This is a genomic window from Pedobacter miscanthi (assembly GCF_003315595.1).
Lineage (GTDB): Bacteria > Bacteroidota > Bacteroidia > Sphingobacteriales > Sphingobacteriaceae > Pedobacter > Pedobacter miscanthi.
Genome location: NZ_QNQU01000031.1, coordinates 1 through 57,671, shown reverse-complemented (window position 1 = coordinate 57,671; position 57,671 = coordinate 1). Strand labels below are relative to the sequence as shown.

Sequence of the window (57,671 nt, the reverse complement as noted above, 5' to 3'; positions counted from 1 at the left end):
CTGTAAGATATTTTTTTGTTTCAGTGCTTCCTGTTCAGATGGAAAGCTCGCTATACTTACCTTTTTTAAGCGGCCCGGCACGCTGGCAATTTCTGCTTTTAAACCGATTTTTTCCATTTGCTTAACAAATACAAACGCTTTTTTTTCTGATTGGAATGATGCTGCAATAACATAAAACGTAGAAGGACCGGTGTTTGGTACAATCTTATCTTCTTTTGGTTTTTCAACAGGTGGAGCAACCACTGGTTTTTCAACCGTTTTAACCGCTGCTTTTTTATCTGAGTCGGCTTTTTTCTGAACCTGGTTGGCCTTTAAAATGCTATCGGTTTTGGCGATAGAATCTCTTTTTATTTTGGCCGAATCAACGGCTACTTTTGGAGAATCGATAACCACGGGTGCTGGTTTTGCTGCTTCGGTTTTTCCATTAAAAAGCTCAGGTTTAACCAGGTAGGTAATGGCTGCAACAATTACCAGAATCAAAATAACAATGGTTACTTTTAACCAGGTAGACATGCCAGGCTGTGGTTCCTGATCGTGTATAATCGGATCGTGACCAAAACGGTTCGGATGCTCGGCATGCTGTTCTTTAATAAATGCAGGCACTTCTGTTACCGGTTCATTATATTTGGCTTCTTCCTCTAAATTAATGTAAGTTTTTGGCTCTTCGGTTTCTGGCCTAAGTGAAAAACGGCTCGAATATTCTCTTTGTGGTGATACAACTGGTTCGGGAGTTACTGTTTCGATAGATTCAGAAGGATTATTTTCCAGTTCAGCTTCTGGGGTATGACCAAAACGTCCCGGGTTTTCTTCATGCTGCTCCACAACAGATTCAGGAACCTCAACTGCTGCAGGCTCATCATCAATAGTTGCTGTTTCAGCTAAGTCCTTATCTTGAGTAACTTCTGAATCATTTTCTGTTTCAACAAAAGGAATGCTTTCAGCAGGCTGCTCTTCTTCAGCACGATTTTCTACTTCAGGTTCTGTTGTATCTTCCGGGGTTTCTACATCATTTTCTGTTTCGGTAGCTGGAGTGGTTTCAACCGCGTGGTGTTCGGCAGCAACATTTTCTACTTCCGATTCTGGCGTATGGCCAAAACGGTTCGGATGTTCTTCATGCTGCTCCTTTATAAATTCAGGCGCCTCGGTGATTCCTTCAGCAGCAATTTCTGAATGTTTTAAGGTATGTTTAAGATCATCTTTAACTTCATCCAGTTCTACATTTTCGATTACCGGATGGTGGTAAGATTTATTTTCGAACGGAGAAGGTGCAGCCGGTGCCTCGGCAATTTCATCGTATACTTTGTCCTCCTCTTTTGGTAAATCTGCTTTTATTTCTTCTGTTACAGTTTCGGGCAAAGCAGGCAAACCATAAAATTCGGAGCCGTAATTGATGTTTTTTATCGGTTCGAAATCCAGTCCCTGCTCAGTAAAAAATAAGCGGCCTGTTTTTTCCAGTTCGATCTCGTGATCGAGTTCGAGTTTCTGATTAACCTCTTCAACAAACTGTGAAATGTAATAAGTGGCACTTTCGCCGGAGATATTCCTTTTAGCGGAAATAAAATCAACCAGGGCCTGATCTTCGGTAATATTGGTTGAAAACTGAAGCGTATATCCCGGAGGTAAAAACGTTTGTTTTTCTTTATCGTATCTTCCCGGGTATTTCTTTTTATAAAAGGTGCCCAGGCCGGTAATACCAACTTCTTTGCGTTGCTGCAAAAGTTCTAAAAGGTATGATAAGATATCCATTCGGGTAAAATTAAGCGTTTAAAATTAAAAATTATATTCTACCTTCAAATAGTGTCAGCAGGTGTATTTATACATCCTATTCCAAAAAAGGGACAAAAACGAATACGGTTTGTTATTTTGAACCTGAAAAAATCACAGCTTTAATTAACCCATACCTGTATCCGTGCAAAGATAACGGTTACAAAGATAGAAATGGTATGTTAGTAAGCAAATGGCTAAATCGATATAATGCAGTAATGGCTTGATGCCGTGCAGCAATTATCATAAAAAAAAAACAGGACAACCGAGGTCATCCTGCTTGAAATGTTTGTAGCGGTTAAAAATTATCTGATTATAAATTAAGGTGCATATACCGTTGTTTTACCACCATATAAATTGCTCGATATGCCTGATAAATAAGTATGCACATCGCTGTTTGGTAAATTGTAGTAAAGGTAAATGCCATAAGCATTGTTAACGGTTTGTGTGGCCAATGATGCTGCTGTTGATGGGCTGGTTGCCTGGATATCAATAGCTGCAGGACCAAGGTTTGCTTTGGCCAATCCTGGTACATTTGGTACAGAATAGGTTCCGTAAATAGCATTCCAGCTGTAATTGATTTTAGAACCAACGGTAACGCCATTATAAGATAATCGTGAGGCAGCCGGACCATAATAATAAAACGAAATGATTTTATTAGGCAACAAATTCCTCAATGCAGTTACGAGGTACACAAACGAGCTTGCATTTGGCTGCCCGGTACCATTAACACCATACTCTGCATATTCATCATCGAAATCGATACCATCAAGGCCGTAAGTGTTCACCGCGTCGGCCAATTGCTGTGCAAATGCCTGGGCCGAGGCCTGAGAGGTGAAATTGCAAAAACCTGCACCCTGGTGATTGCCTAAAATGGACAGCAAAACTTTTATGCCTTTATCCTGCAAAGGTTTGATGTAAGTTGTTTTGTTGTTTAAAATGTTTGCAACATTAGTATTGAAACCCAGTACAGCTTTTTGGGTTGAGGTATTGTAATTGATGTTGGCAGCGAAAATAATCGCGATATCGAATAACTGTTGCCCGGTAGAAAGCTTGTATTTGCCTACATTACGGATATCGGCATTGTTTACTTCTACATAACATACGCCTTTTGGTCCGGTTACACCGATAGCTTCGGTTGATGCAGCAGATTCTTTTATAGACGGATCGGTTAGGGTTCCATCCTGAGTGATGTCTTTTTTCTTACAGCTGCTGATAGCAACGGTTAAAAACAAAACGGCAGCCATTGCTGCATTTTTGCATGTTAACAATTTGGTAGTTGTCATAATTTTTGATTTAAATTGGTTAGAAATTGATTTTGCTCTTGTAGCCGCTACAAACGTTTTTATATTGATATTTAATGGATGTTTATCCTAATAATAGGGTAGAAGCTGTTAACGGCAGAACGCCGGAACGTGTAGGTTTTCTCATAGGTTTAAAATTTTGGTTAGAAATTGGCTGATATAAAAAAGGTAGGATAACTTGCGTCATCCTACCTGGGGTATTTGTGTGTTAGAAATTTGCTTTATTAACGTCCCACCATAATCTGGTGCCTCCGTTGTCTGGCCCGCCTAAAAGTACAATTGCTTTAGGAATTTCGTCTTTATTTCCATTTCCATACTCGGTTGATGGATAAGGTAATCTTCTGATCTGGGTTTGGGTATTAATGGTTCCGCCGCTGTTGTTATTGGCTACAGTGAATAATTTAGGGTAACCAGTACGTCTGTATTCACTCCAGGCTTCCTGTCCATCAGGAAAAATAGCCAACCATTTTTGGGTAATAATACGCTCTAAATTTTGCTCATTGGTAGCTGTAGGGTCCCATTTAATGGTAATTGTACTTACTGCTGCAGCATTGTTTGCAGGGTTTTTCGGATCTGTATAAGCGGTTTGGGTGTTGGTAGCATCGGCAAGGTAACTTCCTGCACTCACATTCCATTGTTGGAAAGATGTAGTTATACCCGTTTCGTAATTGGTTTGTGCATCTCCTGATCCTGTCCAGCCGCGTAACGCAGCTTCAGCTTTTAAAAACCAAACCTCTGCAGCCGTCATTAAAATCTGTGGTGCTTTTTGGCCGATAACTGATTTGGCCGGATCTGTAGAATTTAAGCTCGAATAGGTTTTATAACCTGGTTTGCCCAAACCACTGAATGTGGTATTTGCTCCAGATCTAATCCCAATATACTGACCTGCAAATAAAGGATCTTTAGCAGGAGTTGCATAAACCGGTAAACGTGGATCGTTATAACCAACTAAATAAGTTTGCAATGCTGCACCCAGGCCATTATCGCCATCGTATGCAACTGTAACTACCCAAAGATCGTTATCCCTGGTGCCTGATTGTGCTACAGCTGCATTATCGGCAACAGTGCTTAACAGACCACCGGGAGCACTTAACGCTTTTTCGCCCTGTAACTTGGCAGTGGTTGGGTCGGCTTTTACAATCCGCAAGGCTAAACGCAGGCGTAACGAGTTGGCCAGTTTTAACCATTTTACCGGATCGCCGGCATATACCAGGTCTCCTACACCAAAAAAGGAAGTTTTACCAGGATTTGCAGAGATGTAAGCCTGTAAATTGTTGGCAGCGGTATCGATGTGTTTAAAAAATGCATTGTATACGGCTTTTTGACTTTCGTAAGGTGTTGATACCAGCGATGAACCTGCGGTGGTATAAGGGATAGGCCCGAATTTATCGGTTACCCTGCTCATGGCCATTACCTGTACCAGGAGCGAAATACCCCAGGCTTCGGGCGATTTGGTTTTTACCACACTTTGGCCGATTTTAGAAATAGGCGCCATTACATAATTATACTGATCGTTAAAACCAGCACTGTTCCATCCGTTGTTAAGCGAATAGTTCATGTTGTTTATGCCTCCGAAAGGATTGGGGGCCATCATGTAACCGCTAAAGGCATCGGCACTCAGGTTTTGAGCAATCTGGTAATTGTGGAAAATCTCCTGCTCAATTGGTCCTATCGCCGATTTTAAAAGGGCTTCGCTCTGCTCGGAAGATAGTGAATTTGGATTGGTATTAAAATCTTCAAAGTTTTTTGTACATCCAAAATTTAAGGCCATTAAAGATGCCAGCAAAACAGCAGACAATCCTTTAATCCTGTTATTTGAGGATTTATGATATATAGTTTTCATGTCTTTTTTTGAATAGGATTAAAATGATACATTTAAGTTGAAGCCTAAACTGCGTGTGGCAGGCTGGTTGAACACATCTACACCAGATAAACCGTTTCCGGTTGACATGGTAAGTTCAGGATCGAAAGGTGCTTTTTTGTAGATATAAAACAGGTTTCTGCCCGTTACCGAAAATTTAACACTTTTAAATGTTTTGCCTGTTAATGGTAGGGTATAACCTAAAGCAGCTTCTCTTAAACGTATTACTGTTGCGCTGTAAATATATTCGCCGGATACGCCTCCTCTTCCGCCAACAAATGAATAATAACTCTGAGGATTGATGGTTGCTGATACCGCATTACCTTTGGTATCTACACCATCGATTTTAACACCACCCTGGTTTCTGGCAATTCCGGTTGCTTCAGAAGCACCTGCTTCATCCATTAAAGCCTGGGTAAGTGATAATACCTGACCACCGAATTTACCATCAAGAAGGAAACTCAAGCTGAAATTTTTATAGCCAAAGTTATTGTTCCAACCCAATTGGAATTTTGGATTTGGGTTACCGATGTAATTAAAATCGGCACTTTTAAGCGGCGTATATGGAGAAGAAGTTGAACCATCGCCGCCTAAAATGATACGGTTTTGGGCATCACGCTGTAAAGTGTAGCCATAAATGTCGCCATAAGAGCCGCCAACCTGTAACCTCGAAATGTAAGAGGTATTGCCAGCTCCGGTTAAATCAACACTATAGATTTTATCGTTTGATGCAATATCAATGATTTTATTCCTGTTTAACGAACCGTTTATCGAAGTATTCCAGTTTAAACCATCACCTTTAAGCACATCGGCTCCTAAAATAAACTGGAAACCTTTGTTTTCTACATTACCGGCATTTAAATAACCTGTTGATACCAATGATGTTGGTGGTGCAATTACAGGGATATACTGGTTACGGGTATTGGTTTTATAATAAGTAAAGCTAAAATTGATGCGGTTAGAAAGGAAACGTAAATCGGTACCAATCTCGAATGATTTTGTACGCTCAGGCTTTAACTCTCTAAAAGCGGCATTGGTGTTGAAATTTAATGCACCATCAGCCTTTAAGGTATTCTGGATAAAAGTAAGGTACGGAGGTACTGTATTTCCAACTTCGGCATAAGTTCCCCTCACTTTGGCATAGGTAATGGCTTCAGGTAATTTGAACATCTGCGAAACGATGAACGATAAACCCACCGATGGATAGAAATAAGAATCGTTTGGTGTATATGAAAGGTTAGAAGACCAATCGTTTCTACCGGTTACGGTTAAGAAAGCCCAATCTTTATACGAAATGTTTGCATTACCAAATACGGCCTGTAACTGGCTATGGTTAGGAACAACGGGCACCACATTGGTTAAGGTATTGCCAGGGAAAGTTCCCGGTTGAGCAACGATGGTGTTTGCCGGCGAGAAGAAATCAGGTGCCGAAAGGTTACCCGCTAAAGATAAACCTGCAGTTTTTTGGTCGTTGATGCTTCCGCCAATCAATCCGTTAATCTTAAAGTCAGAACCCGTCATTGGCACTGTAAAGTTGGCAATCGCATCCACATATTTCTGTACATAGGTTTGGTTACTCTGTGCCAGATAGCCTGTTCCGGTTGAGTTGAAATTGGTTGCGATACCAGCGTACCTGCGGTTTTCATAATCATCGGTAGTGCGGTCCATATTTCCCCTAACCTGGATGTTTAACCATGGCGCAACATCGTATTTGATGCTACCGCTTAATAAGAAACGGTTACGGGTAGAAGTATTTGGATTAAGGTTGGTTAACCACCATGGATTTTGGTTGATATCAGCAGGACCACCCAGCCAGTTCTGACGGGCAGCACCTTCGTTACCAGCCAATAAATACTGATCTTTATAAGGTGTAATATCCACGCCTCTAGGGAAAAGATACAAGCCCAGTAAAGGATTCAAATAAAGACCTAAAGACGGACTATTATTGATTTTTTGGTTGATGTAGTTTACACTCCCATCAACTGTTAATTTATTATTCAAAAACTTGGCTGTTTCGCGCAGGTTTAAATTGTTCCTGTTTAACTTATTGCCCGGTTGGATACCGCTTGCATAAGTATTGGAATAAGAAAAATAGGTCTGCGCAATTTCCGAACCACCTGAAAGGTTAATGGCATTCGAAGTATTTACACCCGTTTTAAAGAAATCTTTTAAATTATCGGTGGTATTGTTGATGGTACCGCCCCAGCTATCCCTTGTTGTTCCGGATGCTGGTCCGTAGCTGTTCTGAAATTTAGGTTCGTAAGCAATGTTATCAATGGTTACACCCGAAGAAAAGCCGATTTCGGTTTTACCTGCCTTACCCTGTTTGGTGGTAATTAAAATAACACCGTTTTGTGCCTGACTACCATATAATGCAGCTGCCGAAGCACCTTCTAACACAGTAATGCTCGCAATATCGTCAGGGTTAAGGTTTGAAATACCATCACCACCGTCTTGTCCGCCACCAAAAATACTGTTCTGTTGACCGTTGGCGTTACCATTATTACTGATCGGCACACCATCAATTACATATAAAGGCTGGTTATTGCCACTAACAGAGCGGCTTCCCCTTAAAATTACCTTGGCCGAACCACCCACGCCCGAAGCGCTTGGACTGATGGTTAAACCGGCAACCTTACCGTTAAGGGAATTCATTAAATTAGGGCTCTTTACTTTTGAAAGTTCATCGCCCGAAACCTGTTGCGTATTGTAAGTTAACGATTTTTCGGACCTTTTAACACCTAATGCCGTTACTACCACAGTCTCCAGGTTTTTAGAATCAGGACCTAAAGTTACATCAAGTGTAGTTTGTGTACCCACGGTAACTTCCTTGCTCTGATAACCGATAAATGAAAATACCAGAACATCACCGGTTTTAGCTGCAATGCTGTATTGACCTGCATTATTGGATTGTGTTCCACCCTGAGCACCTTTTATGGTAATGGTTACGCCGGGTAGGGGAGCTCCGGTTTCATCTTTTACCGTTCCTTTAATCACATCCTGATAAACCGAATGATAAGAAACTGCCCGTTTAAAATGATCTGCTGGAGTAGCTGCATACAGGCCTGCTGATGCGTAAAGCAATAAGCATGTGAGCTGTAGAGATTTTTTCATATTCATTATGAATAATTTTGAATAAGTATTTGGTTAATTGTTTGCCCACCTTCGGGATTTCCATCCGTTAGGTTTATAGTTAAGAGTATTTTGCTTACAGAAATTGCCTACAAGGAAATTGAATTATTTTTAATTTTTTTTCATTTTTCTATTGCCGTCATTTCGAGCGGAATAGAATGCAGCCGAGAAAGCTATCTGTTAAGACGTTGTTTTTTCAGGCATTGAGCCACGGAGGTGCTGAAAACACGGAGTATCCCTACGCGCCATCATCTTTTACTGGTCTTAGCGTCTCGCTAAGATCTCGTTCTTATTTTTGTCAGATTTTTGCCCGCAGATTACACAGATCACGCTGAAAAGGATGCGGATTTAATTTTTTGTCACGCCTGCCCAGTCGTTCAGGCCGGTAGGCACGGAAAACACGGAGAGTTTACTCCTCGGATGCCGTCATTTCGAGCGAAGTGCAACGCAGCCGAGAAATCTATCTCGAGATAGATCTCTCCGTTTCACTGCGTTCCAGTCGAGATGACGGTTTGCGGTTAGGATACCATATAAACTAATTAACGCCCCAGCTATAATTGGGTTCGCTTCCCATTACCAGTTCGAGTTTGCCACCTTTTAACAACTCGGAACTGGGAAAAGAAAAAGTATTTAATGTTTTACCGTTAAGGGTTGCGCTTTGTACATATTTATTTGCCCTTGAAGCATTTTTTGCCTCGATGGTAAATGATTTTCCCCTGCCGTACTGATTACCAAGATCGATCACCACCTTGCTGAATAAAGGACTTCCGATTTCATACTGCGGATTGGTGCTGCAACCGCCATCTGTTTGGAAAAGACCTAATGAAACCATGATAAACCAGGCGCTCATCTGTCCCTGATCTTCGTCGCCGAGGTAGGCATTGGCAATGTCAAAACCATAATACCGGTCGATAATTGCCCTGCTCCATTTTTGGGTAAGCCATGGTTTTTGTACAAAGTTGAAAAGGAAGGCAAAATGCATCGATTGCTGATTACCCTGAATAATCGGATAATCCCAATAAGCATCGTTTGGCGCATTGAAACGCCATTTGTAACTTTCGTTAAATCCCCAGTTTAACCTGTCGGCAAATTTTTTCTTTCCGATTATTTTGGCCAGGCCTGGTATATCCTGCGGAACAAAAAAGGTGAGCTGCCAGGCATTTCCTTCTACATAATGCTCATTCGCGCCAGATTTAAACGGGTCGAAATCAGGAAACCATGTACCGTCTGATTTTCTCATACGGGCAAAGCCCGAAGCGGTATCAATCACATTTTTCCACCAGTTGCCACGGTCGGCAAATTCTGCGTATTCTTTATTTTTTCCAAGTGATTTGGCAAACTGGCTCACCGTCCAGTCATCATAGGCATATTCTAAACTGTTGCTAAACCTGCCTTTATCATAAGGTACGTATTTATGTGCCAGGTAAGGCAATAAATCTTCGTTTCCGGCCCTGCCTTTGCCCACGGTTGCTGCGGGTTGGATTTGCATTTTGTAAACGGCAGAAAAAGCTTTCTGGGCATCATAATCGCGGATCCCCATCTGATAAGCCCCAACAATCAGCGGAATTTCGTGCTCTGCAACCATTACAGGGATATATTCCATACCGGCCGGTCCTTTAGCCAGATAGCCGTTTGCATCGTACATGGCTAATTGCGATTTAACCCATCTCGACGACCATTCAGGAGTGACCAGGTTCCAGAACTGGTTTAAATTCCAGAAGGTATTCCAGAAAGCATCGCAGCCCAAAGCCACATCGTTAACATTGGCAAATTTTCTCTTTTGCTCGGTTGCATCAATCCACGAGCCATCGGTATCGCTCCAGGTGTTGCGGCTGCATAAAGCCCGGTACATATTATTGTAAAACCTGGTTTTTTCGCGGCTATCATTAGAAGAAACGGCCACTCTATCCATTAATTTATTCCAGGTGGCCACATGTGCAGCACGTACGGCTTCAAACTTCCATCCGAAAGGTTTTTCCACCTCTTCGCTCAGGTTATGTGATGCACCTTCAATACTCACCAACGAAATCCCTGAACGTGCCTGTACTATGTTATTGGTTTGCGTATCAAATTCTGCATATAGGCCTGCACCCTCAACAGCTGCGCCCGTTATGCTGGTTCCGGCTACAGGTTTCCCATTAATCCATCCGCCGGTTTTCTTGATATCCTGATCAAACTCGATCACAAAATTGACCGTATAATCCTGATCTACACCGCCCGACCATGCATTGGCCGTATGCTGCACACTATAACCTTCTATGCGGCGCTTGCTCACCTGGGTAATTTTAAAACTTTTGATCTTATAGTCGTATTCCGCCGGAACTTTTAGGTCGATCATTACCCGGCCATCTTTTGACCGTGGAAAAGTGTAACGTTGAAAGCCACAGCGGGTTGTTGAAGTTAATTCAGCCTTGATGCCATACTTTTTCAGCATCACTTTGTAGTATCCAATGGGCGCTTCTTCAGTACTTTTATCGATATCAGAGCGGTAGCCATCATTTTGGTTTTCCTGCGACCCGATCTGGTATTTAATTTCGCCATTTACAGGCATCATGCCGAGGCCTGCCATCGTCCACTCGTGAATATGGCTAAAAGTACCTATGCTTTCAATTGTTGGGTCGTATCCCGCCATCCATCCTGGATTTTGGTTATCAGGACTTAATTTTACCATGCTAAAGGGCATCCACGGGCCAGGGGCAATCATCCACCTCGAATGCGCCGTGCCGATTTTAGTATCTGCATATCCGGCACTTGTTTTCAGGGGTTGATCTGATGCCATAACCATACCCCCGGCAATGGTTTTGCCTGCCGATATTACCTCCCAGGTTACTTTTTTCGGCTGTTTAGAAAAAGGCATAGGTGCTTCAAACACATAACGGCCGGTATCAATCTGGCTCGTAATTACAGTTTTTCCATTGATTTTTACCGAAACGGAAGGTTTATTGTCTAAATGTTCAATGTCTACGAGCAAAGGCTGTATTTTATTTCCGTTTTTGGATAAGGTATAATTGGCAGCCTTTACATTTCTAACATACAGATCTTGCGACGCAAGGGGATGTAATTCAGCCTTTCCCTCCAATCTCACATCATCAAATACCAGCCACGAACCTTCCAGTATAGTTAACGTAATGGCATTGCCGCCCTGATGTAATAAATTTTCGGGAATATCGATTTTATAAGCTTCTGCCTTAAAATCATTGGCATCACCATAAATCCCCTTGTCTTTTTCATTAGCCGGCAGGTGGAATTTAAAATCTTTTCCATTGATGGTTACCTTAAATAATGGTGGTTTTTTTCCGTTGTAAGCCAAAATATCGGTAATAAACCGGAATTTTTCTGTTGATTTAAATGCTTTCAGATCGAACAGTATATTGAGCTGGTGCGAGCGGATACCCGAAGTTGGTCCTGTTCCTCCCCAGTGATCTGCTGTACCGGGCAGCACATAAGGCCAATCGGTAGCAGGCTTTGATTTCCCTACCAGATAGTAACGGTCTTCCCATCCAAAATCCTTTGCCAAAAACTGTTGATAATTGCCCGGAGCCAAAGCGAAACCATCCGTTTTATTGTCTTTTTCGCCTATTTTCCATATTACGTTATTTTGGGCAATGCCCGAAGCGGGAAAACTAAAAGTGGCAACAACTGCAAACAATAGCTTGGTAAAATGGACTTTAAATTTATTCATATTGACCGGGATGAAATAATACGTTTTTCAGTTAAAATGATTTTATATGTACAAACATATAAATTGAGATATTGTAATCAAAATTAAAAAGTGTAAAATGTATTAAATAGCTTTTATTCATTTGTATAAGAAGAAAATACTTGGTTTTGATTAGCTTTATCACGTTATGGTGACTAAATAAATCTTTTAGTGCAGCTATTTGAAAATTAAATAAATGTGTATATGTTTGTACATATAAAACTAACCAATATTTTTATTTTTACGAAGCACCTGTAATACGATATCCAATTTTATGCCGGTTGCCACTGATAAATTCCGAACAATTAATAAAACGCTATAAAACCAAATAATTAGACATTAATAATATCATCTATATGAATAAAAATATTGCATTAGCAGCGCTATTGGGGCTTGCTTTACCTGTTGTATCTTTTGCACAGCAAACCGGTAATATTCAAAAACAACAAACAAACATACAGCCAGCAGTTATGGGCAAGGTAAAAACCATGGCCGAAGAACTGATTAAAAAAGGCTTTACCGCAGGCGATGGTTATGGCGAAGTTTGGATCAGGGATTTAAATACCTTTATCGAACTGAGCTGCAAAGTGAACGATAAATCGCAGATCAGAAAACACCTGATTACATTTTTTCAGTTTCAGCAACCGGATGGAGCGATTTTAGATGGTTACATCCCGGCAAGTAAAGCCACCATATATGGCAAGTTTTACAAATCTGAACTTGCACCCGAATACATGGGACACAAAAATACGGTAGAAACAGATCAGGAAACTTCCTTGGTTCAGGCTGTTGCAAAATATGTTCGTAGCACAGGCGATAAAAGCATTTTAACTGATAAAGTTGCTGGTTTAACCGTTAAAGCCCAGATGGAACGTGCACTGGATTTCCTGCTGAAAAACAGGTTCGACGAGAAACATGGTTTACTTTGGGGGGCCACCACTGTTGATTGGGGCGATGTACAGCCAGAGCATAGCTGGGGCGTTGTGATAGATGAAAATACGCATCGGGCCATCGATATTTATGATAATGCCATGTTTTTGATCGCTATAAAAGATTTTATTGCCATTGCTCATTTAAATGCCAGTGAAGTTGGTAAATGGAATAAGGTTTACAATAACATCCGCCAGAACATCAACAAATATTTATGGGATGAAAAGGCGCAGAAGTACATTCCGCATATCTATTTAAACGGATCGCCTTTTCCGGCATCGTTCGATGAATCAAAAATTTATTATCATGGTGGCACAGCAGTTGCGATCGAAGCTGGTTTGTTAACGAAAAAACAGGTAAAAGAGGCTTACCAGAAAATGCAAAAAAATGTGGCAGATGCCCATGCCGCAACGATCGGCCTTACCATTTATCCGGTTTATCCTTTGGGTACCTTCGAAAACAAGGGTATGGGGCCATATTCTTACCAAAATGGCGGCGACTGGACCTGGTTTGGAGGACGTATGGTTACTCAGCTGATCCGCTATAACTTATTGCCAGAGGCGAAGCAAGCTTTAGCGCCAATGTTAGACAGGGTAGTTAAAAATAATGGGTTTTATGAATGGTACACTCCTGATAATAAACCAATGGGTTCTTCGAGTTTTAGAGGAGAAGCCGGTGTATTATGGACGGCAATTACGGAACTGGAGAATAAGAAGTAGGGGAAGATACTTAACATAAAGCCGTCCTTCTCGACCGGAACGTAGTGGAGCGGAGAGATCTACCTCGATAGATTTAGCTGCGCTGAGCACTTATGTGGTTCTCGACTGCGTTGCACTCCGCTCGAAATGACGGCTACTCTCGTGGGGCGTCACCCTGAACTTGTTTTATTAGCGGTTTCTGTTGTTTTTAATTGTCTAATAGCTGTGTCGCGGTCAGGGTTTTTCATGCCAGATTAGATCTTTCCTTGCCCATGAAACAATAAATTATTTATAAAAATTAGGAAACGAGGCGGCATTGGTTCTTGGCGGTTGTCAGTCCCGCTTTCCATTACAAGTCCGCGTTCGTTCCTCACTTACGGTCTTTTCATTGCAATCGGGTTTAAGAACAAGGGTTCTGCGCCTTGCAACACTAAATTGAATCCCTATTTTGGCCCTTTAAGCCCCTGCCCAATGCAGACGGGCGGTCAATGCCACTGAGTTAGGCTCAGGAACAAGTAAATATAATTTAACCACAGGTAAAATCTGTGTTTATCTGTGTGCATCTGTGGTTAAAAAACTTAAATTAACCCCATTGGATAGGGGTTGGGGCATTATCTTGCATCAACAAGGTATCCCGAAATTTTAATCTTCTATTTTACCCATCTCCACAACCAATTTACCGCCATTCTGAATGTCTTTAAGTTTGATAAACGGTGTTTTTAATCTGGTGCCGTTAAGCAAAAAAGATTCAACATACTGATTTTCGATATGATTGTTTTTTGTTTCAATTTCAAAATCCTTTCCGCTGAAATATTTTTTATTGCCTTTAATTTTAATGGTGTTAAAAATCGGGGCAGATAGTCCGATTTCGGGAACAGCATCGGTAAAGCCTTTAACATCAAAAATACCCATCGAAGCCATTACATACCAGGCACCCAACTGTCCCTGGTCTTCATCCTGTCCATAACCATAACCATGTATACCTTCCGTGCCATAAAAATCATCCAAAATTTTTCTCACCCATTTTTGCGTAAGTGAAGGTTTGCCCGCGTAATTGAACAACCATGAAATATGAAGATTTGGCTGGTTACCATGGTTATATAAACTCTCCAGACCAGAAAAAGCATCAATTGTAGTACCTCCTCCAAATTTATTTTTTTCGGATACAGTGAAAATACTATCCAGCCTATTGTTGAATTCATCCTTACCTATAGCCGAAATCAGACCTTCAGGGTTTTGGGGAACATAAAAAGTATACTGCCAGGCATTTCCTTCCTGAAAGCCCCGCCAGGCCGCTTTAGGATTAAAGCCGGATATAAATTTTCCCTGCGCATCTTTTGGTCTGATAAATTTTATCGTAGGGTCAAAAATTGTTTTCCAGGCATCAGAAAGCGCGGTTAATTTATGATAATCTTCAGTTTGATCTAAAAGTTTTGCCCATTGGCCAACTGCGTAAGCGCTAAAAGCATATTCAAGTGTGTGCGATGCAGAAAATTTCCAGTTTTCATCCGGTCCTTTACCGCTATCCAGATGATTTACATAACCGTATTTCAAGAATCTTTCCAAATCAGGTTTACCTGCACCAAACGGGCGGTTTTTAAATTCCAGTTCATTTTTAAGTGCGGCTTCATAGCCTGTTTTTACATCAAAATCCCTTATGCCCGAATTGTAGGCCGATGCAATCGCCAAACCAGTAAAGTTTGTCCCTACGCCCGATACATAACGGCTATTGGCAATACCATCGGCAAGCCATCCCGAATCTTTATACACCAATAACTGGCTTTTAACCCAATCGGAATAATATTCCGGATAGGCAATGGCCCAAAGTTGTGTTAAATTCCAGAAAGCGCCCCAAATGGCATCGGTATTGTAATGGTTATGCAAGGGTACGTTGTTTTTATCGAGGGGGATGTGGCCAATTCCGCCATCATTTTTAGGGTAAGCGCCGTTTACATCACTGGCCAGTCCGCGGCCCGATAGTGCATGGTACAAGCCGGTATAAAATTTGGTCAGGTCCTGTTTCTTTTCTGAAGTAACCCTGATTCTTCCGAGGTAATTTGCCCAGGTGTTAAGTGCCTTTTCTTTTGCCTGACCAAATGAAAGAAGGGCAGCTTCCTGCTTCTGGTTTAACCTTGCATTTTCAATTGAAGTATACGAAAGTCCGGCTTTTAAAGTAATGCTTTCTTTTTCCTGTGTAGAAAAAGTTAGGTACAGGCCGGCACCTTTTCCATTGGCTTCTTTTTTCCCTTTTGAAATATTTTCTCCATTAAATGTGCCATAAGCAATGGGTTTTTTGCTTGCAATTGCTGAAAAATACATTTTTACCGATGCGCCCGGCTGGTATTTCTGAACATAAATCGGCTGCGTAATTACATATCCTTCTATTCTTCCATTTGCATTGAGGTATACCTTTGCATCGGTTACCTCACCGCTTTCGCCCTGTTGGTGACCGATATCAAAAATAATATTCGCCTGTTTTGACTTAGGAAAGGTGTACCGGTGAAAAGCCACCCTTTTGGTTGAGGTGAGTTCGGCTTTAATACCATAATCTTTAAGTAGTACCGAATAGTAACCCGGCATGGCTATTTCATCTTTATGATCAAAAGCAGAACGGTAACCTGTTTCAGGATGCTCTAAACTTCCGGCCAGGATTTGGAGTTTTCCTGTTGATGGGGCAAAAACAATTCCCCCGATCTGAAATTCGTGGAAATTGGCAAAACCTTCAATCGAGGTATGCCTTTGGTCGTAACCTACAGCTTCCCAGCCACTTTTATTGCCGTAAGAGCCATTGGTTGATGGGGCAGGTTTGGCCATCCCGAATGGCACTGCACCTGGTGTGAAATAAAACCATCTACTGTGTGCCGTACCAATTCGCGGATCCGCATAAGCCAGCAAATCACGGTCGGTTTGTGCTTTTACTGGGCTGTAGAATAGGCTGCTCAGCAATGAAATGATGAGTAAATATCTTGTTTTAAGGGCTGTTTTCATAAATCAGGTATATTTTAGTGAAAAAACACATCTTTATCGGTATCCGTTTTCCAATCCTTTTCGATCTGCTCAAGCGATTTGCCTTTGGTTTCGGGCAGTAGTTTATACACCGCGATAAAGGCTACGATACAGAAAAAAGCGAAAAACCAGAAAGTACCCGCACTGCCAATTTCATTGAGTAAAATAGGGGTAAGCTGCCCAACAATGGTATCGGCCACCCACATTACCATAATACTGATGGCCAGGGCTCTCCCCCTGATTGCGCCCGGAAATATCTCTGAAGCAACCACAAATTTTAATGGTCCGATTGAACAAGCAAAACAGGCCAGAAATGCCAAAACGCATATTAAAAGTCCGATGCCAGATGTGGCGTTAAAATAAAAACAGATTCCGGTAAGGATCAATGAAATTGCAGCTCCGGCAGTACCATAAAGATAAAGCGGCCTTCTGCCCCAGCTATCTACTTTCCAGATGGCAAAAAGCGTAAAAACCATGTTTGCCACGCCAAAAATAACCTGACTGATGAGTGAATTACTTAACGATACACCCGCATTGCCAAGTATCCGCGGACCATAATAAATAATGGCATTGATGCCGCTGAACTGCGAGAATAGCGGTAGCAAAATGCCAATCAATAGCGCTTTCCTCATAGACGGGGCAAATAACTCCTTATACGAACTTTTCGGGCTGTTGTTTTCTGAAACAGACTGATCTGTATTGATTTCTGCCGAAGTTTGTCCCGTAATTTTAGCGATAATCAGCTTTGCTGCATCTATTTTACCTTTCTGTATCAACCACCGCGGACTTTCGGGAATGAGCAATAAGCCCAATAAGAACAGAACAGCAGGAAATACCCCTATACCCAACATGCCACGCCAGATTTCCTGATTAAATAAATGACTTAAAACCGAAGGATTTAAAGCCGGTTTTGACACGCCATTTAATAAAGCTGCATTGCTTAAATAGGCCACGAGGATACCCAGCGTAAGTGCAAATTGATAGTAAGTTACCAACCTGCCCCTGATCTGTGCCGGGGCAATTTCGGAGATATACAATGGTACCACATTAGAGGCAATACCGATACCAATGCCACCTAAAACCCTGAAAGCAATAACTCCTGAGAGGTTAGGGAACAATGCGCAGCCTATGGCCGATGCAACAAAAAGAACAGCAGTTAAAATTAATGGTTTTTTCCTGCCTAACCTATCGCTAAGCTCGCCTGATATCGCTACACCAATAATACAGCCTACCAGTGCAGAGGATACAAACCATCCTTCCTGCGAGGCGCTTAAGGCGAATTGCTTTTGCACCAAAGGCAAAACACCTGAGATTACGGCCATATCAAAGCCGAACAAAAAGCCCCCTAAAGATGCCACCAGCGTAATTAAAAGTATTTTGCCTGTTTTTTGGTTACTCATATTTTATAATTTGGTTAAAGTATTTGTTATAAGTTGATCTATTTTAGCCACGGATGCACGGATAAACACAGATCTCATATTTATTTGGACATTTTTATCAGGTTATAACCACGGATTTCGTAGTTATTAACCTGCATCTTATTAATATTTATGCGTTCCGATCAGTTTTAGCTTCCTTTTCCTAGCGTGATCGTTATGCTGTCCCTTTTCATACATCCTCCGTGTGGATACATTTTTTTGCATTATGCTAGCTTGCTTTAACTAATAAACAGGTTTTACCGAAGAGCACCCGTCAATCCCAAGTGCGAGGCGATCAAAAAAACAGTTGCAAAACAGAACAATTGGCACTACCAAACCTAAAACGCAGTGGTTTTGTGCTGCTTTAGAACAACCGCTAACCTAGTACTGGTCGCACAAAACAAAGTGCCGCTGTTTTTTTGATGCGAAGGGGCCTTGTGTGAACGCACATTGCTGGATCGACAAAGCGCTTTGGGTACTTTGGCGCTCCAAAGTACCATGCCATCGCGGCATAGGAGCGACAAAAAACTTAGCATTTGTATCTACACGATAGATTCTTACATCGGGATCAGCATCTATCCTGATATAAAGACCCTGAAATAAATTCAGGGTGACGAAATGCGTTAAAATATTCATAGGAGACCTTTTAAACTAATATTATTAATAATCAAACTTATGTTGTTCGCTTTTAGCTGCATATTATGCGGGTACCATCTGTGTTCATCCTTTTTATCTGTGGTTAATTAACAAATCCACTGCATCTTTTACAAATGCCTTAATTACCTTCGCCCGGCCTTTGCCTGTGTTAATCAGGGTATAACTTTGGGCCGCTGCGGGGATTACAAAAGTTTCGGCATAATTGAAACGGGTAATGTCGCCGGCTGTGGTTTTCACTTTAATGGCCGTTCCTTCAACAAGCATCAGAATGTGGCAGGTGTTATTTGTTTTTAAAGTGATTTCGCTTTCGAATTCTAACCGGTGTACATCGTAAAAATGTTCCTCATGGGTAGGTAGGTGGATTAACTCCCAATCTATTCCTTTTTCAATCACCGATGGTTTTGAAATCAACTGCTGTGTAACTACATTTCCTTTTCTGCTGAAATCGAGGTTTTTAAAAGCATGTTCAATATTGATCGGCCTTGGTTTACCATCTAATCCCAAACGGAGCCAATCGTACATTTTAAAGGTAAAGATGTAGGGCGTTGCACTGATTTCGAGTACTAAATTATTGGCTCCGGCGCTGTGCACAGTGCTGTTGGGGATTAAAAAAAGATCGTGTTTCCTGGCATCATGAGCCTGCACATATTTTTCGATATCGATTTCCTGCTTAAATTGCTGACTATCAATTAAAACTTTGTTAAATTCAATAGGATTGATATCTTCCTGAAAACCCAGGTAAACTTTAGCGTCATCTTTACATTCCAAAATATAATAGGTTTCATCCTGGGTAATGTTTTCGCCAAATTCTTCCCTGATATATTTTAATGACGGATGGCATTGTACCGAAAGATTTCCGCCATCAATGGTATCCAGAAAATCGAACCTGATCGGGAATTCTGTTCCAAAAACCGGAGCGTGTTTCCCTAAAACGGATTCATACTCGCTAATCATTAAAAAATCAAAGGCCACTTCCAGCAGGTAACCATCGCTTTCGAATACAATACCGTTTTCGGGCACAATCAATTCAAAAGACCAGGCATAATTCACTTCATCTTTATTAAGTCCTTCGATGTTTTCCTGTAACCAATGACCGCCCCATGCGCCGGCTTCGAACCATGGCCTCACACGGAACAAAGATTGACTGATGTGTTTTAAACCTTTCCTTAATTCATTTGCAAATATCCAGTTTATATTTGATTGATGCTGCACATCGGCCACCCCACTGATGCGGTTTAAAATCTGAGCTTTATGATCATTAAGTACTACCCAATCTACAAAATAAAATCTTTTGTACATTTCAGCACCATTTGCAACATCATCTGCCCCTAAATTGGTAACCGAGCCTGCCCGCATGCGGTACTGGATCTCGTTTTTAGGGATCTCGAGGTAAACAACAGGTGCATCCCAGTTAACCAACGCTGCACCCATCCCGATGATAATGTTCACTTCGCATGTTGTATCAGGCTGGATAAAATGGTAATCGTCATTAAAAAAATCGCCAAGTTGTAAGGTTGTTTTTTTGCCCCAAACGCTTTTGTCTTCGCCCAGAAAAGGCTCGACCATTTGAGATACTTCCTGCGAAGTTTTCATACTGGCTGATGATCGGATCCAGTTAACCCTGATTTGGTGTTTTGTAAATTCCCGTTGTAAAAGTGATTCTATTTCCTGCCAGAACACACCGATATAACCATCAATAATTACCGTTTTCTGTTCAATAATCCATGATGCCAATGATGGATAGCCGTTGAAAATTTTGTTGTCACCCAAAGGGTGTACGGGATATAGGTTATAGCCTTCTGATGACAGGTTAATGTTGTTAATATTTGCCGGTAAAATCTTCTCTCCGCTCTGCCTCCATTTGTTGATAGCCGGTGTTTCTTCAACGTTGTTTTTTACTTCCATAAACTAGGTAATGTGATGTATCATGGCAAATGTATATATGTATGTACATATATCCTAATATTTTTAAAAATATCTCTTTTCAGGTAGAATGGAATATTAATTATTTCGGTAATAGCAGATTTATGAGGTTAGTAGATTGAATTATAAACCGGGTCAATATCTATATGCATACATAATATTTCTGATTATAGGTGCTTTTTTTATCTTTGCCAAGGTGCATTGTCATTTCCCCTTGCCTAAAGAGATGCAGTATAAAAAAATGAAATTTTCCATCGATCATAAAAGTCCTGTTCCTTTACACATCCAGGCCGAAGAATTATTGCGGAACCTGATTAAAGATCCGGAATATGCGACCAAATTTCTGCCTAACGAAGTGGATATGGCCAAACAGCTGGCCATCTCGAGAACCACCCTTAGGCAGGCCCTGAATAAACTGGTTTACGAAGGTTTGCTGATCAGGAAAAAAGGTATAGGGACTAAAGTTGCAGAGGTATCGGTGAGTTCGAAAGCCAGTAACTGGTTAAGTTTTTCGCAGGAAATGCAGGCTCGGGGTATTCCGATCAGGAATTTCGAACTTCACATCAGCTGGGTATTACCTGATGAGAAATTGGCCCATTTTTTTGATATCGATACCGACAAAAAAGTTTTAAAATTAGAACGTTTGAGAGGGAAAGCCGAAGGCCCGTTTGTTTATTTCATATCCTATTTTCACCCAAGGATTGGGCTTACCGGCGACGAGGATTTTAAACGGCCTTTATACGAGATCCTCGAAAAAGACCATTCGGTAATTGCCGATTTATCCAAAGAAGAAATAAGCGCCAAGGCTGCAGATAAATTTATTGCCTCCAAACTGGATGTGGAAGTGGGAAGTCCGCTGCTTTTTAGAAAACGTTATGTTTTCGACCAGGCCGACAGGCCTATCGAGTACAACCTGGGCTACTACCTGGCAGATAGTTTTGTGTATACGGTAGAGAGCAGGCGAGAAGCTTAGGCTTGGTCGTGGCGTTAGATGTTACCATCTGACGCAAAGATTAATCTGAGTCTCGATTTTAAGAATGGTTTTTTTGGAAATGAATGGTCCTGTTCTTTTGGCGGTTTTCAGTCCCGCTTTCCGTTCAAAGTCCTCGCTGCGCTGCGGGCTTCCACTTCAATCGGGTTTAGAAACATCGGTTCGATGCCTGTAACCCCCGGTTAGAGACAGGCCATTCATTATAAACCTGACAGTAGCGGGCATCCCGATTTTTCATCGGGATAAAGCGGATGGCAGGGCTGCAATAGCCAAGAACCACTGCATGCTCATTTCCAGATAAAAATAAACTATCAACATGAATTCGATAATTATTTTATTGAAATAATATTTTAGAAACGCTTTAACTAATTCAATTCGTCACCCTGAATTTATTTCAGGGTCTATCTAGGAGGAAAGATGCTGAAATAAAATTAACATGACGGATCGCGTCAGGTTATTACACCTTCCCAACACGTTCTTTTTCCTGCACCGCCCAGCAGCCTGCTGCACCAACCAAAGCAGCATCTTCATTCAGTTCGGAAATATGGATCGGGCAGTTGATGCCCTGCGATTGGAGATGCCTGGCCACACCGGGAATAAAACGGTTGGCGGCGTTGGCAATATTTCCGCCGATTACAATGGCTTCGGCGGTATGGTTCTGTTGGAAATCTTCCAGGAAAAGGCCGAGGTTATGGCTAAACTCATTAAATATTTTACGCACCGTTGGACTTTCGTCATGAAGCATCGCCAGTTCGCGGACATTCAAAATGTTGATTCCTGAGAGTTCGTAATAACGTTTTAAAAACCAGCGGGTAGAAAGGTAATCTTCGGCTATGCCATCCAAAAAAGGCGAGCACCACAAATTGGCGTCGGTAATTTTGCCTTCAGCGCAAATAGCACTCCCTAAACCGGTACCCAAAGTTATCCCGATCACTTTATTATAATTTCCTGCTTCGCCGGCAAAAACTTCGCCTGCCAGAAAGCATGAGGCATCATTGCTTATTAAAATTTCATCGCTACTAATCTGTAGTTCGCTGGCCATCATTTCTTTTACATTGAGGCCATAAAACGCAGCATATTTATCGTTCCCGGCGATATAAGAAATACCATTTTCATAATCGAACGGGCCGGGCATGGCAATACCCAAACGGCCAACGCCGATATCAACCTTTTTATAAGCTGCTTTAATGGTAGTACACCATGTTTTTATAATCTGTTCGGTTGTGCCATGAGGATTTACACGATCGCGGGTATAAGAGTTTTTAAGGATATTGCGCTGTTTCATATCAAGAACGGCCGCGGTAATGTGCGAACCGCCAATATCAATGCCCAGTACATAATTAATTTTATTCATCGTTTCAGCTTCTAAAGATCTATAAATGGCTTGTGCCAGGGAGGTAGCACTAAAAGAAGAATCCCTTTTTTTGTCAAATTGCCTACAGCGGCACGATTTTTTTATGAAATATTTTTTATTACCTTACATTTGATTCAAAAACTAACCAAGTTGAAAGCAGCCAAGCTAGATCTAGTCGTTTTATGGAATAAGATTTGTCTCGAAGATGATATCACATCCTTTGAGCAGCTTTATCGCTTTCTGTATGGCAGGTTGCTTAAATTCTCTGTTTATTATGTAAACGATAAGCAGGCTGCAGAAGATATAGTTACCGAAGTTTTTGTTAAATGCTGGGAGAACAGGAGAGAAAGTACCCATGTGCTCAACCCCGAAAGTTACTTCTTTATTGCGGTAAAAAATCAATCTCTTAAACACCTTAAAAAAAATTCATCAGTTACGTTTATCGATTTAGTTGATGCTGAAGACAATCTTTCAGCGGATATGCACACTCCCGAATACCTGATCGAAACCAAAGAACTGCACCGTCAGCTGGATAAGGCAATCGCTGGTTTGGCGCCACAGGCGGCAACAGTTTTCAGGCTGATTAAAGAAAGTGGAATGAAATATAAGGAAGTGGCTGAGCTGCTGGATATTTCGCCCCGCACGGTACAAACACAACTGTTCAGGGCCATTGCCAAACTCCGTGTAATTTTGCAGCCTTTGAATATAAAAGATAAGGGTGCCGACGAAAAAATGATTGGAAAAATCATTCCGCTGGTTATCTTAGTAGGTACTTTATCTTTTTTATATTTTTTGTAGGCAATTTTCTCATAAAAAGGAACATATCATAAAGGACGGAAAACGAAATGACAGATCAAAGATTTACAGAATTGCTTGGAAAACAATTGGCCGGAGAAATTTCGCCGGATGAATCTGTTGAGCTGAAATCTATTTTGGCCGGTAATCCGGTACTGAAAAATGAACATGATGTGTTACTAGGTTACTTTGAGGCTGAAACTGTTGAAGATGAAAATGCTGATCCTGTTTTCGAGCGGATCAAAGCGCAGATTAAAATTCCCGGTGAACCGGTTTTAACGGTTAGGAAAAACAAGTCGTATGGTACCTGGTTAAAAATTGCCGCAGTTCTGGCGGTTGCATTGGCTGCGGTTCTGATTTATAACCGTGGAATTTTTTCTACCCAACCTGCTTTATTAAATGTACAAACCAGGGCCACAGAAGTTAAAACCCTTGTACTGGCCGATGGCTCTACCGTGAAAATGAATTCGGGCAGCAGCTTAAAATTTCCCGCGCAGTTTAAGGCTGATACCAGGGATGTATATTTATCAGGCGAGGCTTTTTTCGAGGTACAAAAAGATGCTGCACATCCTTTTATTGTGCACACCAGTCAGGTTGCAGTAAAAGTGCTGGGTACCGAATTTGATGTTAAAGCTTATGCAAACGATGCTTTTACCGAAACTACCTTGATCAGGGGGAAGGTATCCGTTTCGCTTAAAAATAATACTGATCAGACTTTTATCTTAAAACCGAATGATAAATTCACCTTATCCAATGGTAAGGGAAGTATTATCCCGTTAAGCCTTTTTGACGGGGCTGGTGCTGATAAAGTAATCGAAACCGCCTGGTTAAACCACGAACTGATTTTTAAAAACAACCGTTTTGATGAGGTGGCCAAACTTTTCGAACGCTGGTATGGTGTTAAAGTAAACTTTAAGGAAAACGATCTTAAAGCAGTAGAATTTACGGCGCATTTTGGAAAAGAAAGCCTTACCGAAGCCTTAAATGTATTAAAACTGATCGAAAATTTTAATTATTCGGTAAAGGGTAAAAATGTGTACATCTACCGTTAACACAAATAGTTAAGCTGTGTATATTTGTAGCCATGAATTGTGCGCAGCGGATCATATTATTAATCGGATTGATTGTTCCGCTATGTGTGCATGCGCAAACCAAAGTAAGCCTGAATTTTAACGAAGCGGGTTTCGAACAGGTAATAGAAGCCATACAGCAGCAAACCATTTATCATTTTGCCTATAGCGAATCCAAAATCCCCAAACACCGCGTATCGGTTAAAGTAGAAGACGAAGAAGCAATAAAAGTAATCGAACAGTTGCTGCTCAACAGTGGTTTTACGTATTCGGTAATGCCCAATAACCTGATTGTAATTCGTAAAAACGTGGATGGCAAATTGACTGCCGATAGCGTACATCTTTTAAAAGAGGTGGTGATTACAGCTTTGGGTATCGAAAAAGACAATCAAAAAGTAGGTTATGCTTTAACAACCATCAGTGGTTCTTCCATCGCCAGGGCGAGGGAAAGTAATATGATTATGGCCCTGCAGGGCAGGGTGGCAGGGCTTAACATTACTGGGGTAAACGGTGGCCCGGGCTCTGCAGCACGGGTACTAATCCGCGGGGTTTCGAGCATGACGGCCGCTTCACCCTTGTTTATCGTAAACGGTGTACCCATTGATAATAGCGTGAGGGGCAGTGCTACTGAATATGGCGGTGCTGATTATGGTGATGGCATCAGCAACATTAACCCTGATGATATCGAAACCATTACCATATTGAAAGGTTCGGCTGCTTCGGCTTTATACGGTGCCAGGGCGGCTAATGGCGTAATCCTCATTAATTTGAAAGGTGGAGGAGAAAATACCAAAGCAAAGCTCGAATACAATACCAACCTTTCTTTTGATGTTCCTGTAAATTCTACTGATTTTCAATATACCTATGGTCAGGGGGCGCAGAATAAACGGCCTAATGATCAGTACAATGCCATTTCTACCAGTTTATTGAGCTGGGGAGAAGTGATGGATGGCAAACTCAGCCCACAGGTTGATGGTTCGATGCGACCATACGCACCCGTTAAAAATAACATCCAGACATTTTATCGTACAGCTCCGGCTTTTATCAATACGCTATCGCTTGTTGGTGGTAATAACCGGAACAATTACCGTGTTTCGGCTTCTAATTTAGATTACAGTTCGTTGCTGATCAACAGTGCTTTAAACCGTAAAACCTTTAATTTTTATGGTACTTTGGCCTTAAGCAACAAACTCTCGTTAAGCCTTACCGGAAATTACATTTACGAAAATAACAAGAACAAAAGTTACCTGAGCGATGGTCCGTTAAATGCGAACTACGGCATTTCGGCGCTGGCCACCAGTGTGGATCAATCGATCCTTGCGCCCGGTTTTGATGCAGAAACAGGTTTCGAAAGCCGCTGGAACCCTGATGAATACAAAACCAATCCTTATTTCCTGATGAATAAGCAGGCCGATTATGCCAAAAGGAACCGTTACATCACTTCGGCCGTTTTGAAATACCAGCTGGCCAGCTGGGCTGCATTTCAGGGGCGTATCGGTTACGATTCGAGCAAGGACGAAGTGGTAAGTATTTTGCCCACAGGGATTGCTTTTTCGATCAACAGGCAGGGCGGGATAAATGCTTACAATCAAAACCATACTTCAGAACTGAACAGCGATATTTTATTCACTGCCACGCAAAATCTTAGCGATAAACTGAACCTCGAACTTTCTGTAGGTGGCAATTACCGCGAGCGGAGGGGCACAACTGAAAAGTTAATAGGTTCGCAATTTAAAATCCCTTATCTCTATGTGCCCGAAAACCTGATTACCAGTACCAAAACACTGGGGGTAACTAAGATTGTTACCGAATCGGCCTATTATACTGCTGATTTAAGCTACCGGCGTTTTCTTAATTTTTCAGTTACGGGGCGTTATGATATCTATTCTACTTTACCTGCCAATAACCGCGGTATATTTGTGCCTGGGGTATCGGGCAGTTTCATTTTTTCTGATCTCCTGAAACTAAAAGGACTCGATTTTGGTAAATTAAGGCTCGATTTTGCCAAAACCAGTGGCGAACCCATTGTGCCTTATACCACGCAGATTTATTATACCATAGATAATCAGGTAAACGGTGTGCCTGTAGGCGGATTTTCTGGCGATCTGCCCAATTACAATCTGAAACCCTTTACACTGAATGAAATAGAGGCCGGTCTTGATCTCAAATTTTTTAACAGCCGGCTGGATATCGATTTTACTTATTTTAACCGCCTTACCCATAACGAAATTATCAATGCCAAACAGTCGGTTACCACAGGTTTCACTTCTGCTTATGTTAACCTTGGCGAAACGCGTAACGCAGGCATAGAGCTGGCTTTGGGTTATACGCCCATCCTTACACAGCATAGCAAGTGGCAGGTTAACCTGAATGTTACCAAGGTAAAAAATACCCTGCTCTCTATCGATGGCAACAGCAATTATACCCTAACAGGCACTTACCGCCCTTTAAATGCCAATACCGCACTGGTGGTGGGCAAACCGATTACGCAGATTATGGCTTATGATTACCTGCGCGATGCCAATGGAAATGTAATCATCGGTTCGGATGGCATACCCAAACGGGGCAATTTTATACCGATGGGTGGTACCATGCCCACTTTGTATGGTGGTATCACCAATAGTTTTAGCTATAAACAGTTTAGTTTTTCTTTTTTAATCGATTATCGTTTTGGGAATAAAATCCTCTCGGCAACCGCTTATTATAGTTATGTACAGGGTTTAAATAAGGCAACCCTGATAGGCAGGGAAAGCGGGATTGTGGCAGATGGGGTGTTGGAAAACGGGCAGAAAAATACCATTAACGTGCCTGCTTATGCTTATTATCCTCAACTGGCCACCAATATTTCGGCCTTAGCGGTGCTTAATGGTAGTTTTATCAAATTAAGGCAGGCTACATTGGGTTACAGTGTTAACCCACGTTATTTAAAAAGAACACCTTTTACCAGTATTGGGATCGACCTCGTAGCGCGGAACCTGTTTACCTTATTAAAATATAGTGATAATGTTGATCCTGAATCACAGTTTTCGCCTACCTTGGGTTATGCAGGTATAGAAGGTGCATCACTGCCTGCCACACGTACATTCGGGATCAATTTTAACTTTAAATTCAAATAAGATGGCGATGAAGAACTTTTGCGTGATGGGCTTATTTTTATTGCTTCTGTTAAACAGCTGTTCCAAGGCAAAGCTGGATGAGATTAATACCGATCCAACTAAATTAACCGAAAACAATTACGATCCCAACAGTTTGCTCGCACAGGCACAGTTAAAATATGGTAACCTGGGTTATTACCAGTTATTGTACCAGAGTACCATGATGCAGTTGCTGGCTTCAAGCTATTATTATTACAACAATGGCGATAAATACATCAATGTGGGCAGTTTTACTGACTATCAGGGGCGTATTTTCGACGAAGGTTATGCCGATGCTTCCTACATCAGGGAAATGCAGCGCCTGGCCAGGCTGAAAGATCCTGTAGCTTATCAAAACCTGATTGCCATTGGCGACATTATGTTTGTGCTGATTTTGCAGCGGATTACCGATACTTACGGCGATGTACCCTATTCGCAGGCTGTTAAAGCCATGCAGGGGATTAAATATCCGGTTTACGACCGTCAGGAAGAAATTTATTCGCAGATGCTGAATGATCTTGATGCGGCTACCCAACAATTGGATACTGAAAAACCTGGTCCTACGGCTGATCTTTTTTACAAAGGCGATATTAACAAATGGAAGAAATTTGGCTATTCCTTAATGTTGAGGGTGGCCATGCGGTTGACCAAAATAGATCCGGCAAAGGCAAGAACCTGGACAGAAAAGGCAGCCGGTAAAACTTTTCAGGGCATTAACGATAATGCAATTATGTTAACGGATGCTTCTTCTTTTAACAGCCAGAACGGCACATCGCTGGCTTTAAGAACCTATTCTGATTACCTCGAAGTACGCTGGAGCAAAACACTCATCGATCAGCTCAAAAATACCAACGACCCACGTTTAGGTATGATTGGCGAAGTACCGAAAGACGGATTGGCCAAAAATGCAGATCAGAACCTCAATGGTAATACCGATGCCAGTATACAACTGGGGATGCCTAACGGGTACGACCTGCAGGGTGGTGATACTGATATCAGCCGTTCGCCCAATTATCCCGGTGGTACTGGCAGCGGAAGCGATTTTGCACCATTGGGTAAATATTCGAGGCCACGCACCGAAGTTTACCTTAAATTGGGCGGACCTATCTTTATCCTCACCTATGCCGAAACCGAGTTTTTACTTGCCGAAGCAAAGGTGAGGGGCTGGAATGTAGATGGCACAGCAAAAGCGCATTATGCCAGCGGATTAACCGGTGCGATACAATCGCTGGCACAGTTAGATCCCTTGGCAACACTCGATGCCAATAAAATTACAACTTTTGTAAACCAGAACCCGCTTGATGAAACCAATACAGAAAGTTCGTTAAATGCCATCAATACGCAATACTGGGTGGCTACAGGAACCAATTTCAACTTTATAGAAGCCTGGTTAAACTGGAAAAGAAGTGCTTACCCTAAGCTGATACCCATAAATTACAAGGGTAATGTAACCAATGGCACTATCCCAAGGCGAATGATTTACCTTTCAACAGAAATCCTGAACAACCCGCAGAATTATAAAGATGCGGTATCGCGGCTTGCCGGTGGCGATGTACTTACAGCAAGGGTGTGGTGGGATAAATGAGGGAGATGAGGGATGAGGGATGAGGGATGAGGGGTGATGTAAGATGGATGATGGAAAATGTAAGATGTAAGATGTAAGATGGGAAAGGGATGATGCTAAAGTCAGAAGACCGAGGTCGGAGGCCTGGGGCGCAAGAAAAAACTTTGTGCCTTCGTGTCTTGGTGGTGAATGATGTAAGGATTTTCCCGCCAATCGTCATTTTGACCGTAGTGGAGAAATCTAATAATGGAAGATGTAAGATGGATGATGGAATAGTCCTAAAGTCAGAAGACCGAGGCCTGAGGCCTGGGGGGCAAGAAAAAACTTTGTGCCTTAGTGTCTTGGTGGTGAATGATGTAAAGATTTTCCCGCCAATCGTCATTTCGACCGTAGTGGAGAAATCTAATGATGGAAGATGTAAGATGGATAATGGAACAGTCCTAAAATCAGAAGACCGAGGTCGGAGGCCTGGTGTACAAAAAAAAACTTTGTGCCTTCGTGTCTTGGTGGTGAATGATGGAAGATGGATAATGGGAAAGGTATGAGCGGGATGTAATTCTGCGGAGATCAGCGAAATCAGCGGGACACAAAATGCTAAAGATTTTCCCGCCAATCGTCATTTCGGGCATCTACTAACGCGATCGTCACCCTGAACTTGTTTCAGGGTCTTTCATGCAAAATGGATCCTGAAATAAATTCAGGATGACGACACTTATTAAACGCTGTACGCTCTGTGCTTTTCTCGGTGATCTCTGTGGTTAAAAGATCGAAACGTTAAAACCTATCGCTTATGCAACTTCTTATACCTCGACGGCGATGTACCCGTAATTAGTTTAAACAACCGCGAAAAATAATACTGATCCGAAAAACCCAGCTCGGCACAGATTTCTTTAATACTCATGTCGCTAAAATATAAGTACTGACAGCTTTCCTGTATTTTAAGCTGGTTAAAATAATTAATGGGCGAACTGCCTGTTTTCTGCTTAAAAGACCTGAGGTAATGTGATGCCGATAAGTTCTGCTGTACGGCAAGATCTTCAACCGTAAACTTCTCCTTCAGGTTTTTCTTCATATAAAGGATAGATTTACTGATGGAGTTGGTATTGTACACATCAGGGTTTACCTCTTTATAATAAATAAACGATGACATAAAATTCAGCAGTTTGATGTTAATAATCTCCATGTCTTTTTCATCAACACTCTGCTCCAGTAAAGTGTAAATCAGGTTAAACTGTTTAATGCGGCTTTCTACAAAAGGCACTTCCTGTACCTGCGTTAAGTTACCCTCTGCAAAGCGGTTAAAGATGCTTTCTGCAATATCGCCGCTAAAATGCGCCCAGAAAATAGTCCACGGACTGGTTTCGTGGCTCTGATACCTATGACTTACGTTTTTTGGGATAATGTAATAGGAATTAGGACTTAATAACAGTTTTTTTCCGAGGATGTTAATGTAGCCGAAACCTTCCGTACAATAAATAAAAATATAATCCTTACTGCCCGATTTCCTTTCAATATCGTGGTTGGCTGCCTTAGGATAATGGCCGATTGCAGTTAAGTAAAAAGTTTTAACAATAGGGTTGTTAACGATCTTCTTCCTGATGTTTGGCGGAAGTACAATACGTTTCTGGCCGATAAAACCCTCTTTGATTTTTTTTCGAGGCTCAATGATTTTTTGCTCCATTAAATTTTAAGAAGAATGGGATATATAGGGATTTGGTTAGTGTTAACAATAAACGTATTAATAACGGATTTATGGCTAAAGCATAACAATATAGGTATTTATGGTTTAAAACTGAATTGATTTTATACAAAAATTGATATTTTTTTTATCAGTACAAAATTTTAAGTCAATGATCATATTGTCCATCTTTTTTTTGGGTTTATCCATTTTAAAAGGAATCGATCTATCCTAAGTTTACCAAACCAAATATAACTGATATGATTGTAACCCTACCCAATTCCCAAACTGCACAAAGTTTTACCGTATCCATTAAGCGCAATTAAAATGAGCTATACGAATACAGAAAACAATATCTAAAATCCCTAACCAAATAATTTATGAAGTCATTTTTTACTAATTCGGACATTAGGTGGCTCTGCCGGAAACATGTTTTTCTAAATGTGTTAAAATGCATCCCGTTTTTGTTCTTTGTTTTTATGGGTCTGCAGGTAACTGCGCAGACTAAAGCAACTGTTACCGGAACCGTAAGAGACACCACGGGCGTAGCCTTACCAGGCGTAACCATCACCGTCGAAAACAGTAAAACCGGTACACAAACCGATAACAACGGTAAGTTCGTAATCGATGTGGCCAAAGGCGGGGCACTTCGTGTAGCCCTGGTTGGTTATACCGCAAAGCGCATTGTAGTAACCGAAAGCACGGTATATAATGTAGTGCTGAAAGAATCGGTGGTACAGATGGCCGATGAAGTGGTTATTACCGCAATGGGCCAGAAACAGCGGAAAGAAGCTGTTGTAGGTTCGGTAACCACCATTAAACCTGGCGATTTAAAAATACCCGCCAGTAACCTCACCAATGCACTTGCGGGGCAGGCTGCCGGTATTATTGCCTACCAGCGCAGCGGGCAGCCCGGGCAGGATAATGCCTCTTTCTTTATCCGTGGGGTAACTACCTTCGGTTATAAACAGGATCCGTTGATTTTGATTGATAACGTGGAGTTAACGCCCAACGATCTTGCCCGTTTACAAACCGACGATATTGCCAGTTTCTCTATTTTAAAGGATGCCAGTGCCACAGCACTTTATGGTGCCCGTGGTGCAAACGGTGTAATTTTGGTTAGTACAAAAGAAGGTAGAGAGGGGAAAGCCAAAATCAATTTCCGTTCCGAATATTCTTTGTCGCAATCTACCCAAACACTCAACCTGGTAGATCCGATCCAGTATATGGAACTGTATAATGAGGCTTCGTTAACACGTAACCCAACTTTGCCTTTGCCTTTTAACCAAACCAAAATAGATAATACCCGTGCTACAATAAATAACAGTCCAGGCAGCAATCAATATGTATATCCGGCTGTCGACTGGATCGATATGTTGTTTAAAAAGAGGGCCACTACCCAGCGTAATAATTTAAGTATCAGTGGAGGTGGTGGTGTGGCCAAATATTACGTTTCCGGTTCATATAATATTGATAACGGGATCTTAAAAACAGATATCCGTAACAATAATGAGAACAACGTAAACTTTAAAAACTACCAGTTACGTTCCAATATCAATATCAACCTGAGCAAAACAACAGAGTTGATTGTAAGGCTTTCGGGTACTTTTAGCGATTATAACGGTCCTATAACCTTAGATGGTTCTTTCGCATCTGATTTATATGCTATTGCCTCACATGCCAGTCCGGTATTGTTCCCTGCATATTATCCTGCTGACGAAGTAAATGCAGGTGCAAACCATATTTTGTTTGGTAACGTGGGCGGGCCCGATGGTACCAAAAACAACAGTATCCTTTATCCAAACGGAAACCCTTATGCGCAGCTTTTAAAAGGACATAAAAGTTCTTCCGAATCGCGTATGTCGGCACAGCTGGAGCTTAACCAGGATTTTAAATTCATTACCGAAGGGCTTAAATTAAGAACCGTATTTAATACCAACAGGTATTCTTATTTTGATTCGCAGCTGGCCTATTCACCGTATTTTTACAGTGCCGATAGCTACGATAAAGTAAACAACAGCTATAGCTTAACCTGGCTAAACCCTAAAAATAATGTAAGCAATAATGTGCCAACCGAATACCTGGTATACAACAGGAGCGAGCCTAATGCCAACTCTTTTTTCTATTTCCAGGGCGCTATAGATTATAATCGCAAATTCGGAAACCATACGGTAAGCTCAACTATTATTGGTACGGCACAGCAAACTTTGTACTCAAGTGCAAGAGATCCGCGTACCAATACCACTACATTACCCTATTCGCTACCTTTCCGTAACATGGGGGTAGCCGGCAGGGCAACCTATTCATTTAAAGACAGGTACTTTGTAGAGTTTAACTTTGGTTTAAACGGATCTGAACGTTTCTCTGCCGAACACCGTTACGGGTTTTTCCCTACCATCGGTGGGGCATGGGTGCCATCAAACGAAGCTTTCTGGCCTAAGAACGATTATGTTAACCGGTTAAAAATACGCTTTAGTCATGGTTTGGTGGGTAACGATGCCATTGGCTCGCAGCGCTTTTTCTACCTTTCGGATGTTAACCTTAACGGTGGTAATTTTGCGCAGTTCGGTATCAACAACGGCAACCAGCTTAACGGGGTATCGATCAGGAGTTACGCCAACTCCAATATTACCTGGGAAACATCCAGACAAACCAACTTGGCTACTGAAATTACGCTGTTAAAAAACTTTAACATCATTGCCGAGATTTATAAAAACCACCGTTATGATATCCTGCGTAAAAGGAATATCCCCTCTACCGAAGGTTTCGAAACTGATGTGTTAACCAATCTGGGTGAAGTAGATTCGAAAGGTATTGACTTGTCGGTTGATTATAAACAAACATTCAATAACGGGCTTTGGGGCGCTATCCGTGGAAACTTTACTTATTCTACCAACAAATACGGTTATATAGAAGAACCAAACTATCCTGAAACCTGGAGGCATTTTATCGGCCAGCCTATCAGCAGGGGGTATGGCTACATTGCCGAACGTTTGTTTGTGGATGATGCCGAAGTAAAAAACTCGCCTACACAACAGTTTAATACCAGCGATGCTTATGGTAACAGCATTACAGGTGCTGTGCCAAGAGGTGGCGATATTAAATACCGCGATTTGAATGGCGATGGCAGGATTGACGACCTGGATATGGTATTTATGGGTTATCCAACCACGCCCGAAATTGTATATGGATTTGGTTTCTCAACCGGTTATAAAGGCTTCGATCTTTCTGCATTCTTCCAGGGGCAGGCAAGGGTATCCTTCTTTATCGATCCGAGAACAACAAGTCCGTTTTTGGAGCGTAACGTAGCTTATGTAGAAGGCAGGGCACAGGTATTACAGGCTTATGCAGACAGTCACTGGTCGGAAGAAAACCAGGATTTATTTGCCACTTATCCGCGTTTGGGTACCAGCTCGGCCGTAGTGGCCAATAACCTCCAGTCGAGTTCTTGGTGGTTAAGGGACGGCAGTTTCATCAGGTTAAAATCGGTTGAGGTAGGTTACACCCTTCCAAAAAACATATTAAAAACCCTGAGGCTTTCTAACTGCCGCGTATACCTTAATGGTTTAAACCTGGTTACCTGGAGCAAATTTAAAATGTGGGATCCCGAACTGGGCGGCAATGGATTCGCTTATCCCATCCAGAAAGTATTCAATTTCGGTTTAAACGTGGGTTTATAATGCTAACAGAAAAAATAAAAGATATGAAATTCTATTATAAAATGATCTGCCTGGTTGTGCTTTGTATCGCGGGCACATCATGTAAAAAATATCTGGATGTTGTTCCTAATAACGTTGGTACGCTTGATTATGCCTTCTCGAACAGAAATGAGGCAGAAAACTACCTTTTCGGTTGCTACAATACCTTTCAGACTTTAAACCGCGAGGTGGTAAACAATGTGGGTTTTGTTACCTCTTCTGAAATTATTTATCCAAACCTGGATGACAATCCTTTTAATAAAATTACTGGTCCGGGTTTTAAACTGATCAGGGGAGGGGTGCAGAATGTATCCAGTCCGGTAATCGATCACTGGACCGGTAATAACGGTGGACAGAATATTTATGTTGCCCTACGGAGGTGTAACATCATGCTCGAAAACATCAACAAACCTTTCGACCTGAAAGATGATGAAAAGAAGAGGTGGATTGCCGAAATTAAATTTTTAAAAGCCTATTATCATTATTACCTCATCAGGTTATACGGGCCGATTGTGCTGATTAAAGAAAACCGCCCAATTGATGGTCCGATTGAAGATACAAAGGTTAAACGCGCCACTGTTGACGAATCTTTCGCTTATGTAGATCAATTGCTTAACGAAGCTGTTGTTGATCTGCCATCGGTTGTGGTAAACCCGCTTTTAGAATATGGCCGTGCCACCAAATCAATGGGACTGGCTTTAAAAGCAGAAGCACTTACCACTGCGGCAAGCCCGTTGTTTAACGGTAACCCCGATTTTGCAGGTTTCAGGGATAAAGATGGTAAAAACCTTTTTTCTACTGCTGCTGATCCGCAGAAATGGAGCCTGGCCGCAAAAGCCTGTAAAGCCGCCATTGATGAGTTTGAAAAGCAGGGCGGTGCATTATACAACCTGGTGCCAAACAATAAAGTAGAAAATGTTTCGGATAAATTGAAACGTGTGCTCACCATACAGATGGTAATTGCCGAAAAACGCGATCAGAATCCGGAGTTGATCTGGGGATCACAATATGGTTTCGATTATCAGGGATATGTATTTCCTAAACTAACATCTGATGCTGTTTCTTTTGGTAACGAACAGCCTTCTAACTGGTCGGTTCCACTTTCAACTACCGAATTATTTTATACTAAAAATGGTGTACCTATTAACGAGGATAATACCGGTGTATTCGATTACGCCAACCGAAATACCTCACAGTTTGGTGATGCTGATAATCAATCTTACATCAAACAGGGTTACGAAACCGCAAAGGCAAACTTTAACCGCGAGCCAAGGTTTTATGCCGATTTAGGTTTTGATGGCGGGATCTGGTTCGGAAACGATAAACGGAATGAAAGCGATGCTTTTTACGTACAGGGAAGAGGACCATTTGCCATTGCCGGACCAAAAAGTCAGTTTGCAACCAACATTACCGGTTACTGGCCTAAAAAACTGGTGCCATACCTGTCTATCATGAACAATGGTATCCAGTTCGAAACTTTTTATTTACCTGTAGTGCGTTTAGGTGGCCTGTATTTACTTTATGCAGAAGCATTGAATGAAGAAGGAACTGCACCTAAAGCTGATATTTTGACCTGGGTAGATAAAGTACGTAACAGGGCCGGTTTACAGGGTGTTGCAACCTCATGGCAAAACTACTCTAAAAACCCTACTAAACCCGATACTAAAGAAGGCCGCCGTGAGATTATCCACCAGGAAAGAAGGATTGAACTGTGTTTCGAAGGGCAGGCCGGATGGGACCTGCGCCGCTGGAAAGAATTACAGGGCGTGTTGAGCAGACCATTGCAGGGCTGGAACGTAAACGAAGGCAGTGCAGTTAACTATTATCGCCCAAGAACAGTTGCAGTGCCATTTTTTGGTCTGAAGGATTATTTCTGGCCAATTAAAAATTCTGAAGTGGTGATCAATGAGAACCTCGTACAGAATCCATTCTGGTAGACATCAATTTTGAAGGTTAATATTCAACTATAGATTATGAAAAAGATTAATTACAGAAAAAACCTTGTGTTTTTGACCTTAGCGGTGGCCCTGGTAACCCTGTTTTTTGCTTCTTGTAAAACAGAAGAAAACAGTTTTCAGGCTGTTTCTGATGATATGACAAAACCGGGTCCGGTAAGCAATGCCAAAGTGGAAAACATTAATGGTGCGGCAAGAATTACCTATAGCTTACCCAATTCGAAAAACCTTTTATACGTTTTGGCCCGCTATGCCATTAACGATAACCGTACAAGAGAAACCAAATCGAGTTATTACACCGATACCATTATGGTTGATGGTTTTGCAAGGGAAAAGGACTATGATGTTACTTTATATGCCGTAAGCCGTGCCAACGTAATGTCTGATCCGGTTGTGGTAAAAGTTCACCCCAAAACACCAAATTATATTGCCGTTAACACCGCATTTAATATTACGCCCGATTTTGGCGGGGCCAGTTTCTTTGGCTTAAACCCGAACAGGGCAGCGCTTTCGGTACACCTGCTGGTATATAACGATAAAACAAAATCGTTTGATGAGCAGGATCCCGAGTATGTAAGTTCTGATACCATTGATGTTTCTATCCGCAACCTTAACCCGGTGCCTTACAAAGTTGGGGTATACACCAAAGACCGTTTTGGCAATACTTCCGATACGGTAATCAAAACCCTTACCCCGCTGTTCGAAACCTTATTGGATAAGAGCAAAATGGCTACGTACCGTTTGCCAAGTGATGCACCGATTTATCCGGGATGGGATTTCAAATATTTCTTTGATGGCAGTTTGGGCGAACCGGGCTGGCACACCTTAAGCTCGCCGCGTACTTTTGGTACCATGAGTTTAGGTGTTAATGCCAAAATAAGCCGTTTTGTAATCTGGCAAAGGCCAAACGAATATTATGGTTATCAGAATACCCGGAAATTTACTTTCTGGGGTTCAACCAAAACCAATCCTGCCGATTCTCCTTTGCCAACCGGATCGGCTGAAGGTACCGTAGCCGGCGACTGGGTAAACCTGGGCAATTTTGTTTTCCCTAATCCACCTTCGGGTTTAGCCCCTAACCAGGCAAATGATGCCGATAAAGCATTTGTGGCCAAAGGCGTAAACTTTAAAATGCCGCGTACCGCACAGCCGGTAAAATACCTCAGGTATGAAGTTACCCAAACCTGGGGTGGTTTAGATTATGTACACGCATTGGAAATCAATCTGTACGGAAGTGTTCAGTAATAATCAGTATATAAGAAATAGATCATGAAAACTATAGTTAAAATCGCGTTCATCTGCTTCATATCCCTTGCTGTTATTGGCTGTAAAAAGTATGCTGATGATTATAAAGATTTCCTGGATAATAAAGAGATTAAATATTCAGGCAAAATTGCAAAGGCAGGTTACAATACAGGTAACCTGCGGGCACAGCTGGTATGGAACCCAAGTCCCGATCCGAGTATTAGCAAATATGTAATTACCTGGAACAACGGTGCCAGTAAATTAGAGGTACCGGCTACTTCGCACAACCCGAGCGATGTGGTAAAAGTAATTATTCCAAATCTCGATGAGTATGTATACACGTTTTCGGTAGTATCGTACGACAGCGATGGCAATAAATCCATTGCTACCGAAATCAACAATGTAAGGGTGTATGGGGCAACCTATATTTCAACTTTGCTTAACAGAAGCGTAAACGCCACCGAGCCTTATACTTTCCTGGCAGATGGTACTTTGCGTTTAAACTTTAATAAAAGGGATACCATGAATGTGGCTACCACCATCCGTTATACCAACAGTGCGGGTACTACAGAAGAGAGGCAGTTATTGGCTGATGATAATTCGATCATCATCCCAAACTACAAGTTGGGTACAAACATTCAATTCCGTTCTTCGTATTATCCTGAAATAGGATCTATCGATGCCTTTAATGCAGCACAGTTTACCGATTTCCCTGTGATTATCAAGGTTACAGAATGTGATAAATCACTGTTTAAAGAATTAAGGCTTCCAACTGATATTGCATCCGAATATGGCTGGATATTACCACATGTGTGGGATAACATTAAAGGGCAAGACCAGGGTTTCCATACCGGTGGATCGGGCATGCCACAGTGGTTTACCTTCGATATGGGCCAGCAGGTGCAATTAGATAATTTTAGGTTATGGCAACGCGAAAATGCCTTGTACAGTGTAGGTAACATAAAAGTATTCGAAGTTTGGGGTAGCAACAACCCTAATGCAGATGGTACCTGGGCCAGCTGGACAAAACTACAAACCTTTACTTCTTTCAAACCTTCAGGTTTACCTAAAGGACAAAATACCGATGCCGATAAAGCATTTGCCCAGGCGGGTGAGAAATTTACTTTCCCTACCAATATTTCAACTTACAGATACCTGCGCTTTAAAGTGCTCGAAACATGGGGGGGCGAAGGTTATCTCCACTTTAGCGAGTTCACTTTTTATAAACGTAACTAATTGAGTATGCTGTGCCGCCATTTAGTTTTAGGTTGGGTGGCGCAGCTTTACTTTTCCGATTTCCCGATTGCAAAACACACAAATGAAAAAACTGATCTATACCATAATTATTTGCTTTTTTATGCTTTCAACTGGCTTTGCCCGGCAGAAACCATTTAAGCTATGGTACGATAAACCTGCCAGCCGCTGGGAAGAAACGCTGCCTTTGGGCAATGGCCGTTTGGGCATGATGCCCGATGGCGGTGTAAACAACGAGCAGGTGGTACTGAATGATATTACCCTTTGGTCTGGCGCACCTCAGGATGCCAACAATTACCAAGCCTATAAAAATCTGCCCGAAATCAGGAGGCTGATCCTTGAAGGTAAAAACGATGAGGCCCAAAACCTGGTGAACCAGAATTTTGTATGTACCGGTAAAGGATCGGGTGGCGCTAACTGGGGCTGTTTCCAGCTATTGGGCAACCTCGATATCAAATATCAGTACGATGGAAAGGATAAAAAACCAACTGCCTACAAAAGAGAACTTCAGCTGAACAATGCCATTGCCATTACCAACTTTACGATCAATAACGTACATTTTAAAAGGGAATATTTTACCAGTTTTAGTGGCGATGTGGCCATCATCAGGATTACTGCCGATAAACCCGGGCAAATTAATGCGATACTTTCTCTTAACCGCCCTGAGTGTGGTGACAGCCAGGTAAAAGGAAACCGCATCGAACTGTCAGGTCAGCTGGATAATGGTATCGATGGCAAAGGAATGGAGTACCTCACCTTATTGGAGCCTGTAATTTCTGGTGGTAAAATCAATAAAGATGGTAAAACATTGGAAGTAAGACAAGCCAATATGCTCACCATTTATTTGTCCACCAAAACCAGTTATAAGGATAATAAATTCAGGCAAAACGCGACTCTTTTGCTCGATAAAGCCCTAAAACAAGATTATGCTGCCGAAAAATTAAAACACCAGCAGGTTTTTCAGAAATTGTTTAACAGGTTGGATATCGACCTTGGAACAGGCGAAAATAGCGCTTTAAGTACCGATAAACGTCTGGCTTTGTATTACAAGAATCCAGAAGCCGATTTACAGTTACCGGCCCTGTTTTTTCAATATGGCAGGTACCTCAGTATTTCGAGTATACGTGTAGGGCTTTTGCCACCAAACCTGCAGGGGCTTTGGGCAAACCAGATCCACACCCCATGGAACGGCGATTACCATTTGGATGTGAACGTGCAGATGAACCACTGGCCCTTAGAAGTAGTTAATTTATCAGAGCTGAACCTTCCCCTGGCCGATCTGGTAGGGAATATGGTACCTAACGGACAAAAAACAGCTAAAGCTTATTACAATGCCAATGGCTGGATTGCACACGTGATTACCAATATCTGGGGTTTTACCGAACCTGGCGAAAGTGCCTCATGGGGCGTGGCCAATGCAGGTTCGGGCTGGTTATGCAATAACCTTTGGGATCATTATGCCTTTAGTAAAGACCTCAGGTACCTTAAAAAAATATACCCGATTATTAAAGGTTCGGCACAGTTTTACAGCAGTGTGCTGGTTGCCGACCCAAAAACAGGCTGGATGATGACGGCACCATCGGTATCGCCTGAGAATAGTTTCTACATGCCAAATGGTAAAACAGCCAATGTAACCATTGGCCCAACCATCGATAACCAGATTGTTAGAGAACTTTTTACCAATGTAATCGATGCTGCTAAAACCCTCGGATTAGATGCCGAACTGCAAAAATCACTTCAGCATAAACTAAGTATGCTTCCACCTGCAGGCAGGGTTTCTAAAGGTGGCCGTATTATGGAATGGATTGAAGATTATAAGGAAACCGACCAGCAGCACCGCCATATTTCCCATTTGTATGGCTTATATCCCGCTTCGTTAATCACTATAGATGCTACACCAGATCTGGCCGAAGCCTCTAAAAAAACACTTAATGTGCGTGGCGATGATGGACCAAGCTGGTCAATAGCCTACAAATTATTATTCTGGGCAAGATTGCGTGATGGAAACAGGGCATTTAAATTGTTTAGGGAACTGTTAAAACCTACGCAGCGTACCGACATCAACTATGGTGCTGGTGGGGGCGTGTACGATAACCTGCTTTCTGCCGGACCTCCTTTCCAGATTGACGGGAACTTTGGTGCCACGGCCGGTATCGCAGAAATGCTGATCCAGAGTCACGAAGGTTACATCAGTTTATTGCCTGCCATACCCGATGCCTGGAAAAAATACGGAAACGTTAAAGGTTTAAAGGCAAGGGGCAATTATACCATCAATTTAAGCTGGAAAGATGGTGTGGTAACCAGTTACCAGGTTTTTTCGACCAATGGAAGTCGGGTGAAAGTTAAAGTAAACGGGAAACTGATTGATGTGGTTTCTTCTAAAAAAACAGGTTAAGCAAAGCGATTTGTTTCTTACATCTACCAAAGTATAATGAACATTACCAATACAAAAGAAGATCATATCATCACCAGGGTAAATGAGGCCAGGCTCATTAAAATCACTAATAACCATGGCGCATCCATTTCGCTTAGCAATTATGGCGCTACTCTGGTATCGGCGCTTATGCCCAATAAAAATGGCTTGCTTGCCGAGGTGGTATTGGGCTTTGCCCAATTGCATGATTATTTTGATGATCAGAATTACCTTGGGGCAACCATTGGCCGTTTTGCCAACCGCATCGCCAATGGAAAATTTGAGCTTGACGGCAAAACTTTTCAACTGCATACCAATGATGGTGAGCACACGAATCATAGCGGAGCCAACGGATTTAGCAATAAGTTATTTGATTACCAAACAGTCGGTAATAAGGTTATCTTTTCATTATACAGCGAAGATGGTGAAGGTGGTTTCCCAGGCGATCTGCATTGCTCGGTATCGTACGAGCTAACAGATAAAAATGAAATCCTGATCAATTTCAAGGCACATTCCAACAAGAAAACCATTGTAAGTTTAACCAATCATGCTTATTTTAATTTAAGCGGCAAACAGACTGATATTTTCGACCACCATTTATACATTCCTGCAAAAAAAATGCTCGAAATGGATGACGAATATCTCCCAACGGGAAAAATCATCCCCACAGACAAAAATACTTTCGAAGGACAGCAGATAGGAGAAGTAATTACCGCAAATAACCACATAGGCCTCAATAATTATTATGTGCTCGAAAAGCAGACACCAGCAGAAGTTGTTCTGGCAGCCGAGCTTTCGCATACCGCTTCGGGCAGAAGGTTAAAGGTTTTTACCGATAGTTATGGCGTGCTGTTGTACACCGGCGACTTTTTAGAAACTACAGCGCCTGGTCATAACGGTAAACCTTATACCGCATTTAACGGGTTATGCCTCGAATGCCAGCATTATCCCGATGCCCCAAACCAACAAATTGCACCTGCCGTAACCATAGAAAAAGGGGCAGTTTACCAACAGAAAATTATTTACCAGTTCGATACGATATGACGATGAGACTTTTTTTACCTCCTTTTTTAATACTCTTTTTACTTGCTAAAATCACTTTTGCGCAGAAAAATTATACCCTAAGCTCACCCGATGGAAACATTGCGGTTAACATTAGCAGTGATAAAACTTTAGGTTATTCGGTTAGGCTAAAACAAAAGGAAATTATTGCTTTTTCGCCTATAGGTATGGAAATGGATAACGAAAACCTGGGCAATGGCGATATTCCCGATAAAACATCCAACCAGAAAACAGCCCGTTACAATGCCTTAACCCTAAGTTTCGGTAAACGTTATGATGTGGTTTTCAGGTTATATAACGAGGGTTTTGCTTATCGTTTTATCACTCATTTAAAAGATTCGGTTAAGGTGATTAACGAAACGGCCACCTTTAACATTAACCCAAAAGCTGCGGCAATATTACAGGAAACCGATAATTATACCACCTGGGAAGGTGTTTATACCAAATCGGATGCAGTAGAAACGATTACAAATGGAAAGAGGGGCACAACGCCTGCACTTTTTGCTTATCCTGAAGGAACCAAGGTAATTGTTGCCGAATCTGATCTTTTTGATTATCCCGGCATGTATATTAAAAAAGAAAAAGCTGGCTTTGTTGGCGAATGGGCTCAATTGCCATCACTTGCTGTACCCGGCAGCTGGGGCAATTTTGTTTCCGTAGTGAAACAGCGTTTTCCTTTTATTGCCAAAACAACTGGCGAGCGAAGCTATCCCTGGCGAATTGCCATCATCGCTACTGATGATAAACAATTGTTGACCAATCACCTCGTTACCGAACTGGCTACCCCATCAAAAATTAAAGATACCAAATGGATTAAACCCGGGAAAGCCGCCTGGGAATGGTGGCACGATGCCTTACTGCCCGGAGCTCCGATCCCATCGGGAATGGATAACCGCAATACCGCACTTTATAACTATTATGTAGATTTTGCGGCCAAATACAAACTTGAGTATTTAATGGTTGATGCAGGTTGGTCTAACAATTATGATTTGACCAAAATCAACCCTAAAAATGATATCAAATCCGTTATTGCCAATGCGAAATCTAAAAATGTAGGCGTGTTTTTATGGTGTGTGGCCACTACCTTACTTAAAGACCTGGATAAAAACCTCGATTTTGTACAGTCCTTAGGTGCTGCGGGATTAAAAGTAGATTTTATCGACCGCGACGATCAGGAAGCGATTAAATGGTTCGAGATCATTGCAAAAGCAGCGGCCAAAAGAAAACTGATGATCAATTTTCACGGCTGCAGTAAACCCACCGGGCTCGAAAAAACCTATCCGAATATTGTAAACTATGAAGCGGTTAGGGGCGCCGAATCTGATAAATGGGATTATACCATTAACCCTGATTTGCACCTGTTAACTCCTTTTATCCGCATGCTGGCAGGTCCGTTTGATTATACGCCCGGTGCAATGCGCAACAAAACCAAAGAAACTTTTAAACCTGTTGATCCGGGATTACCATCCGGTCAGGGTACACGCTGCCACGAACTGGCCATGTACGTGATTTATCATCAGCCACTGGCCATGTTATCCGATTCGCCAAGCGCTTACATGAAAGAAGATACCATTATGCGTTATTTGTCGGCAGTACCTACTGTTTACGACGAGGAAAAAGCACTTTCTGCAAAACTGGGCGAAGAAGTAGTAATGGCCAAAAGAAAAGGTAAAACCTGGTATGTTGGCGGCATGGGTAACTGGAACGAGCATCAGGTAAACGTCGATTTTTCTTTCCTGCCATCAGGACAGTTCCAGGCAGAAATTTATAGCGATGCGCCAAATGCCAATACCGATGCAACCGCCTATAGCTACAAAATCATTACCGTGGACCAAAAAACCGTTTTGCCAGTTAACATGGCAAAGGGCGGAGGTTTTGCCATCATTATCCACCTTTAATTTTAGATCGTTTATTCAGAGAACCTATATTATATGAAACTATCATTCACTTTATTTTCGGGCCTAATGTTATGCTTGCTGGAGGTAAAATCGCAAACGGTTATCCCTATAGAAACCAAACAAAATGCCATTGTGCTACAGGCAGATACCAAAACCAGTGTTAAAATGGTGTATTACGGGCCTAAACTGGCTGCGCAAGGCGATTACGCCAATATTTTAAGTTCTTATAAGCAGGGTAGCGATTATACAGGGTTAAACGATGATGCTTATACCACTTCGGGTACCAGGAATTTATTCGAACCGGCCATTACCGTTACCCATGCCGATGGCAATAATTCCCTCGATCTGCACTATGTAACTCACAGTGTGAAAAAAGAATCAGATAATGTTTCTATTACCAGCATCGTATTAAAAGATCCGGTATATAACCTCGAAACCACCCTTTATTACAAAGTTTATTACAACGAAAACGTGGTAGAGCAATGGAGCGAGATCAAAAATAATGAGAAGGGCAATGTAACCCTGCACAAATTTGCTTCTGCCAACCTGTATTTAAGGGGAGGTTCCTTTTACCTTACCCAGTACCATGGCGATTGGGCAAAAGAAATGCAGCCCGAAGAAACGAAAATTACCCACGGGATAAAAACGCTCGATTCGAAACTGGGCACACGTGCCAACCTCTTCCAGCCTTCTGTTTTTATGGTTTCGATGGATAAACCGGCTACAGAAAATGAAGGAACCGTACTTTATGGTACGCTGGCCTATAGCGGTAACTTCCGCACCGACCTTGAACTCGATCATCTGGATAACCTGAGGATCATTTCAGGCATCAACAACTATGCATCGGAATATAGTTTGAAACCGAACGAGGTTTTTACTACACCGGCCTTCCTTACTACGTTATCAACCACGGGTAAAGGTACAGCAAGCAGGAATTTGCAAGCCTGGGCACGTAATTACCGTTTATTGGATGGTAAAGGCACAAGATTGACCTTGCTGAACAATTGGGAAGCTACTTATTTCGATTTCGACGAGAATAAACTGTTCGGATTGATAAAAGATACCAAAAAACTTGGGGTTGATATGTTTTTACTGGATGATGGCTGGTTTGCCAACAAATATCCCCGCAATGGCGATGTTGCCGGTTTGGGCGATTGGGACGAAAATAAAAAGAAACTGCCTAACGGAATCTCTTCACTGGTTAAAGAAGCCAAAAACAATGATGTAAAATTCGGAATCTGGATTGAGCCCGAAATGGTAAACCCTAAAAGTGAACTTTACGAAAAACATCCTGATTGGGTAGTTAAAGAAGCTAAAAGGGAAGAGTTTTATTTCCGTAATCAGCTGGTGCTCGATTTAACCAACCCGAAAGTGCAGGATTTTGTTTTCGGTGTGGTTGATGATCTTTTTACCAAAAACCCCGAACTGGCCTACATTAAATGGGATTGCAATGCGGTAATCTACAATGCACATTCGGCAACCCTTAAAAATCAATCTCACTTTTATATCGAATATGTTCGTGGATTGTATAAAGTACTCGAGCGCATCAGAAAGAAATACCCAACCGTACCGATGATGTTATGCTCTGGCGGTGGCGGCAGGGTAGATTATGGTGCTTTACAATACTTCACCGAGTTTTGGCCAAGCGATAATACCGATCCTTTAGAACGTATTTTTATGCAATGGGAATATTCTTATTTCTATCCGGCCATTTCGAGTTCCAACCATGTTACAGATTGGGGTAAACAACCGATCAAGTTCCGTACCGATGTGGCCATGATGGGCAAAATGGGCTTCGATATTGTGGTAGGTCATTTATCGCCAAACGACTTAGCTTTTTGTCAGGATGCCATTAAAACCTATAACCAGGTTAAACCGGTAATCTGGCAGGGCGATCAGTATAGGCTTTCTAACCCGAGGGAAAACAGTGTGGCCTCGATGTTATACCTTACCGAAGATAAAAAAACGGGTATCGTGTTCAACTATCTGGTAAGTAACCGCTACGCGGAGGGAAGTAAATTGCCGATCAGGTTTAATGGTTTAGATGCTGCTAAAAAGTATAAAATCTCCGAGATCAATGTATATCCGGGGGCTAAATCATCGATTGATAACAGCAAAATCTATACAGGAGATTTCCTGATGAAAATTGGCTTTAACCCTGATGTAAACCAAAGCAGAACCAGTGTAGTACTCAAAATAGAAGCACAGTAAGACTGTTATTAAAAATATTCTCAGCCCTTAGTATGGTGGGTTAATATCATACATGTGCCGTAAGAGCTGGTTACTCTTACGGTTTTCTTGTTAACTGGTTTATCGGTTCGTGTCTCACCAACCGAAATAGTATTACTTTTTGCAGTTTAAATTGCCACGGATGCACAGAAAACACGGAGAATCTTCCTGCGGTATCGTCATTATTAGGGACGTGATCTCCGGAGTATAACGGAGTGGAGAGATCTATATAGATAGATTTCTCGGCTGCGCTCGAAATGACGGTAATCTTAAGGGAGTTTTCTCCTTTGTGTTTTCCCTTTGCGGTTAAAAAGAAGCAAATAGATTTAAAACTCATACATGTTATTAGCACGCAAGTTTTCAATTCCTGCAATAGCGCTTGCTCTTAAATTAAGCTCGCCATCGGTATCTTTCTCTATTTCTATCAAAGATTTATGTGCATTTTGACTGAAAAATAAATTAGCCTGTGTATGGTATCCCACTAAAAAATCAGTTAACGAAGCTACATCAGCATTAAAACCTTCACTTTCAAAGTTAAACCAGCATGAACTTTCATAGGAGATAAATTCTTCTTCACCTATTGAAAATGAAACATGCATGTTCCAGCTATTTGGTCCATTAGGTGTAATAATGTCTTCATCATCAACGGCATGCTCAACATAATATTGGATATTAAATGTAATGAATAGTGTGTTTAGCCCCTCAATCTTCTCTCCAGTAATATCAAAGCCAGACTCGTAACGTCCAGGATGTTGATTTTCTGCCAGATATTCATCATTATAGATGTATTCATTCACTTTAATGGGCTGTACATTAAATATTTTCATTCGAAACGTAATTTATATGGTATTGATAATGGGTTTTCTTCTTAAAAACTCGCAGGCCAAATTAAAGATACATTGTTTTGCCTCAAGCTGCAAAATTCGTCATTGCTAGAAGGCTTTTTCTGCCGACGAGGCAATCTTATAACAATCGCCACTAGCATTCGCATTAGATTGCTTTCCAGTAAAACCTATCGTGTGGGCACAAATCCAAAGATTCTTTTTTCCGCTCCTATGCCGCGGAGGCATGGTACTTTGGAGCGCCAAAGTACCCAAAGCGCTTTGTCAATCCAGCAATGTGCTCCACACAAGCCCTTTCACATCAAAAAAACAGCGGCACTTTGTTTTGTTCAGCAAGTTTTCAATAAACTAAAGTGTATGCAAGAGCTGAACAAAACCACTGCGTTTTAGGTTTGAAAGTGCCGGTTGTGCTATTCTACAACTGTTTTTTTGATTTCCTGCACTTGGGATTGACGGGCGTTCTTCGGTAAAACCTGTTTGTTATCAAAGCAAGATAGCATAACGCCTTTAAAAATGTGTGTCCATACGATAGGGTAAAACGGGACAGGCTGTACCTCATAACGACGGCCGTTTTATTAGTTGTCATCCCTAGCGAAATCAAAGTGTCTCTGTGGTAAAACAATGTAAAATGGATGATGGAAATTCTGCGGTAATCTGCAAAATCAGCGGGAACCAAAAACGATTAAATTATCAACCTCTAATAGCCTTTAAAACTTATTATTCTTATATTTAAATCGTTTTACTTGATCCCTTTACAACCTAACCTGATATGAAATCGACCTTTGCGTACAGCATAGCCCTTGGCATTACTATATTGTTTTCTTCCTTCACCCCAAAACCTAAAACCAAACAACCAGCCGATTATGTGAACCCATTTATTGGCGCCACCACAAGCATCGGTCTCGCCGGAACCTACCACGGTTTGGGTAAAACATTTCCTGGTGCTGCCACGCCTTTTGGTATGGTACAGGTAAGTCCGAATACCATTACCGGTGGCGATAATGGCTCAGGTTACAGTGATGAGCACCGTACTATCGAAGGTTTTGCCCTTACCCAGATGAGCGGAATCGGTTGGTATGGCGATATGGGTAATTTTTTGGTGATGCCCACTACCGGAGCCTTAAAAACTGCTGCCGGAAAAGAAAATGGAACTAAGGGTTACCGCTCTGTTTATGATAAAAAATCAGAAAAAGCTTCTGCCGGATATTATAGCGTGCAACTAACCGATTATGCTGTAAAAGCAGAACTAACAGCCGCAACCCACAGTGGAGTGATGCGTTTTACTTTTCCCGAAAATAAACAATCAAGGATCCAGATCGATCTTGCGCGCCGTGTTGGCGGAACCTCGACCTTACAATATGTAAAAGTGGTAAACGATCATGCTATTGAAGGCTGGATGAAATGTACACCAGATGGTGGTGGCTGGGGCAACGGCGATGGACTGGCAGATTATACCGTTTACTTTTATGCGGAATTTAGCAAACCCTTAAAAAATTATGGCGTATGGTCGGCCGCGATACCCGATACCTGGAAACGCAAGGCCGAAAATGTATTTAGCGAAGAATATCAGTCGGTAGTTGCCCATTCGGCCATTTTAAAGGGAACAAAAGAGAAAGAGGGCAAACGTTTAGGCTTTTATACTGAGTTTGCGACCAAAAAAGGAGAGCAGGTGCTAATCAAAACTGGGATCTCATATAACAGCATTACAGGAGCAAAAGCAAATCTCGGCATAGAAATCCCTGATTGGAACTTTGATCAAATACATGAACAGGCCCGGTTGAAATGGAACGATGCTTTATCGAAAATCAAGGTTACAGGTGGTACCGAAGATGAAAAAACTGTTTTTTATACCGCTTTGTATCATACGCTGATCGATCCGCGTACTTTCGAAGATTTGGATGGGAACTATCTAGGCGGCGACGGGAAAATCCATCAATCTAAACAGTTCACTAAACGGACTATTTTTAGTGGCTGGGATGTTTTTAGGAGTCAGATGCCGCTGCAAACCATCATCAACCCGGTTGTGGTGAATGATATGATCAATTCGCTGGTTACCTTGGCGGATGAAAAACAGAAAGATTATCTGGAGCGCTGGGAACTACTCAATGCCTATAGTGGCTGTATGATTGGCAATCCTGCTGTTTCGGTGATTACCGATGCCTACCGGAAAAACATCCGGAATTTTGATGTACCGAAAGCCTATCAGTTATCGGTTAACAGTGTAGAGAAATTCGGAAATGGCGATCGGGGTTTCTCAGGCGAATCTGTAGGTATTGCCCGTACGCTTGAATATGCCTATACAGAATGGTGCGTGGCCATGCTGGCGAAAGATTTGGGCAAAGCAGCCGATGAGGAAAAATATGCGAAGAGAAGTTTATCCTATAAAAACATATTCGATCCCGAAAAGAAATGGTTCAGGCCAAAAGATGAGAACGGAAACTGGTTGCCATGGCCTGCAAAGGGCAGGATGCAGCAGGATTATGGTTGTATGGAAAGTAATCCTTACCAGCAGGGCTGGTTTGTTCCTCATGATATTGAGGGAATGGTGAATTTAATGGGTGGAAAAGAGCATGTTATTGCCGATTTAAATGCCTTTTTCGATAATGCACCCGAAAATATGAAATGGAACGATTATTATAACCATCCTAACGAGCCTGTGCACCATGTTCCGTTTTTATACAACAGGTTGGGGGCTCCGTGGCTCACGCAGAAAAGAAGCAGGGATATTTGTCGCAATGCTTACCACAATAGCGTAGAAGGTTTAGTAGGAAATGAAGATGTAGGGCAGATGTCGGCCTGGTACGTGCTGGCTACTGCAGGTTTGCATCCTGTTTGTCCTGGCGATAACCGTTACGAAATCACCAGTCCGTTATTTAATAGCGTTGAATTAAAACTGGATCCAACTTATGCCAAAGGAAAAACCTTTAATATCATCGCTAAGAACAATTCTGCTGAGAATATTTACATCCAGAAAGCAACATTAAACGGAAAAGTTTATAACAAATGTTACTTAAATCATGATCAGATTATTAGTGGAGGAACTTTGGTTTTAACGATGGGCAATCAACCCAATAAAAACTGGGGACTTGAATGATGGGAAAATGTAAAATGGATGATGTAAAATGGATGATGGAGAATGTAAAATGGGTGATGGAATTTCTGCGGTGATCTGCGAAATCAGCGGGAGCCAAAAAGGATTTTTCTAAAGTTGTCGTCATTGCGATGAGGCTTTTTCAGCCGAGGAAGCAATCTTACAACGATCGCTACATGCGAGTGCTTTAAGATTGCTTCGTGCCTCGCAATGACGAGCTTTTTCTATTGATTCTGCCAATGACGGCAATCGAAAGCCACGCAGTGCTCAGCGAATCTAAATCTATCTCGAGGTAGATCTCTCCATTCCACTACCGATGTAAAATCGGTACAGGTCGCGTTCCAGTCGAGATGACGACTGTTTTTATTAAGCCGTCATGCTGAGCGTATTCGAAGGATCTTTTATGGTTGTGTTGAGTATAAATCATCCATCAAATATTTCCATGCAGGTCTGTTTTTTATTAACTGTGATATATGGGGTATAACAATTTTTTACGATTTATAATGATGTGCGATGCTTTTAAAGTAATTCTGTGCTATTCTAAGCCTCAATTTTTCATTATTGTTTCTAACAGACCGTAATTTATGAGTTTGGAAAAAACTAAAAGTATGCTATTGTTGATGATGATAGTATTGTCCATGTGATTGCGCCGATAATCCATTAAATTACCTGTTAAAGGTGTTGGATGCTTGGGATTGGATATTTAGTTTTGAATATCAGATTTCAACATTAAATCTGCTAACCAAATACTCATAATAATGGACAATCAAAAAGTAGCTTACAATAACACCTACATCCTGGGCATCTCCTTTATATCGGCCCTTGGCGGATACCTATTCGGTTTCGATTTTGCCGTAATTTCGGGTGCATTGCCTTTTTTAAGAACCGAATTTGCCCTGAATGCTTATTGGGAAGGTTTCCTTACCGGGTCTTTAGCCCTGGGTTGTATTATTGGCTGTTTAATAGCCGGCAATATTGCCGATAGCAAAGGCCGTAAACCAGGTTTAATGCTTGCCGCATTAATTTTTGCCGCATCCTCTATCGGAATGGCGCTCTCTCATAACCTTACCATTTTTATCCTCATGCGTTTTGCTGCGGGCATTGGTGTTGGCATGGCCTCCATGCTAAGCCCCATGTATATTGCCGAAGTTTCACCTCCCGAAAAACGCGGCCGTAATGTGGCGATCAATCAGCTTACTGTGGTCATCGGGATTTTGGTTACCAATTTAATCAATTATAAACTGGCCGATTATGGCGTTAATGCCTGGCGCTGGATGTTCGGTTTAGGTACCGTTCCGGCAGCATTGTTTCTTTTGGGCGTTTTGTGGTTACCCGAAAGTCCACGTTGGCTGATCAAAGCCGGCAGGATTGATCAGGCCAAAAAAGTATTGAACAAAATCGGTAATTCGTATTTTGTAGAGCAAACTTTTGCTAAAATCAGCACTTCAATGGGTGGTGGCGAAGAAAAACAGACTTATAAAGCTGTTTTTGCAAAAGCCATCCGTCCGGCAGTGGTAGTAGGCATTACTTTAGCCGTTTTCCAGCAATTGTGCGGCATCAATGTGGTATTTAACTATACCTCAACCATTTTCGAAGCGGTTGGTGCAAATTTAGACAGGCAGCTTTTCGAAACCGTTGCCATTGGCATTGTGAACCTGGTATTTACCATTATTGCCATGTGGCAGGTAGATAAGCTTGGCCGCAGGCCGTTAATGCTTATCGGTTCATTAGGTCTGTCGATATTGTACATCATCCTCGCTTTCCTTTTACAAAGTAACGCACAGGCCAACCTGGTTTCGGTTTTTGTATTGCTTGCCATTGCCACTTATGCCACTTCGCTGGCTCCGGTAACCTGGGTGCTCATCTCAGAAATTTTCCCGAACAGTATCAGGGGGAAAGCTTCATCGGTGGCTATTGTAGCCCTGTGGAGTGCCTATTTCGTGCTGGTATTTACCTTCCCGATTTTGGCCAAATGGCTCGGTGCATTCGGACCATTTTACCTGTATGCTGTAATTTGTTTGGCAGGTTTCTTCTTCGTAAAACGCAAAGTGAAAGAAACCAAAGGGCAGACCTTAGAAGAGTTGGAAACGAGTTTAATCGGACATTAAGCCTACAAGCAAATCGCGATTAAATATCCTTATTAAATACCTATCAAAAATATAAAATGCTCATTCGAAATATGAAAGTTAAAGTTTGGACAGAAGCTGTTATTATTCCAACCTATGAGGTTGGCCTGCCGGAAAAAAATCCGGTATTTATTGAAAAAAGAGTGTACCAGGGCAGTAGTGGAGCCGTTTATCCTTACCCTGTGATCGAGAAAATTGCCGATGAGAAAATAGATAAATCCTACCAGGCCGTTTACCTGGAGAACGATTTTGTAAAAATCATGATTCTGCCCGAACTGGGCGGAAGGGTACAAATGGCTTTTGATAAGACCAAAAATCGTCATTTTATCTACTATAACCAAGTAATAAAGCCCGCTCTGGTTGGTTTAACCGGTCCGTGGATTTCTGGTGGTATCGAATTTAACTGGCCACAACACCACCGTCCTTCAACCTTCGATCCTGTTGATTCACTGTTTGAAGAAAACGAAGATGGTAGCGCAACCGTTTGGTGCAGCGAGGTAGAAAGGATGTTCCATACCAAAGGAACCATTGGTTTTACCCTGTACCCCGATAAAAATTACCTCGAAATTAAAGGTCAATTGTATAACAGAACACCTTTTCCGCAAACCTTTTTGTGGTGGGCCAATCCTGCGGTGAAAGTTAACGACGATTATCAGTCTGTTTTTCCACCCGACGTAAATGCAGTTTTCGACCATGGTAAACGTGATGTTTCTTCTTTTCCGATTGCAAAGGGAACTTATTATAAAGTAGATTATTCGCCGGGTACCGATATTTCACGTTATAAAAATATCCCTGTGCCAACTTCGTATATGGCAGTTTCGTCTAAATATAACTTTGTGGGTGGATATGAGAATGATAGCAAAGGCGGGTTGCTTCATGTAGCCAATCACCATATTTCACCAGGCAAAAAACAATGGACATGGGGTAACGGCGATTTCGGGCAGGCCTGGGATCGCAACCTTACTGATGAGGATGGGCCATATATCGAACTGATGTGCGGTGTTTATACGGATAATCAACCTGATTTTTCGTGGATCATGCCGGGCGAATACAAAGATTTTGTACAGTATTATATGCCATACCGCGATTTAGGCGTGGTAAAAAATGCAACCAAAAATGCCATGGTTAATATCGAACAGGCAGATGGAAAACTGATGGTTAAGGTGTATACCACCGGACTTTATCCAAACACCAAAATTGTATTGAAAGATGGCGACCGCGAATTGCTGAACGATTTATACGATGCAGCGCCAACGCTATCTTATGAGAAAGAGATTGCTTTTGAAGGAAATCCTGAAGAATTGCAGATCAGCGTTACTGATGGAAAAGGCAATATTTTAGTGGATTGGACATGGGAGGGTGAAAATGAAACCGATATTCCTGAGGCAGCAAAACCCGCAAAAGTTCCGGCCGATATCGAAAATAACGAACAGCTTTTCTTAACAGGATTACATCTGGAGCAATACCGTCATGCCATTTACAACCCTTTTGATTATTACAATGAAGCTTTAAAAAGAGATGACGGCGATATCAGGTGTAACAATGCCGTAGGACTTTTAAAGTTAAGAAGGGGAAAGTTTTCCGAATCGGAAGCCTATTTTAAAAAAGCCATAAAAACGCTTACTGCCCGCAACCCGAATCCTTATGATGGCGAACCTTATTTTAACCTGGGTTTATCGTTGAAATTTCAGGATAAACTTGACGAAGCTTATGATGCTTTTTATAAATCGATCTGGAATGCTGCCTGGCAGAACCAGGGTTATTTCAATATCGCACAGCTTGATGTGATTAAAGGTGATCTGGAAAGTGCATTAACACATATCGAAAAATCGATCTCTAAAAATAGCCACGATGAAAAAGCCCTGCATTTACAGGTGGTGATTTTACGCAAGTTGGGCAAAACCAAAAAAGCTTTGGCTGCGATAGATGCCTGTCTGGAAAACGATCATTTTAATTTTGGAATCCGTTTCGAAAAATATCTTTTATCTGAAAAACCCGGTGATTTAAACGAAATACATGCTTTAATCAGGAAGAATATCCACAGTTATATCGAATATGCACTTGATTATGCGGCTGCCGGACTTTACGACGAGGCTATTTTGCTCTTAAATTCGGGTATCGAAGTGCAAAAGGATGTTTATCCATTGGCATACTATTACCTGGCCCTGTTTTACAGTAAAAATGGAAATGAAAAACTGGCAAAAAGTACATCTTTCCAAGCTGCTGCTGCAAATCCCGAATATTGTTTCCCTAATCAGATCGAAGCGGTTCTGGCTTTAAATCATGCTATAACTTTAAACCCCAATGATGCAAAAGCACCTTATTACCTGGGTAATTTCTGGTATGCCTTTAAACATTATGATGATGCGATAGCCTGCTGGGAAAAATCGATTGCAATCGACCCGAACTTCCCGACTGTTCAGCGAAACCTGGCTTTGGCCTATTATAATAAAACCGACAAACAGGAACAGGCTGTTGCCTTGCTTGAAAAAGCGTTCGAGCTGGATAAAAATGATGTCCGCATCTTAATGGAGCTCGATCAGTTGTATAAAAGGGTAAATAAAGATCTTGATTTCAGGTTTAATTTCCTGGAGAAAAATAAAAACCTGGTAACCCAGCGTGATGACGTATATCTCGAATACGTTACCCTGATAAATCTTGATGGAGAACACCAAAGGGCACTTGAGTTATTGAAAAACAGAATTTTCCATCCATGGGAGGGAGGCGAAGGTAAAGTAGCCATTCAATATGTAACCGCTTTGGTTGAGCTTGCTAAAGAGGCCATTACTGATGGAAATTATGAAACAGCTATCCAATACCTGAACGATGCGCAGAAATATCCGCATAATCTTGCTGAAGGTAAATTGGCAGGTGCACAGGAAAACGATATTTTTTATTGGTTGGGTGTAGCATTCGAAAAGCTCAACGACAGCAACCGGGCAAAAGAATACTGGGAGAATGCGGCGAACGGTTTAAGCGAACCTGCTGCGGCGATTTTCTATAACGATCAGCAACCTGATAAGATTTTTTACCAGGGTTTGGCCTTACTTAAACTGAACAGGAAACCTGAAGCCGATTTACGCTTCGAAAAACTTGTCAATTATGCCAAAGAACATATCAACGATCATGTAACTATCGATTATTTTGCAGTTTCATTACCGGATTTAACCATTTGGGAAGACAACCTGGATAAACGCAATAAAATCCACTGTTTATACATGCAGGGATTGGGTTACTTAGGCTTGAAACAAATGGATAAGGCTGCTGAATCATTTGATGTGGTATTAACTATCGAAAATGGCCACCTTGGGGTGGTGGTTCATCAAAAATTGTTGGAACCCTCTAATGTTAGATAACTTCGGAGGTATCTTTAAAGAAGTCAAGTTTTTAAAACTTGACTTCTTTTTTTTAAAAAATCGGCAATCTCGAAATTGGTACCTGTAGAAAAAAATACAAAACGTTCCTACGGAACGAAAAAAAACATTCTGTTTTTTTCTACCCATCAATCGTCCCGATGGGACGTCAGAGATAATTTTAAATCCAAAAACCTCCCAGCGAAACCATTGATAAAAACACATGATTACGATTTAAAAAAACATTTTTCCCCATCCCAGCGGGACGATTGATGGGATGGCAGAGATAATTTTAAATCCAAAAATCTCCCAGCGAACCCATTGATAAAAACACATGATTACGATTTAAAAAAACATTTTTCCCATCCCAGCGGGACGATTGATGGAGCGGCAGAGATAATATTAAATCCAAAACCTCCCAGCGAACCCATTGATAAAAACACACGATTACGATTTTAAAAAAAACATTTTTCCCCATCCCAGCGGGACGATTGATGGGATGGCAGAGATAATTTTAAATCCAAAAATCTCCCAGCGAACCCATTGATAAAAACACATGATTACGATTTAAAAAAACATTTTTCCCATCCCAGCGGGACGATTGATGGAGCGGCAGAGATAATATTAAATCCAAAACCTCCCAGCGAAACCATTGATAAAAACACACGATTACGATTTTAAAAAAAACATTTTTCTCGTTCCAACGGGACGATTGATGGGGCGGCAGAGATAATTTTAAATCCAAAAACCTCCAAGCGAAACCTTGATAAAAATACATGATTACGATTTAAAGCACATTTTTCCCGTCTCAGCGGGACGATTGATGGGACGGCAGAGATAATATTAAATCCAAAAATCTCCCAGCGAACCCATTGATAAAAACACATGATTACGATTTAAAAAAACATTTTTCCCATCCCAGCGGGACGATTGATGGAGCGGCAGAGATAATATTAAATCCAAAACCTCCCAGCGAAACCATTGATAAAAACACACGATTACGATTTTAAAAAAAACATTTTTCTCGTTCCAACGGGACGATTGATGGGGCGGCAGAGATAATTTTAAATCCAAAAACCTCCAAGCGAAACCTTGATAAAAATACATGATTACGATTTAAAGCACATTTTTCCCGTCTCAGCGGGACGATTGATGGGACGGCAGAGATAATATTAAATCCAAAAAGCTCCCAGCGAACCCATTGATAAAAACACACGATCACGATTTTAAAAAAAAACATTTTTCCCCGTCCCAACGTGTCGATTGATGGGGCGGCAGAGATAATTTTAAATCCAAAAACCTTCCGGCCAAACCATTGATAAAAACACACGATTACGATTTTAAAAAAAAACAGTTTTCCCCGTCCCAACGGGTCGATTGAGGGGGCGGCAGAGATAATTTTAAATCCAAAAACCTTCCGGCCAAACCATTGATAAAAACACACGATTACGATTTTAAAAAAAAAAACATTTTTCCCGTTCCAAAGGGACGATTGATGGGACGGCAGAGATAATTTTAAATCCAAA

30 protein-coding genes (1 of these 30 running past the window's edge) are annotated in these 57,671 nt (G+C 41.6%); 17 read left to right on the top strand and 13 right to left on the bottom strand.

Annotated elements, in window-relative coordinates; all coding sequences use genetic code 11:
* From DRW42_RS25285 to DRW42_RS25265, 5 genes are all read right to left on the bottom strand, one after another.
* Positions 1–1,746, bottom strand: partial view of an HU domain-containing protein gene (locus DRW42_RS25285; RefSeq protein WP_113951660.1) — the 5' portion only. The gene continues 57 nt to the left of window position 1, outside the view; only the first 1,746 of its 1,803 coding nucleotides appear in the window; it begins with the start codon at positions 1,744–1,746; the stop codon falls past the left edge of the window.
* Positions 1,747–2,084: 338 nt separating this feature from the next.
* Positions 2,085–3,050 carry an endo-beta-N-acetylglucosaminidase H gene (locus DRW42_RS25280; RefSeq protein ID WP_208643638.1) on the bottom strand — a complete coding sequence of 322 codons (966 nt, stop codon included), beginning with the start codon at positions 3,048–3,050 and terminating at the stop codon, positions 2,085–2,087.
* Between the two features lie 226 nt (positions 3,051–3,276).
* On the bottom strand, positions 3,277–4,911 hold the full coding sequence (locus tag DRW42_RS25275; RefSeq protein ID WP_113951659.1) for a SusD/RagB family nutrient-binding outer membrane lipoprotein: 1,635 nt from the start codon (positions 4,909–4,911) through the stop codon (positions 3,277–3,279).
* Between the two features lie 18 nt (positions 4,912–4,929).
* Complete coding sequence (locus tag DRW42_RS25270; RefSeq protein ID WP_113951670.1) at positions 4,930–8,043, bottom strand: SusC/RagA family TonB-linked outer membrane protein; 3,114 nt, start codon at positions 8,041–8,043, stop codon at positions 4,930–4,932.
* A gap of 553 nt (positions 8,044–8,596) precedes the next feature.
* Entirely contained in the window at positions 8,597–11,743 is a 3,147-nt protein-coding gene (locus tag DRW42_RS25265) for a GH92 family glycosyl hydrolase (protein WP_113951658.1), read from the bottom strand.
* A 374-nt stretch (positions 11,744–12,117) separates the two neighbouring features.
* Between DRW42_RS25265 and DRW42_RS25260 the strand changes: the two genes are divergently transcribed.
* On the top strand, positions 12,118–13,410 hold the full coding sequence (locus tag DRW42_RS25260; protein ID WP_113951657.1) for a GH36-type glycosyl hydrolase domain-containing protein: 1,293 nt from the start codon (positions 12,118–12,120) through the stop codon (positions 13,408–13,410).
* Between the two features lie 621 nt (positions 13,411–14,031).
* On the opposite strand, the gene DRW42_RS25255 is transcribed toward DRW42_RS25260, so the two are convergent.
* The 4 genes from DRW42_RS25255 to DRW42_RS25240 all read right to left on the bottom strand — a co-directional run bounded on the left by DRW42_RS25255 (position 14,032) and on the right by DRW42_RS25240 (position 20,375).
* Positions 14,032–16,377, bottom strand: a complete 2,346-nt coding sequence (locus DRW42_RS25255) for a GH92 family glycosyl hydrolase (protein ID WP_113951656.1) — start codon at positions 16,375–16,377, stop codon at positions 14,032–14,034.
* A 14-nt stretch (positions 16,378–16,391) separates the two neighbouring features.
* The gene (locus tag DRW42_RS25250; RefSeq protein ID WP_113951655.1) at positions 16,392–17,795 is read right to left on the bottom strand and encodes a sugar porter family MFS transporter; all 1,404 of its coding nucleotides are present in this window, start codon (positions 17,793–17,795) and stop codon (positions 16,392–16,394) included.
* Between the two features lie 399 nt (positions 17,796–18,194).
* On the bottom strand, positions 18,195–18,449 hold the full coding sequence (locus DRW42_RS25245) for a hypothetical protein (protein ID WP_113951654.1): 255 nt from the start codon (positions 18,447–18,449) through the stop codon (positions 18,195–18,197).
* A 93-nt stretch (positions 18,450–18,542) separates the two neighbouring features.
* Entirely contained in the window at positions 18,543–20,375 is a 1,833-nt protein-coding gene (locus DRW42_RS25240) for a class I mannose-6-phosphate isomerase (protein WP_113951653.1), read from the bottom strand.
* Positions 20,376–20,634: 259 nt separating this feature from the next.
* Here DRW42_RS25240 and DRW42_RS25235 point away from each other — a divergent pair, with 259 nt between their 5' ends.
* On the top strand, positions 20,635–21,366 hold the full coding sequence (locus tag DRW42_RS25235; protein ID WP_113951669.1) for a GntR family transcriptional regulator: 732 nt from the start codon (positions 20,635–20,637) through the stop codon (positions 21,364–21,366).
* Positions 21,367–21,841: 475 nt separating this feature from the next.
* Here DRW42_RS25235 and DRW42_RS25230 read toward each other — a convergent pair whose 3' ends face one another.
* Entirely contained in the window at positions 21,842–22,738 is an 897-nt protein-coding gene (locus tag DRW42_RS25230) for an ROK family protein (RefSeq protein WP_113951652.1), read from the bottom strand.
* A 150-nt stretch (positions 22,739–22,888) separates the two neighbouring features.
* Here DRW42_RS25230 and DRW42_RS25225 point away from each other — a divergent pair, with 150 nt between their 5' ends.
* Genes DRW42_RS25225 through DRW42_RS25210 form a run of 4 tightly spaced genes read left to right on the top strand, consistent with a single transcriptional unit; the run spans position 22,889 to position 29,322 of the window.
* Positions 22,889–23,536: an RNA polymerase sigma-70 factor gene (locus tag DRW42_RS25225; protein WP_158544401.1), complete on the top strand. Its 648-nt coding sequence runs from the start codon at positions 22,889–22,891 to the stop codon at positions 23,534–23,536.
* Between the two features lie 47 nt (positions 23,537–23,583).
* Positions 23,584–24,585: a FecR family protein gene (locus DRW42_RS25220; RefSeq protein ID WP_113951650.1), complete on the top strand. Its 1,002-nt coding sequence runs from the start codon at positions 23,584–23,586 to the stop codon at positions 24,583–24,585.
* A gap of 32 nt (positions 24,586–24,617) precedes the next feature.
* Positions 24,618–27,719: a SusC/RagA family TonB-linked outer membrane protein gene (locus tag DRW42_RS25215; RefSeq protein ID WP_113951649.1), complete on the top strand. Its 3,102-nt coding sequence runs from the start codon at positions 24,618–24,620 to the stop codon at positions 27,717–27,719.
* A 7-nt stretch (positions 27,720–27,726) separates the two neighbouring features.
* Entirely contained in the window at positions 27,727–29,322 is a 1,596-nt protein-coding gene (locus DRW42_RS25210) for a SusD/RagB family nutrient-binding outer membrane lipoprotein (protein WP_113951668.1), read from the top strand.
* A gap of 760 nt (positions 29,323–30,082) precedes the next feature.
* Here DRW42_RS25210 and DRW42_RS25200 read toward each other — a convergent pair.
* The gene (locus DRW42_RS25200; protein WP_113951647.1) at positions 30,083–30,982 is read right to left on the bottom strand and encodes an AraC family transcriptional regulator; all 900 of its coding nucleotides are present in this window, start codon (positions 30,980–30,982) and stop codon (positions 30,083–30,085) included.
* A gap of 377 nt (positions 30,983–31,359) precedes the next feature.
* Here DRW42_RS25200 and DRW42_RS25195 point away from each other — a divergent pair, with 377 nt between their 5' ends.
* The 8 genes from DRW42_RS25195 to DRW42_RS25160 all read left to right on the top strand — a co-directional run bounded on the left by DRW42_RS25195 (position 31,360) and on the right by DRW42_RS25160 (position 46,715).
* Positions 31,360–34,659, top strand: coding sequence for a SusC/RagA family TonB-linked outer membrane protein (locus DRW42_RS25195; protein ID WP_113951646.1), 3,300 nt, complete (start codon positions 31,360–31,362; stop codon positions 34,657–34,659).
* A gap of 23 nt (positions 34,660–34,682) precedes the next feature.
* Positions 34,683–36,614, top strand: coding sequence for a RagB/SusD family nutrient uptake outer membrane protein (locus tag DRW42_RS25190; protein WP_113951667.1), 1,932 nt, complete (start codon positions 34,683–34,685; stop codon positions 36,612–36,614).
* Positions 36,615–36,650: 36 nt separating this feature from the next.
* Positions 36,651–37,877, top strand: coding sequence for a DUF4959 domain-containing protein (locus DRW42_RS25185; RefSeq protein ID WP_113951645.1), 1,227 nt, complete (start codon positions 36,651–36,653; stop codon positions 37,875–37,877).
* Positions 37,878–37,901: 24 nt separating this feature from the next.
* A complete protein-coding gene (locus tag DRW42_RS25180) occupies positions 37,902–39,113 on the top strand; it encodes a DUF4998 domain-containing protein (protein WP_113951644.1) in 1,212 nt (403 codons plus the stop codon).
* 82 nt (positions 39,114–39,195) lie between these two features.
* Positions 39,196–41,526: a glycoside hydrolase family 95 protein gene (locus DRW42_RS25175; RefSeq protein WP_113951643.1), complete on the top strand. Its 2,331-nt coding sequence runs from the start codon at positions 39,196–39,198 to the stop codon at positions 41,524–41,526.
* Positions 41,527–41,562: 36 nt separating this feature from the next.
* Entirely contained in the window at positions 41,563–42,588 is a 1,026-nt protein-coding gene (locus tag DRW42_RS25170; RefSeq protein WP_113951642.1) for an aldose epimerase family protein, read from the top strand.
* Positions 42,585–44,504 (top strand): glycoside hydrolase family 97 protein, encoded by a 1,920-nt coding sequence (locus DRW42_RS25165; protein WP_158544400.1) that lies wholly within the window; start codon positions 42,585–42,587, stop codon positions 44,502–44,504. Before DRW42_RS25170 ends, DRW42_RS25165 begins: the two co-directional genes overlap by 4 nt.
* Before the next feature lie 33 nt (positions 44,505–44,537).
* The gene (locus DRW42_RS25160; protein ID WP_113951640.1) at positions 44,538–46,715 is read left to right on the top strand and encodes an alpha-galactosidase; all 2,178 of its coding nucleotides are present in this window, start codon (positions 44,538–44,540) and stop codon (positions 46,713–46,715) included.
* A 344-nt stretch (positions 46,716–47,059) separates the two neighbouring features.
* Here the strand turns inward: DRW42_RS25160 and DRW42_RS25150 are convergent, their stop codons facing one another.
* Positions 47,060–47,560 (bottom strand): hypothetical protein, encoded by a 501-nt coding sequence (locus DRW42_RS25150; RefSeq protein ID WP_113951638.1) that lies wholly within the window; start codon positions 47,558–47,560, stop codon positions 47,060–47,062.
* Positions 47,561–48,344: 784 nt separating this feature from the next.
* On the opposite strand from DRW42_RS25150, the gene DRW42_RS25145 reads away from it, so the two are divergent.
* The 3 genes from DRW42_RS25145 (at position 48,345) to DRW42_RS25135 (ending at position 56,148) form a co-directional block, all read left to right on the top strand.
* The gene (locus DRW42_RS25145; RefSeq protein ID WP_113951637.1) at positions 48,345–50,669 is read left to right on the top strand and encodes a GH92 family glycosyl hydrolase; all 2,325 of its coding nucleotides are present in this window, start codon (positions 48,345–48,347) and stop codon (positions 50,667–50,669) included.
* A gap of 710 nt (positions 50,670–51,379) precedes the next feature.
* Entirely contained in the window at positions 51,380–52,774 is a 1,395-nt protein-coding gene (locus DRW42_RS25140; RefSeq protein WP_341866241.1) for a sugar porter family MFS transporter, read from the top strand.
* A gap of 71 nt (positions 52,775–52,845) precedes the next feature.
* A complete protein-coding gene (locus DRW42_RS25135; RefSeq protein WP_244215367.1) occupies positions 52,846–56,148 on the top strand; it encodes a DUF5107 domain-containing protein in 3,303 nt (1,100 codons plus the stop codon).
* Positions 56,149–57,151: 1,003 nt separating this feature from the next.
* Here DRW42_RS25135 and DRW42_RS28895 read toward each other — a convergent pair.
* On the bottom strand, positions 57,152–57,671 hold a 520-nt coding region (locus DRW42_RS28895; protein WP_158544399.1), incomplete at its 5' end, for a hypothetical protein.

Bases quoted from the DNA above. Each gene is read 5' to 3' on its own strand.
- DRW42_RS25280 (WP_208643638.1), bottom strand. From the start codon at position 3,050: ATGACAACTACCAAATTGTTAACATGCAAAAATGCAGCAATGGCTGCC.
- DRW42_RS25275 (WP_113951659.1), bottom strand. From the start codon at position 4,911: ATGAAAACTATATATCATAAATCCTCAAATAACAGGATTAAAGGATTG.
- DRW42_RS25270 (WP_113951670.1), bottom strand. From the start codon at position 8,043: ATGAAAAAATCTCTACAGCTCACATGCTTATTGCTTTACGCATCAGCA.
- DRW42_RS25265 (WP_113951658.1), bottom strand. From the start codon at position 11,743: ATGAATAAATTTAAAGTCCATTTTACCAAGCTATTGTTTGCAGTTGTT.
- DRW42_RS25260 (WP_113951657.1), top strand. From the start codon at position 12,118: ATGAATAAAAATATTGCATTAGCAGCGCTATTGGGGCTTGCTTTACCT.
- DRW42_RS25255 (WP_113951656.1), bottom strand. From the start codon at position 16,377: ATGAAAACAGCCCTTAAAACAAGATATTTACTCATCATTTCATTGCTG.
- DRW42_RS25250 (WP_113951655.1), bottom strand. From the start codon at position 17,795: ATGAGTAACCAAAAAACAGGCAAAATACTTTTAATTACGCTGGTGGCA.
- DRW42_RS25245 (WP_113951654.1), bottom strand. From the start codon at position 18,449: ATGAATATTTTAACGCATTTCGTCACCCTGAATTTATTTCAGGGTCTT.
- DRW42_RS25240 (WP_113951653.1), bottom strand. From the start codon at position 20,375: ATGGAAGTAAAAAACAACGTTGAAGAAACACCGGCTATCAACAAATGG.
- DRW42_RS25235 (WP_113951669.1), top strand. From the start codon at position 20,635: ATGAAATTTTCCATCGATCATAAAAGTCCTGTTCCTTTACACATCCAG.
- DRW42_RS25230 (WP_113951652.1), bottom strand. From the start codon at position 22,738: ATGAATAAAATTAATTATGTACTGGGCATTGATATTGGCGGTTCGCAC.
- DRW42_RS25220 (WP_113951650.1), top strand. From the start codon at position 23,584: ATGACAGATCAAAGATTTACAGAATTGCTTGGAAAACAATTGGCCGGA.
- DRW42_RS25215 (WP_113951649.1), top strand. From the start codon at position 24,618: ATGAATTGTGCGCAGCGGATCATATTATTAATCGGATTGATTGTTCCG.
- DRW42_RS25210 (WP_113951668.1), top strand. From the start codon at position 27,727: ATGAAGAACTTTTGCGTGATGGGCTTATTTTTATTGCTTCTGTTAAAC.
- DRW42_RS25200 (WP_113951647.1), bottom strand. From the start codon at position 30,982: ATGGAGCAAAAAATCATTGAGCCTCGAAAAAAAATCAAAGAGGGTTTT.
- DRW42_RS25195 (WP_113951646.1), top strand. From the start codon at position 31,360: ATGAAGTCATTTTTTACTAATTCGGACATTAGGTGGCTCTGCCGGAAA.
- DRW42_RS25190 (WP_113951667.1), top strand. From the start codon at position 34,683: ATGAAATTCTATTATAAAATGATCTGCCTGGTTGTGCTTTGTATCGCG.
- DRW42_RS25185 (WP_113951645.1), top strand. From the start codon at position 36,651: ATGAAAAAGATTAATTACAGAAAAAACCTTGTGTTTTTGACCTTAGCG.
- DRW42_RS25180 (WP_113951644.1), top strand. From the start codon at position 37,902: ATGAAAACTATAGTTAAAATCGCGTTCATCTGCTTCATATCCCTTGCT.
- DRW42_RS25175 (WP_113951643.1), top strand. From the start codon at position 39,196: ATGAAAAAACTGATCTATACCATAATTATTTGCTTTTTTATGCTTTCA.
- DRW42_RS25170 (WP_113951642.1), top strand. From the start codon at position 41,563: ATGAACATTACCAATACAAAAGAAGATCATATCATCACCAGGGTAAAT.
- DRW42_RS25165 (WP_158544400.1), top strand. From the start codon at position 42,585: ATGACGATGAGACTTTTTTTACCTCCTTTTTTAATACTCTTTTTACTT.
- DRW42_RS25160 (WP_113951640.1), top strand. From the start codon at position 44,538: ATGAAACTATCATTCACTTTATTTTCGGGCCTAATGTTATGCTTGCTG.
- DRW42_RS25150 (WP_113951638.1), bottom strand. From the start codon at position 47,560: ATGAAAATATTTAATGTACAGCCCATTAAAGTGAATGAATACATCTAT.
- DRW42_RS25145 (WP_113951637.1), top strand. From the start codon at position 48,345: ATGAAATCGACCTTTGCGTACAGCATAGCCCTTGGCATTACTATATTG.
- DRW42_RS25135 (WP_244215367.1), top strand. From the start codon at position 52,846: ATGAAAGTTAAAGTTTGGACAGAAGCTGTTATTATTCCAACCTATGAG.